54 protein-coding genes and 1 riboswitch (1 of these 55 running past the window's edge) are annotated in these 56,182 nt (G+C 71.7%); of the genes, 19 read left to right on the top strand and 35 right to left on the bottom strand.

Annotated features, from left to right (window positions below; translation table 11 throughout):
* Positions 1-81 precede the first annotated feature (81 nt).
* Entirely contained in the window at positions 82-1,806 is a 1,725-nt protein-coding gene (locus tag BM424_RS17920; protein ID WP_245775927.1) for a chloride channel protein, read from the top strand.
* Positions 1,807-1,948: 142 nt separating this feature from the next.
* Here the strand turns inward: BM424_RS17920 and BM424_RS17915 are convergent, their stop codons facing one another.
* The 6 genes from BM424_RS17915 to BM424_RS17890 all read right to left on the bottom strand — a co-directional run bounded on the left by BM424_RS17915 (position 1,949) and on the right by BM424_RS17890 (position 8,220).
* Complete coding sequence (locus tag BM424_RS17915) at positions 1,949-2,296, bottom strand: iron chaperone (protein ID WP_093419379.1); 348 nt, start codon at positions 2,294-2,296, stop codon at positions 1,949-1,951.
* A 223-nt stretch (positions 2,297-2,519) separates the two neighbouring features.
* On the bottom strand, positions 2,520-4,082 hold the full coding sequence (locus BM424_RS17910; protein ID WP_245775926.1) for a Vgb family protein: 1,563 nt from the start codon (positions 4,080-4,082) through the stop codon (positions 2,520-2,522).
* A 52-nt stretch (positions 4,083-4,134) separates the two neighbouring features.
* On the bottom strand, positions 4,135-5,142 hold the full coding sequence (locus BM424_RS17905) for a Gfo/Idh/MocA family protein (protein WP_093419211.1): 1,008 nt from the start codon (positions 5,140-5,142) through the stop codon (positions 4,135-4,137).
* A gap of 42 nt (positions 5,143-5,184) precedes the next feature.
* On the bottom strand, positions 5,185-6,207 hold the full coding sequence (locus BM424_RS17900; RefSeq protein ID WP_245775925.1) for a FecCD family ABC transporter permease: 1,023 nt from the start codon (positions 6,205-6,207) through the stop codon (positions 5,185-5,187).
* Positions 6,204-7,193, bottom strand: a complete 990-nt coding sequence (locus BM424_RS17895) for an ABC transporter substrate-binding protein (RefSeq protein ID WP_245775924.1) — start codon at positions 7,191-7,193, stop codon at positions 6,204-6,206. The genes BM424_RS17900 and BM424_RS17895 overlap by 4 nt, the downstream gene beginning before the upstream one ends.
* 65 nt (positions 7,194-7,258) lie before the next feature.
* A riboswitch (cobalamin riboswitch) is annotated at positions 7,259-7,436 on the bottom strand.
* 13 nt (positions 7,437-7,449) lie between these two features.
* Entirely contained in the window at positions 7,450-8,220 is a 771-nt protein-coding gene (locus BM424_RS17890) for an SDR family NAD(P)-dependent oxidoreductase (protein WP_093419210.1), read from the bottom strand.
* A gap of 190 nt (positions 8,221-8,410) precedes the next feature.
* Here BM424_RS17890 and BM424_RS17885 point away from each other — a divergent pair, with 190 nt between their 5' ends.
* Complete coding sequence (locus BM424_RS17885) at positions 8,411-9,406, top strand: iron-siderophore ABC transporter substrate-binding protein (protein ID WP_093419208.1); 996 nt, start codon at positions 8,411-8,413, stop codon at positions 9,404-9,406.
* Positions 9,407-9,432: 26 nt separating this feature from the next.
* Complete coding sequence (locus BM424_RS17880; RefSeq protein ID WP_093419207.1) at positions 9,433-10,038, top strand: MSMEG_1061 family FMN-dependent PPOX-type flavoprotein; 606 nt, start codon at positions 9,433-9,435, stop codon at positions 10,036-10,038.
* A 269-nt stretch (positions 10,039-10,307) separates the two neighbouring features.
* Here the strand turns inward: BM424_RS17880 and BM424_RS17875 are convergent, their stop codons facing one another.
* From BM424_RS17875 to BM424_RS17860, 4 genes are all read right to left on the bottom strand, one after another.
* Positions 10,308-11,510: an MFS transporter gene (locus tag BM424_RS17875; protein WP_093419205.1), complete on the bottom strand. Its 1,203-nt coding sequence runs from the start codon at positions 11,508-11,510 to the stop codon at positions 10,308-10,310.
* A gap of 83 nt (positions 11,511-11,593) precedes the next feature.
* Positions 11,594-12,619, bottom strand: a complete 1,026-nt coding sequence (locus BM424_RS17870; RefSeq protein WP_093419203.1) for an NAD(P)-dependent alcohol dehydrogenase — start codon at positions 12,617-12,619, stop codon at positions 11,594-11,596.
* A complete protein-coding gene (locus BM424_RS17865; protein WP_093419201.1) occupies positions 12,616-13,347 on the bottom strand; it encodes a metal-sulfur cluster assembly factor in 732 nt (243 codons plus the stop codon). The genes BM424_RS17870 and BM424_RS17865 overlap by 4 nt, the downstream gene beginning before the upstream one ends.
* A gap of 1 nt (position 13,348) precedes the next feature.
* A complete protein-coding gene (locus BM424_RS17860) occupies positions 13,349-14,347 on the bottom strand; it encodes an amidohydrolase family protein (RefSeq protein ID WP_093419200.1) in 999 nt (332 codons plus the stop codon).
* Between the two features lie 177 nt (positions 14,348-14,524).
* Between BM424_RS17860 and BM424_RS17855 the strand changes: the two genes are divergently transcribed.
* From BM424_RS17855 to BM424_RS17845, 3 genes are all read left to right on the top strand, one after another.
* Positions 14,525-15,988, top strand: a complete 1,464-nt coding sequence (locus BM424_RS17855) for an AAA-type ATPase lid domain-containing protein (protein ID WP_093419199.1) — start codon at positions 14,525-14,527, stop codon at positions 15,986-15,988.
* An 84-nt stretch (positions 15,989-16,072) separates the two neighbouring features.
* Positions 16,073-17,074: a zinc-dependent alcohol dehydrogenase gene (locus tag BM424_RS17850; RefSeq protein ID WP_093419198.1), complete on the top strand. Its 1,002-nt coding sequence runs from the start codon at positions 16,073-16,075 to the stop codon at positions 17,072-17,074.
* Positions 17,075-17,091: 17 nt separating this feature from the next.
* A complete protein-coding gene (locus tag BM424_RS17845; RefSeq protein ID WP_342742627.1) occupies positions 17,092-17,937 on the top strand; it encodes an SMP-30/gluconolactonase/LRE family protein in 846 nt (281 codons plus the stop codon).
* 361 nt (positions 17,938-18,298) lie between these two features.
* Here BM424_RS17845 and BM424_RS17840 read toward each other — a convergent pair whose 3' ends face one another.
* The 5 genes from BM424_RS17840 to BM424_RS17820 all read right to left on the bottom strand — a co-directional run bounded on the left by BM424_RS17840 (position 18,299) and on the right by BM424_RS17820 (position 22,616).
* Positions 18,299-19,075 carry an NPP1 family protein gene (locus BM424_RS17840; RefSeq protein ID WP_093419197.1) on the bottom strand — a complete coding sequence of 259 codons (777 nt, stop codon included), beginning with the start codon at positions 19,073-19,075 and terminating at the stop codon, positions 18,299-18,301.
* A 181-nt stretch (positions 19,076-19,256) separates the two neighbouring features.
* Positions 19,257-20,459 carry a cytochrome P450 family protein gene (locus BM424_RS17835; protein ID WP_093419196.1) on the bottom strand — a complete coding sequence of 401 codons (1,203 nt, stop codon included), beginning with the start codon at positions 20,457-20,459 and terminating at the stop codon, positions 19,257-19,259.
* 82 nt (positions 20,460-20,541) lie between these two features.
* Positions 20,542-20,994 (bottom strand): NUDIX domain-containing protein, encoded by a 453-nt coding sequence (locus BM424_RS17830; RefSeq protein ID WP_093419194.1) that lies wholly within the window; start codon positions 20,992-20,994, stop codon positions 20,542-20,544.
* A 110-nt stretch (positions 20,995-21,104) separates the two neighbouring features.
* Positions 21,105-21,983: a PDR/VanB family oxidoreductase gene (locus tag BM424_RS17825; protein ID WP_093419188.1), complete on the bottom strand. Its 879-nt coding sequence runs from the start codon at positions 21,981-21,983 to the stop codon at positions 21,105-21,107.
* Positions 21,984-21,992: 9 nt separating this feature from the next.
* On the bottom strand, positions 21,993-22,616 hold the full coding sequence (locus BM424_RS17820) for an MSMEG_1061 family FMN-dependent PPOX-type flavoprotein (RefSeq protein ID WP_093419187.1): 624 nt from the start codon (positions 22,614-22,616) through the stop codon (positions 21,993-21,995).
* Between the two features lie 48 nt (positions 22,617-22,664).
* Here BM424_RS17820 and BM424_RS17815 point away from each other — a divergent pair, with 48 nt between their 5' ends.
* The 4 genes from BM424_RS17815 (at position 22,665) to BM424_RS17800 (ending at position 26,213) form a co-directional block, all read left to right on the top strand.
* Positions 22,665-23,432: a helix-turn-helix domain-containing protein gene (locus BM424_RS17815; protein ID WP_139274093.1), complete on the top strand. Its 768-nt coding sequence runs from the start codon at positions 22,665-22,667 to the stop codon at positions 23,430-23,432.
* 54 nt (positions 23,433-23,486) lie between these two features.
* Complete coding sequence (locus BM424_RS17810; protein ID WP_093419185.1) at positions 23,487-24,272, top strand: alpha/beta fold hydrolase; 786 nt, start codon at positions 23,487-23,489, stop codon at positions 24,270-24,272.
* A 75-nt stretch (positions 24,273-24,347) separates the two neighbouring features.
* A complete protein-coding gene (locus BM424_RS17805; RefSeq protein WP_245775923.1) occupies positions 24,348-25,025 on the top strand; it encodes a GntR family transcriptional regulator in 678 nt (225 codons plus the stop codon).
* A gap of 789 nt (positions 25,026-25,814) precedes the next feature.
* Positions 25,815-26,213: a VOC family protein gene (locus BM424_RS17800; RefSeq protein ID WP_093419184.1), complete on the top strand. Its 399-nt coding sequence runs from the start codon at positions 25,815-25,817 to the stop codon at positions 26,211-26,213.
* A 42-nt stretch (positions 26,214-26,255) separates the two neighbouring features.
* On the opposite strand, the gene BM424_RS17795 is transcribed toward BM424_RS17800, so the two are convergent.
* Genes BM424_RS17795 through BM424_RS17780 form a run of 4 tightly spaced genes read right to left on the bottom strand, consistent with a single transcriptional unit; the run spans position 26,256 to position 29,846 of the window.
* Positions 26,256-27,185 carry a TauD/TfdA dioxygenase family protein gene (locus BM424_RS17795; protein WP_093419179.1) on the bottom strand — a complete coding sequence of 310 codons (930 nt, stop codon included), beginning with the start codon at positions 27,183-27,185 and terminating at the stop codon, positions 26,256-26,258.
* 49 nt (positions 27,186-27,234) lie between these two features.
* The gene (locus tag BM424_RS17790) at positions 27,235-28,032 is read right to left on the bottom strand and encodes an ABC transporter permease (protein ID WP_093419178.1); all 798 of its coding nucleotides are present in this window, start codon (positions 28,030-28,032) and stop codon (positions 27,235-27,237) included.
* Positions 28,025-28,804: an ABC transporter ATP-binding protein gene (locus BM424_RS17785; RefSeq protein ID WP_093419177.1), complete on the bottom strand. Its 780-nt coding sequence runs from the start codon at positions 28,802-28,804 to the stop codon at positions 28,025-28,027. Before BM424_RS17785 ends, BM424_RS17790 begins: the two co-directional genes overlap by 8 nt.
* Positions 28,805-28,814: 10 nt before the next feature.
* A complete protein-coding gene (locus BM424_RS17780) occupies positions 28,815-29,846 on the bottom strand; it encodes an ABC transporter substrate-binding protein (RefSeq protein ID WP_175548143.1) in 1,032 nt (343 codons plus the stop codon).
* Positions 29,847-30,186: 340 nt separating this feature from the next.
* Here BM424_RS17780 and BM424_RS29820 point away from each other — a divergent pair, with 340 nt between their 5' ends.
* Positions 30,187-31,818 carry a bifunctional NAD(P)/FAD-dependent oxidoreductase/class I SAM-dependent methyltransferase gene (locus BM424_RS29820; protein ID WP_093419176.1) on the top strand — a complete coding sequence of 544 codons (1,632 nt, stop codon included), beginning with the start codon at positions 30,187-30,189 and terminating at the stop codon, positions 31,816-31,818.
* A gap of 14 nt (positions 31,819-31,832) precedes the next feature.
* Here the strand turns inward: BM424_RS29820 and BM424_RS17770 are convergent, their stop codons facing one another.
* Positions 31,833-32,099, bottom strand: coding sequence for a helix-turn-helix domain-containing protein (locus BM424_RS17770; RefSeq protein ID WP_093419174.1), 267 nt, complete (start codon positions 32,097-32,099; stop codon positions 31,833-31,835).
* Between the two features lie 85 nt (positions 32,100-32,184).
* Between BM424_RS17770 and map the strand changes: the two genes are divergently transcribed.
* Both map and BM424_RS17760 read left to right on the top strand, forming a co-directional pair.
* A complete protein-coding gene (gene map, locus BM424_RS17765) occupies positions 32,185-32,949 on the top strand; it encodes a type I methionyl aminopeptidase (protein WP_093419360.1) in 765 nt (254 codons plus the stop codon).
* A 343-nt stretch (positions 32,950-33,292) separates the two neighbouring features.
* Positions 33,293-33,523, top strand: coding sequence for an HC3 family zinc finger protein (locus BM424_RS17760; RefSeq protein WP_093419173.1), 231 nt, complete (start codon positions 33,293-33,295; stop codon positions 33,521-33,523).
* 58 nt (positions 33,524-33,581) lie between these two features.
* Here the strand turns inward: BM424_RS17760 and BM424_RS17755 are convergent, their stop codons facing one another.
* A complete protein-coding gene (locus BM424_RS17755) occupies positions 33,582-34,340 on the bottom strand; it encodes a dienelactone hydrolase family protein (RefSeq protein WP_093419171.1) in 759 nt (252 codons plus the stop codon).
* A 198-nt stretch (positions 34,341-34,538) separates the two neighbouring features.
* On the opposite strand from BM424_RS17755, the gene BM424_RS17750 reads away from it, so the two are divergent.
* A complete protein-coding gene (locus BM424_RS17750) occupies positions 34,539-35,021 on the top strand; it encodes an SRPBCC family protein (protein ID WP_093419169.1) in 483 nt (160 codons plus the stop codon).
* Between the two features lie 20 nt (positions 35,022-35,041).
* Here the strand turns inward: BM424_RS17750 and BM424_RS17745 are convergent, their stop codons facing one another.
* The 4 genes from BM424_RS17745 to BM424_RS17730 all read right to left on the bottom strand — a co-directional run bounded on the left by BM424_RS17745 (position 35,042) and on the right by BM424_RS17730 (position 40,064).
* Entirely contained in the window at positions 35,042-35,518 is a 477-nt protein-coding gene (locus BM424_RS17745; protein WP_093419161.1) for a (2Fe-2S)-binding protein, read from the bottom strand.
* On the bottom strand, positions 35,511-36,362 hold the full coding sequence (locus tag BM424_RS17740; RefSeq protein ID WP_093419160.1) for an FAD binding domain-containing protein: 852 nt from the start codon (positions 36,360-36,362) through the stop codon (positions 35,511-35,513). The genes BM424_RS17745 and BM424_RS17740 overlap by 8 nt, the downstream gene beginning before the upstream one ends.
* Positions 36,359-38,716, bottom strand: a complete 2,358-nt coding sequence (locus BM424_RS17735; protein ID WP_093419159.1) for a xanthine dehydrogenase family protein molybdopterin-binding subunit — start codon at positions 38,714-38,716, stop codon at positions 36,359-36,361. Before BM424_RS17735 ends, BM424_RS17740 begins: the two co-directional genes overlap by 4 nt.
* A 175-nt stretch (positions 38,717-38,891) precedes the next feature.
* A complete protein-coding gene (locus BM424_RS17730; RefSeq protein ID WP_093419158.1) occupies positions 38,892-40,064 on the bottom strand; it encodes an aminotransferase-like domain-containing protein in 1,173 nt (390 codons plus the stop codon).
* A gap of 235 nt (positions 40,065-40,299) precedes the next feature.
* Between BM424_RS17730 and BM424_RS17725 the strand changes: the two genes are divergently transcribed.
* Positions 40,300-41,649, top strand: coding sequence for an MFS transporter (locus BM424_RS17725; RefSeq protein ID WP_093419157.1), 1,350 nt, complete (start codon positions 40,300-40,302; stop codon positions 41,647-41,649).
* On the opposite strand, the gene BM424_RS17720 is transcribed toward BM424_RS17725, so the two are convergent.
* Positions 41,646-42,557 (bottom strand): alpha/beta hydrolase, encoded by a 912-nt coding sequence (locus BM424_RS17720; protein WP_093419156.1) that lies wholly within the window; start codon positions 42,555-42,557, stop codon positions 41,646-41,648. The two genes, BM424_RS17725 and BM424_RS17720, sit on opposite strands and share 4 nt — an antisense overlap.
* Before the next feature lie 155 nt (positions 42,558-42,712).
* On the opposite strand from BM424_RS17720, the gene BM424_RS17715 reads away from it, so the two are divergent.
* Positions 42,713-43,177 carry a CAP domain-containing protein gene (locus BM424_RS17715; protein WP_093419155.1) on the top strand — a complete coding sequence of 155 codons (465 nt, stop codon included), beginning with the start codon at positions 42,713-42,715 and terminating at the stop codon, positions 43,175-43,177.
* Here BM424_RS17715 and BM424_RS17710 read toward each other — a convergent pair.
* The 8 genes from BM424_RS17710 to BM424_RS17680 form a co-directional block, all read right to left on the bottom strand.
* Positions 43,174-44,070 (bottom strand): dioxygenase family protein, encoded by an 897-nt coding sequence (locus BM424_RS17710; RefSeq protein WP_093419152.1) that lies wholly within the window; start codon positions 44,068-44,070, stop codon positions 43,174-43,176. The genes BM424_RS17715 and BM424_RS17710 overlap by 4 nt on opposite strands.
* Positions 44,067-45,134, bottom strand: a complete 1,068-nt coding sequence (locus BM424_RS17705; RefSeq protein ID WP_093419150.1) for a maleylacetate reductase — start codon at positions 45,132-45,134, stop codon at positions 44,067-44,069. The genes BM424_RS17710 and BM424_RS17705 overlap by 4 nt, the downstream gene beginning before the upstream one ends.
* Positions 45,131-45,520: an aromatic-ring hydroxylase C-terminal domain-containing protein gene (locus tag BM424_RS29510; protein WP_342742628.1), complete on the bottom strand. Its 390-nt coding sequence runs from the start codon at positions 45,518-45,520 to the stop codon at positions 45,131-45,133. The genes BM424_RS17705 and BM424_RS29510 overlap by 4 nt, the downstream gene beginning before the upstream one ends.
* 12 nt (positions 45,521-45,532) lie before the next feature.
* Positions 45,533-46,930: an FAD-dependent oxidoreductase gene (locus tag BM424_RS17700; RefSeq protein WP_245775920.1), complete on the bottom strand. Its 1,398-nt coding sequence runs from the start codon at positions 46,928-46,930 to the stop codon at positions 45,533-45,535.
* Positions 46,931-47,113: 183 nt separating this feature from the next.
* Positions 47,114-49,384: a molybdopterin-dependent oxidoreductase gene (locus BM424_RS17695; protein WP_093419147.1), complete on the bottom strand. Its 2,271-nt coding sequence runs from the start codon at positions 49,382-49,384 to the stop codon at positions 47,114-47,116.
* A 61-nt stretch (positions 49,385-49,445) separates the two neighbouring features.
* Complete coding sequence (locus tag BM424_RS17690) at positions 49,446-50,285, bottom strand: HTD2 family dehydratase (protein WP_245775919.1); 840 nt, start codon at positions 50,283-50,285, stop codon at positions 49,446-49,448.
* A 65-nt stretch (positions 50,286-50,350) separates the two neighbouring features.
* The gene (locus BM424_RS17685) at positions 50,351-51,109 is read right to left on the bottom strand and encodes a CoA-transferase subunit beta (RefSeq protein ID WP_093419143.1); all 759 of its coding nucleotides are present in this window, start codon (positions 51,107-51,109) and stop codon (positions 50,351-50,353) included.
* A 10-nt stretch (positions 51,110-51,119) separates the two neighbouring features.
* Positions 51,120-52,049, bottom strand: a complete 930-nt coding sequence (locus BM424_RS17680; RefSeq protein WP_093419141.1) for a CoA transferase subunit A — start codon at positions 52,047-52,049, stop codon at positions 51,120-51,122.
* 117 nt (positions 52,050-52,166) lie between these two features.
* Here BM424_RS17680 and BM424_RS17675 point away from each other — a divergent pair, with 117 nt between their 5' ends.
* The 3 genes from BM424_RS17675 (at position 52,167) to BM424_RS17665 (ending at position 55,510) form a co-directional block, all read left to right on the top strand.
* On the top strand, positions 52,167-53,060 hold the full coding sequence (locus BM424_RS17675; RefSeq protein ID WP_093419358.1) for a LysR family transcriptional regulator: 894 nt from the start codon (positions 52,167-52,169) through the stop codon (positions 53,058-53,060).
* Positions 53,061-53,160: 100 nt separating this feature from the next.
* Positions 53,161-54,510 carry an MFS transporter gene (locus BM424_RS17670; protein ID WP_093419139.1) on the top strand — a complete coding sequence of 450 codons (1,350 nt, stop codon included), beginning with the start codon at positions 53,161-53,163 and terminating at the stop codon, positions 54,508-54,510.
* Positions 54,461-55,510, top strand: a complete 1,050-nt coding sequence (locus BM424_RS17665) for a cyclase family protein (protein WP_093419137.1) — start codon at positions 54,461-54,463, stop codon at positions 55,508-55,510. Before BM424_RS17670 ends, BM424_RS17665 begins: the two co-directional genes overlap by 50 nt.
* A gap of 104 nt (positions 55,511-55,614) precedes the next feature.
* Here the strand turns inward: BM424_RS17665 and BM424_RS17660 are convergent, their stop codons facing one another.
* On the bottom strand, positions 55,615-56,182 hold the 3' portion of the coding sequence (locus BM424_RS17660) for a pseudouridine synthase (RefSeq protein ID WP_093419355.1). The gene runs 338 nt beyond the window's last position; the window shows 568 of its 906 coding nt (coding positions 339-906); its start codon lies off the right edge, out of view — the gene reads right to left on this strand; the stop codon is at positions 55,615-55,617.

The raw sequence follows: 56,182 nt of genomic DNA, 5'->3' as shown, positions 1-56,182 counted from the left end.
GCACATTTGCGTGCCGCAAACGAGGTGACTCCCAGCACTCGCCCCTTCCGCCTCAACTGTCCCCGAAACTACTGTTGCGTCATGCAAATGAAGGCGTCACACCTGGGAGATTTCACGCTGAGACCGCGAGCCCTGCTGATCGCCGCGCTCGCGATACCCGTCGGAATCGCGTCCTCGCTGACCGCCTACCTGCTGCTCAAGCTGATCGGGCTGATCACCAACCTGGTCTTCTACCAACGCCTGGACACCGAGCTCGTCGCTCCGGGCGCCCAGCACCATCCGTGGTGGCTGATCCTCTCCGCGCCGATCGTCGGCGGGCTGATCATCGGTCTGATGGCCCGCTACGGCTCGGAGAAGATCCGCGGTCACGGCATGCCCGAGGCGCTCGAAGCGATCGTGGCCAAGCAGAGCCGGGTGCAGCCGCGGGTCGCGGTCCTCAAGCCGGTCTCCTCAGCGGTCGCGCTGGGCACGGGCGGACCGTTCGGCGCCGAGGGGCCGATCATCATGACCGGCGGGGCGGTCGGCTCGGTCATCGCCCAGCTGCTCAAGCTCAGCTCCAACGAGCGCAAGGCGCTGCTGGTCGCCGGCGCCGCCGGTGGGATGGCCGCGGTGTTCAACGCCCCGCTGGCCTCGATCCTGCTGGCCGTGGAGCTGCTGCTGTTCGAGTGGAAGCCGCGCAGCTTCATCCCTGTGACGCTGTCGGTCGTGGTGAGCACGAGCATCCGCGGGTTCCTGCTCGGGACCGCGCCGCTGTTCCCGGTCGACGTCGCGGTCGCGCCCAGCACGAGCGCGACCGCCCTGGCGGCGATCACCGGCGTCACCGGCGGGCTGTTCGCGGTGGTGGTGACCTGGCTGGTCTACCGCTCGGAGGACGCCTTCGCCAAGCTGCCGTTCCACTGGATGTGGTGGCCGGCGCTCGGCGGTGTGATCATCGGGATCGGCGGGCTCATCGAGCCGCGCGCGCTCGGCGTCGGCTACGAGGTCATCGAGGCGATGCTCACCGGGCACGCCACCGTCGCCCTGATCTTCGGGATCCTCACCGTCAAGACCCTCATCTGGGGCCTGTCGATCGGCTCGGGAACCTCAGCGGGCGTGCTGGCCCCGGTGTTCCTGCTCGGCTCCGCGCTGGGCGCCGCCGAAGGGCTCGTGCTGCCGGAGGTGTTCCCGGGGTTCTGGGCGATGTGCGGGCTGGCCGCGGTGGTCGGCGGGGTGATGCGCTGCCCGCTGACCGGCATCGTGTTCACCATGGAGCTCACCCAGGCCTGGGACTGCCTGGTGCCGCTCACGGTCGCCTCGGTGGTCGCCTACGGCGTGTCGGCGCTGATTCTCAAGCGCTCGATCCTCACCGAGAAGCTGGCCCGCCGGAAGCTGCACCTGACCCGCGAGTACAGCACCGACCCGCTGGAAGCCCTCTTCGTGCACGAGGTCATGTCGCCGGAACCGGCGGTGCTCGCCGCGGACGCGGTGCTGGCCGACGTGCGCGGCACGACCCGGCACGGCGAGCTCTACCCGGTGGTCGACGGCACGCGGCTGATCGGCACGACCACGCACGAGGCGCTGACCGCCTGCCCCGGAGAGGTCGTGGCCGAGGCGGCGACGGCGGTCTCGGCGGTGATCCACCCGGACGACACGCTCAGGACGGTCGCCGAACTCCTCGCGGTCCTCGACACCACGCACCTGCCGGTCGTCGACCGCGACGACCCGACGCGGGTGCGCGGCGTGGTCGGTCTGACCCAGCTGCTGCGCGCCCGCAAGCGCGGCCACCACGAGGAGCACCACCGCCAGCGCTACCTCGCCACCACCTGAGTTCCCACTTGCTGTCGAAAACCCCGGTTTTCACGCCGCGAAAACCGGGGTTTTCGACACTAGGTGTCAGTGCGGGGTTTCTGCGGAAGTTGGCGGTGCCGCCAGGTGGGACGTTTCGGCAAGTAGTTCGTCCCCGGGACGTTCAGAGTCCGAGGTCGTTGCGAGACGCCTGGGCGAGGATTCGGACGAGCGCGTTCGGGATGGGCTTGCGCGGGGAGAAGGTGACCCCGGTCTTGCTGGCCTTGAGGCCGGCGGCGGCGATGTCATCGGCCAGCGCCGTGATGGCGCCGGGCGAGAGGTAGAGCCCGCACTGGCGACTGAACGCGGCGTAACCGGCAACGATCGAACCGCTCACCTCGAACCCGGGCATGTTGTACTTCACGACCTCCTCAGCCTCCGGAAGCGCACCCGCGAGCTGAGTCCGCACCTGCTCCAGAAGCGGCCTGAGCTCCTCCGAAGCCCCGGCGATGTAAACGTCGTGCTCAGACATCACGTCGATTCCCCTCGATAACGAGCCCGCGCCCTCCGCTCAAGCCTCCCGGACGAGCGGATGCCCACCCTCTCCACTGTGACCCTCCCGAAGGGTGCGTTGCTCACCAGGGGACAGTTTTTGCCCTAATTACCCATGATCGATGTCCGTTTTGTCTGGACAGTTCTGGCAAAAACTGTCCCCTGGTGACGTTGCAGCCTTTCCGGAGCCCAGTGCGGGTGGATCAGCGCGGGGTGAGGAGTTGGACCGTGCCTTCTCCGTTGGCGGCGAGGAGGAGGTTGCCGTCCGGGGTGGTGGCCAGGCCTGCGAAGGGGCGGGGGCGGGCCGGCGGGAACAGGGTGGGAGCCGGGTCTTCGCGGTGCAGGCCCGGTGGGAGGCCGACGGGTAGAGACGTGGCTTCGGTGCGGGTGTCGCCGGTGGTGAGGGTGATGGCCAGCAGGCTCCGGGTGCCGACCTCGACGACGTAGAGGGTGTCGCCGTGGACGGCGATGCCCTGGGGTTGGTCGAGTCCGTCCACGATGGACTCCCCGTCGTCCAGGCGGACGACGGCGCCCAGGTCCTCGTCGGTGGCGTAGCGGTGGCCGTCGGTGTCGACCGCGACGTCCACCGGGCGCGGGAGTTCGGCGACGGTCGTGAGCGCGTCGTCGGCGTCGAGGTGGATCACGCGGCCCGCGCCGGTCTCGGCCACCAGCAGCCCGTCGTCGACGACGGCGATGCCGGTCGGCTCGGACAGGCCCTTCGCGCGCAGCCGGACCTCGCGGGTCGCGGGGTCGAAGGTCCGGACGTCGCCGTGCATCGAGGTGATGTGCACGAGCCCGCCCGCGGCCGCGACGCCGTGGTGCGCGCCGCCGGTGACCGGCTGGATCAGGTCCCCGGTCAGCAGGTCCCCGTCGGCCAGGCGGAAGTGGTCGCCCGCGTAGACCCGGCCCGCCTCGTCGGCGGTCACGCCGAACGGGCCGTGCAGGCCGCGGCCGACGACGGTCCGGGTGCCCAGCGCGTCGACCCGGGTGACCCCGCCGCTGCCGAAGCTGGAGACCAGCATCCGGTTCTCCCGGTCGAACGCCGCGTTGTCCATCCCGGCCACCCCGGTCTCGAAGACGCTGCGCCGCCCGGTGTCCGGGTCGATGCGGGTCACGATGCCCGCGACACCGCGGGAGAGCACGATCAGCGCGCCGTCGTGGTCGAAGCGCACCGCCACCGGCTCGTGCACGTCGGCGGCGACCTCCTGCGGCGCACCGCCTTCGGGCGAGACGCGCCAGACCTGGCCGGTCATCATGTGCGGGTAGTACAGCGAGCCGTCCGGGCCCTGCTGCATCGCGTTGCCCATCGCCAGGTCCTCGGCCAGCACGATCACCTCGCCGGTCTCCGGCAGCAGCTCCACCACCCGGCCGCCGGGCCGCATCTCGTTGACGAACAACCGGTCGCCGACGCAGGTGATGCCGTTGGGCACCCGAACGTCCTCGGTCAGCAGCGTGAACTCGCCGTCGGGGGAGCGGCGCCACACCCGCTGCGGGGTGATGTCGGCGATGTACATCGAGCCGTCGGCGCCGAAGGCCAGGTCGTCGGGCGCCTGCACCGGCCCGTCGGCCGGGACCACGACCTCCACCGACCCGGTGGCGACGTCGACGGCGCTGATCTGCCCGGCCAGGAACTGCGCCACGTACAGCCGCCCGTCCGGGCCGAAGGTGAGGCCGTTGGAACCCCACAGCGGGCTCGGCTCGGAGAGCCGGCGCATCCGCCACCGGTCGCTGGCCGGGGTGCCGAAACCGGTGAAACGCGTGGGCACGATGCAGCTCCTCGGGTTAAGTCGACTGACTTAACCACGGTACCCGAGCTGATCAGGACGGAACGGCGCCCCGCTGCCGGACCCGCACCGCGACGCCCTGGATCGCCTCGACCAGCCGGGCCGTCTCCCGCGCGGCCCGCAGCCACGGCCGCTCGACCTCCGCCGACGGGCCCTCGCGCACGGCGGTGGCGAACGAGGCGAACGACTCCCGGAACTGGTGCGCGGCGTCGAGGACGAACTCCTCGGCGTGGTCCTGCTCCTCCACCCGCAGCAGCGGCCGGTGCTCGGCGGGCGGGGTGAACGCGCGCTCCAGGCTCAGCTGCGCCGCGTCGCCCCACAGTGCGTAGCGCGAGCGGTAGCTGTGCTGGAAGCCGAACTCCAGATCGGCGAACACGCCGTTCTCCGACACCAGCAGCGCGTGCCCGGCCATGTCCACACCGGTGTCCGCGTCGACCCGCAGCGTCGCGCCCGCGACGGTGAGCCCGTCGCCGAGCATCAGCTGCGCGGCCCGGATCGGGTACACCCCGACGTCGAGCAGACTCCCGGCGCCCAGCTCGGGGTCGTAGCGGATGTCGCCGGGCTTCGGCGACGGGATGCCGAACGCCGAGCTGAAGGTGCGCAGCCGGCCCAGCCGTCCGCGAGTGACGAGCTCGCGCACCACGTGGTGCTGCGGATGGTGCAGGAACGCGAAGTTCTCCCGCAGCACCAGCCCGCGCTCGTCGGCCAACGCCACCAGCGCGTCGGTGCGCTCGGCCGAGACCGTCATCGGCTTCTCGCACAGCACGTGCTTTCCCGCCCGCAGCGCGCGTTCCGCCCACTCGAAGTGCAGCGAGTTCGGCAGCGACAGGTAGATCGCGTCCACCTCGGGCGAGTCGATCAGCTGCTGGTAGGTCATCGCGGTGCCGCCGTGCTCGGCGGCGAAGCGCTCGGCCCGCTCCGGCGTGCGGCTGGCCACGCCGGTGATCTCGGACCCGTGGATCTCGTGCAGCGCGGGCAGGGCCCGCCGCTCAGCGATCGCGGAGCAGCCGAGCACGCCCCATCGCACTCTGTTCGCCTCCATCGTCCGCAGCCTAGGGGACGACGGTGAGGACGCGCGGGACGCTCACGAGGTTCGGCCGCGCCGGGCGAGCAGGATCGCGAAGGCCGGGACGCCCACCAGCGCGGTCATCACCCCGACCGGCACCTCCTGCGGTGCGGCGACGGTCGTGGCGAGCACGTCCACCCACACCAGCAGGATCGCGCCCAGCACGGCGGTGACCGGCAGCAGCGCGCGGTGACGCGGTCCCACGACGAGCTTGGCGGCCTGCGGCAGGACCAGGCCGACGAACCCGATCGCCCCGGCCGCGGCCACCAGGGTGGCGGCCAGCAGCGCGGTGACCACCAGCAGCACGATCCGCAACCGGGCGACGTTGACGCCCAGCGCCGCCGCCGTGTCGCGGCCCAGCGCGAAGGCGTCCAGCGAGCCCGCCCGGGCCAGGCACACCAGCAGGCACACCGCGCACACGACGCCCGACACGGCCACGTCGTTCCAGCGCGCGCCCGACAACGACCCCAGCAGCCAGAACAGCACGCCCCGGGTCTGCTCGGCGTCGGCGGAGGTGATCACCACGAACGAGGTCAGCGCCGAGAACAGCTGCGTCCCGGCCACTCCCGCCAGCACCAGGTGCGTGGTGGTCCCGCCCGCCAGCGAACCCAGCGTCATCACCAGCGCGAACGCCACCAGCGCCCCGGCGAAGGCGCCCGCGGTGAGCCCGATCGCGCCCGCGCCGAGCCCGAGGATCACCACCAGCACCGCACCGGTCGAGGCCCCGGCCGACACGCCCAGCAGGAACGGGTCGGCCAGCGGGTTGCGCAGCAACGACTGCAGCACCGCCCCGCACGTCCCGAGACCGGCGCCGCAGATCGCGGCCAGCACCGCGCGCGGCAACCGCAGCTGCCACACGATGCCCTGCCCGATCCGCGACACGTCGGTCTCGCCGAGCCCCAACCGCGCGCCCACGACCCCGGCCACGTCGCCGACCGACAGGGGAGCGGGACCGAGCGTGACCGCCACCGCGATCGACAGCAGCAGCGCCGGAATCCCGGCCAGCACGAGCAGCGGAGCGCGCAGCCGACCGGTCCTCACCGGCGCTCCAGCTCGGCGAGCCGGTCGGCCAGCCGCTCGATGCCGGTGATGGTGCGCAGGCTGATGTTCATCTCGGTGCCGGTCATCGGCATCCACGCGCCCTCGGCCACCGCGGGCAGCCGCGACATCGCCGGATCGGTGCGCAGGAACTCCTGCTTGGCGGCCAGCGAATCGCCCTCGCCGTCGCGGGTGAGGTCGCCCAGCACCAGCAGGTCCGGCTCGCGGGCCAGCACGTCCTCCCACGACACCTGCGGCCACATCGAGGTCACGTCGTCGTAGGCGTTGCGCACCCCGAGGGCGCGGGTCATGATCGCCGGGGATCCCGTGGAGCCCGCCACGTAAGGGGATTCGGTGCGGGCGAACCAGAACAGCACCGACGTGTCGGGCGCGGCAACGGCTTTGGCGCGGGCGGCGGCGACGCGCTGCTGCAGCTGCGCCACCAGCGCCTCACCGCGATCGGCGACGTCGAAGATCGCCGCGATCTCGCGGACCTCGCGGTAGATGTCGTCGAGCTCGACCGGCTCGCTCAGCGGCGCCTCTTCCGGCTGGCAGTTGGAGGGCGAGAGGTAGGTCGGCACGCCGAGCTCGGCGAAGCGCTCGCGGGAGGCCACGCCCTCGTCGGTGAACACCGCCCGGTAGGCGCCCAGCACCGCGTCGGGCTCGGTGGCCAGCACCGACTCGAACGACGGGTTGTTGTCGGACAACCGGGGAACCCGGGCGTTGTCGGCGGCCAGCGCCGGATCGACCGGGTCGGTCCAGGTCGCGGTGCCCACCATCCGGTCGGCCAGGCCGAGCGAGAGCATGATCTCGGTGGTCGACTGGTTCAGGCTCACCGCCCGCTTCGGCGGCTCGGACACCGCCACCTCGGTGTCGCAGTTGGGGATCCGCACCCGAGGCGGAGCGGATTCGGTGGCGGGTGCGGAGCAGGCGGCGAGAGCGGCGGCGCAGAGCAGCATCGAGCTCGCGCGCGTCCAGAGTCGGAACACGTCGTGCGGAAATCCTCACCCCGGGCCCATGCGCGAGACCCGGTCGGCCGATTCCCGGAACCGGGTGCGGCTCCGGGGAGCCGGCAGGTCTTCGGGCTCGGGCTCCACCGGGCGAACCGCCTTCCCGGATCCGTGATCCAGTGGCTCGGGTTCGCCCGTCACCCCTACCGCTGCGCGTCAGCTCCGGCTTCCGACCGGATTCCCTCACGGCCACACGTGGCGACCGGCTCGTGATCGAGTCTAACGGGTTGGCCCGCTACTGGTGCGTGCCGCCGTCGACGCGGATCTCGGTGCCGGTGATGAACGCGCCGTCGTCGGAGGCGAGCATCGCCACCACGCCCGCGACGTGCTCCGGCGGGGCGAAGCCGCTGCCCAGGGCGGGGGAGAGCTTGGTGAACAGGTCCCAGTCGGTGTCGGCGGGCAGCTTGTCGGCGGTGGTTTCGGTGATGCCGCTGCGGATGCCGCCCGGCACCAGCGACACCGCGCGCAAGCCCTGCTTGGCGTACTCGAGGGCGATGGCGTGGGTGAACGACTGGATGCCGCCCTTGCTGGCCGCGTAGGCCGCCATGTACGGGTGGGCGAAGTTCGCCGAGGTCGAGCTGAAGTTGATCACCACGCCGCCGCCGGTGGCCAGCAGCGCCGGTAAGGCGGCGCGGGTGACCAGGAAGGTGCCGGTGAGGTTGACCGCCAGGATCCGGTTCCACAGCTCCAGCGAGCACTCGTGGGTGTGCGCGGCCTGCAGCGTTCCGGCCGCGTTGACCAGCACGTCCAGTCCGCCGAGCTGCTCGGCGCAGGCCGGGACGGTGAAGTCGACGTCGTCCTCGGAGGCGATGTCCAGCGGCAGCGTGCCCAGCCGGTCGCAGGTGCCGGCCTCGGCCGCGAGCCGGGTCGTCTCCTTCAGGCCCGTCTCGTCGATGTCGGTGGTGAGCACCCGGGCGCCCTCGTCGAGCATCCGCAGCACGCTCGCCCGCCCGATCCCCGACGCTCCACCCGTGACGAGCACGCGCTTGCCGTTGAGCCTGTCCATCTCGCGTCCTTCCGCAGCCCCCGACCGTCGTCAGGGTCAACGCGCGAGCGGCCGGGAAGTTGCTCATGGCTCGGGCCGTCCGGATCGGACGAATGTGACCAACGTCGGTGACGCTGGGTAGGGGGTGGCCTGGACGTCCCACTGAGGCTTGGTTAAGTTAGGCGCACCTAAGTACGAATGAGGTGTGGACATGCGCTGGATGCGAACCCTGGGACTGATCATGGTGGTCCTGCTGGGAATCGCCCTGACCGGTTGCGGCGCAGCCGGTCCCGAGGAGGAGCAGCCCTCGGCGGGATCGGCGGGCGGTCAGTTCCCGGTCACCATCAAGACCGCGTTCGGTGACGTCACCGTTCCCGAGCGCCCCCAGCGCGTCGTCGCGCTCGGGTGGGGCGACGCCGAAACGGCGCTGAGCCTGGGCGTGCAACCGGTCGGCGCCGCCGACTGGCTGCCCGTCGGCGGCGACGGCGTCCCGCCGTGGATCCCCGCCGACAAGCGCTACACCACGCCGCCGAAGATGCTCGGCACCATGGAGGTCGACATGGAGAGCGTCGCCGCTCTGCAGCCCGACCTCATCCTCGACACCCGCGCCAGCGGCGACAAGGAGCGCTACAACCTGCTCAACCGGCTCGGCGTGCCGGTCGTGAGCATCCCCGAGGGCGGCGAGTCCTACCTGACCACCTGGGACCAGCAGCTCGACATGGTCGGCAAGGCGCTCGGCAAGCAGGCCGAGGCCGCCCAGCAGAAGGCCGACCTGGAGGCCAAGTTCCAGCAGGCCGCCGCGGCGCACCCGCAGTGGGCGGGCAAGACCGTCGCGGTCGGCGCGAAGATGGTCGGTTCCTACGGCGCCTACGTCAACGGCGGTTCCCGCCTGGAGTTCCTGCAGCGCTTGGGCTTCCGCCAGTCGCCCGCCGTGCAGCAGGTGGCCGGGAAGGACTTCTTCGTCAACGTCTCCCCGGAGCGGATGGACCTGTTCAACGCCGATCTGACGATGATGTTCCCGATCGGGCTCGCGGCCTCCGAGATCGACCGCGACCAGCACTTCCAGTCGGTGCCCTCGGTCCGCGACGGCCGCGCGGTGGTGCTGCACGACGAGCAGGCCACCCAGGCGTTCTCGGCGGGCACCGCGGCCGGCATGTCCTACGCGGTGGACAAGGTCGTCCCGCTCATCGAGCAGGCCCAGCGCTGATCCCGACCGGTTGAGGAGAACGACGCGTGCCCTCGTGGAACCCGGCTGAGGCCGAGCACGTCACCTCGGCAGCGCAGCTCCGCGAGATCGTCGAACCGCCGTTCCCGGAGATCGCCGAGAAGGTGATCTCCGGGATCGACGGCGTCAGCCGCCGCTTCATCGAGGAGTCGCGGCTGTTCCTCGTGGCCACCACCGGCGCCGACGGCAGGATGGACGTCTCGCCGCGCGGCGACACCGCCCGCAGCGTCGTCGTCTTCGACGACGGCAAGACGCTGGCCTACGCCGAACGCCCCGGCAACCGGCGGATGGACGGCCTGCACAACCTGCTGGAGAACCCGCAGGTGGGGATGCTGTTCATGATCCCCGGCGTCACCCACGTCCTGCGCGTCAAAGGCACGGCCGCGATCGTCCGCTCGGCCCCGTTCATGGCCGACCTCGCCCTCAAGGGCACACCCCCGGAGCTGGCGGTCGTGGTCACCGTCGAGGAGCTGTTCGTCCACTGCGGCCGAGCCCTCCTCAAGTCCGGCCTCTGGCGCCCCCACACCTGGCCCGAAGGCGACCACCCCGGAGTCATGGCCTTGTACGAATCCCAGCAGGCCTTCAAAACCGACCCGCCCCAGCCCACGCCCTGACCTCGCCGGTCCCGCGTGGGCGTGGCGGCGCATTGGGCAGTTTTAGCCATAATCGCGCTTGATCAATGTCCGTTATGTCCGGACAGTTATGGCTAAAACTGCCCCACTGCCCACCGCCTCGGCGACCGCCGGCCGACCGCGGAGACCTGCTGATCACCCCGCTGAAAATTCCGTTCCCGTGAACGACCCCATCGCGCAAAAACCCCGGTTTTCGCGCGATGAAAACCGGGGTTTTCGACACCGGGCCGGGAAAGTCGCAGGTGGGGTGGTTATGCGGGGGCTCGTTCGGGTGAGCGGGGTGGTGCGGTGGGCACCAGCGGGACCGCTAGGAGGGCGCAGCAGCCCGCGACCGCGAAGGCGATCGGGTAGCCGGCGGCGGCGATGACCGCGCCCATGATCGGCGGGACCGCGGTGGCCGTGAGGGACTGGCCGGTGTTCTGGGCGCCCATGGCGCGGCCGCTCCAGTGCGGACCGGCGATCTCGGCGACCGCGGTGAAGGCCAGGCCGTTGTGGGCGACCGCGATGATCGAGGCCACGACCATGAACGTCAGGGCCAGCGGGGTGCCCGACAGGGCCGCCAGCCCGCCCATCGCGATCGCCGAACCGAAGGCGAAGTAGCGGATCGGCCGCACCCGGCTGCCGATCCGGTCCGACCAGATCCCGGCGCCGACCCGGCTCAGCGCGCTGCACAGCTGCGAGACGCCGACCAGCGCGCTGGCCGCCGCGGTGGTCCAGTGCTGCGTGGCGATCAACCACACCAGCATGTAGGTCCAGGCGGTCTGCTGCGGCACGGTCAGCGCGATCGACACGGCGTGGATCCGCAGCAGCCGCCGGTCGCCGCGGTAGGGGTTGTCGCTGTGGCCGTCGCGCCGGGCCTCGGCCACCGACGGCCTCGGCGGGTCCGCGATCACCACCGCCACCAGCACCGCGGCCAGCGCGCACACCCCGGCGACGGTGAACATCGTGACCGTCAGCCCCCGGGCCTCGACGAGGTTGGGCACCAGCACGGCCGTTAGGCCCACGCCCAGCGGTTGCGCGGTCTGCCGGATGCCCATCGCCATGCCGCGCCGGTGCGGCGGGAACCAGCCCGAGACCACCCGGCCGCTGGCCGAATTCGAGCTCGCCCCGGCCGCGCCGCCGGCGAACAGCAGCACCGCCAGCCACACCAGCGACCCGGCCAGCGCGGCCGCCGCGGCGCTGACCGCAAGCATGCTCAGCCCGATCAGCAGCGAGATCCGCTCGCCGATGCGGTCGACGATCGCGCCCCAGATGATCAGCGTGCACATCGTCCCGGCCAGCGGGGCCGCGGCGATCAGGCCCGCCTGCGACAGCGACAGGCCGCGCTCGAAGTGCAGGTTCGGGATCAGCGCCGGGGCGGCGTTGGTGAACACCGTCGCCGCGAGCTGCGCGAACATCGAGATCGCCAGCATCAGCCAGCGGTTCGGGGTGCGCGTGAGCGTCGAACCGAGCATGGTCCAGACCGTAGACCATTAGCGAGGGAAACGATCTGGTTCCGGGGAGGTGTGCTCGGGCACACCTCCCCGGAAACCCCGGCTCAGGGGGTGAGGATCGCCCGGCCCCGGATGAGGCCGGCGTCGAGGTCGTCCAGGGCGTCCTGGAACCGCTCCAGCGGGTACTTGGCGGTGTGCAACCGGACCTTGTCCTGAGCGGCCAGCACCATCAGCTCGCACAGGTCGTTGTAGGAACCGACCAGGTTGCCGATGAAGTTGATCTCGGCCGAGATGATGTCGATCGTCGGCACGTCGATGTTCTCGCCGTAGCCGACCACGTGGTAATCCCCGGCGCGGCGCAGCATCCGCACGCCCTCGGAGGTCGCGCCGCCCTCACCGACGAAGTCGATGACGGTCTCCGCGCCGTGGCCGCCGGTGAGCTCCAGCACCTGCTCCACGTGCGTGCCGTCGGCGACCACGCCGTGATCGGCCCCGATGTCGGCCGCCAGCTTCACCGCCTCCGGGTTGCGGTCCAGCACCACCAGCTCCGCCGGCGAGATCGCCTTGAGCACCTGGATGCCGATGTGGCCGAGCCCGCCCGCGCCGATCACCACGCACCGGTCGCCCGGACGCAGCGCGCGGGCCGCCTTGGCCGCCGCGTGGTAAGCGGTCAGACCCGCGTCGGCCAGCGCCGCGACGTCGGCCGGCTCCAGCGAGTCGTCGATGCGCACCACGCTGCGCGCCGAGGTCTTGAGGTAGTCGGCGTAGCCGCCCGCGGTGTCGATACCGGGGAACAGCGACCGCTCGCAGTGCACGTCGTCGCCGAACCGGCACGCCCGGCACAGCCCGCAGGTCACCAGCGGGTGCACGATCACCTTGTCGCCCTCGGCGACGTTGCTGACCGCGCTGCCCACCGCGTGCACCCAGCCCGCGTTCTCGTGGCCGATCGTGTAAGGCAGCTCCACGCCGGACTTCTCGGCCCACTGCCCCTCGAGGATGTGGATGTCGGTGCGGCACACCCCGGCGCCGCCGATCTTGACCACCACGTCGTAGGGCCCGGTCGGCTCCGGGACCGGAACCTCGGTCAACCGCATCGGTTCGTGGTAGCCGACGACCTGCACTGCTCTCATGACGCTCGTCCTTCCGACGACATCGCTCGCGGCGTCTGGTCCGCCGCGGAATCGGGGTAGCGGGTGCGCAGCAACCCGCGGCAGAAGTGGGAGTTGCCCTCCACCGAGATGCGCGTCGCGCGGGCGAAGCGCAGCCGGAACGGCACCTGCTCCGGAGAGCACGGCCGTCCCTCGTCGTCCACCAGCACCAGCTCATCGGGCCCGGTGCCGAACCCGACCGCCGCGCGGCGGTTCAGCAGCGACCGGGTGGCCGCCTCGTCGGGCAGATCGGCGACGGTGATCGCGTGCAGATCGGCCTCGGCCAGCTCCGGCCGGTCCTTGAGCAGCCTGGTCAGGACCCGCTCCATCGCCGCCGCGTGGGCCTTGCGGCGGAACGTCGCCCGCAGCTGCTCCAGGTCCTCGTCGGCCTCGCCCGGGAACGTGTCGCGGTACCCGGCGTCGGTGGCCAGACCGGTGTTGATCAGCGCCGAGTCGTGGTGGTCGTCGAGCTCGACGACCACGCCCGTCACACCCGGCAGCGCGCGGAGCACGTCCTTGGCGTCCGAGGCCATCAGGTAGGCGAAGTTCGGTGCGCAGAACGAGGTCGGCAGCCGCAGGTGCAGCTCGACCGCGCCGTCCTCGCTCACCTCCAGCGAGCGCACGAAGCCCAGATCCGTCACCGGCTCGTCCAGCTCCGGATCGATGACCTGGTGCAGCGCCTCCCACGCGGCGGTGCGCAGCTCGGCCATCTCAGACACCCGCCTTCTCGGCCACGTCCAGCTCCGCCGGAACCTCGATGCCGTACATGCGGGCGGCGTTGAGACCGAGGATCTTGCGCTTCTGATCGGTGGTCAGCGGCGCGTACTCGGTCATGTCCTCCGGGATCTGGAAGTCCACGAACCGCTCGATCAGCCACTTCGGCGTCCAGATCGCGTAGTCGCTGGAGAACTGGATGCGGTCCTCGTCCAGCCAGTACAGCAGCTCGCCGATGATCTGGGCGAAGTAGCGCGGCCGGGAGTGGATGAACGGCATCGCCACCGCCAGCCCCGCGTGCACGTTGGGCTCCTGCACGGCGATCCAGCAGAAGTCCTCCAGCCGCGGCAGACCGCAGTGCTCCACCACGAAGTTCAGGTCGGTGAACTCGGTGGCGACCTTGTCCACGTCGGCCACGTCGAAGGCGTCGCGGTCCAGCGGCCGGATCGTCGGGCCCTTGTGGATGTGGATGTTGCGCACGCCCAGCTCCTGGCAGGCCTCCAGGTACTTGTAGCACCACGGGTCGTCGAGCTTGTAGCCGCGCGAATCACCCTGCCACTCGGCGGTGTAGAGCTTCACGCCCTTCAGCCCGAAGCGCTCGGCGTCGCGCTTGAGCTGGTCCAGACCGGCCTGCTCGAAACGCGGGTCGAAGCAGTGGTTGTAGGTCAGCTTGTCCGGATACCGCTGGGCCAGCGCGAAAGCCTCCTCGGTCTGGCCGAAACCGTTGCCGTAGAAGGCGCTCAGCAGCGCGGGCTGGAAGATCGCGTGGTCGACGTAGCCGTCGGTGAACAGGTCCTTCATCAGCCGCTCGCCGCCCTGGTACAGGAAGTCCTCGTACGGCCAGACCTCGGACTCCGGGCTGAGGTTGCGGTGGTAGTCGTAGAAGCAGTCGATGAACTGCTTGCCGTGGATGTTGCGCTGGTTGGCGGCACGGGCGTCCCAGAGCGCGACGTGCGCGTCCACGATGAAGTAGTCCTCGCCGTCCTTGCTGTACATGTGCGTCCTCCGCTACGTGGCAGCTGTGGCACGTTCGGGAGGGAACGGTAGGAGCGATCGGGCCCGCCGACGGCGCCGTCGTGTCTCACTTTGAGACAGCGTGACCGGCCTGGACGCTTGCTCCCGGTGCTTACCCTGGGTCCACCGGCGCAACGACGCGTCACCTGGAGGTTTGAGATGCACCTGCACCTGAGTGCGCCCGACTCCGCCTGCCCCACCTCGGTCACGCCCCGGCTGCGCGCCTCCTGGCGGCGCAGCGCCCGCTACGGGCTCAGCGCGGACGAGATGCGTCCGGTCTTCACCGGATCGGTGGACACCGGATCGCTGCTCTACGAGTGCGGCACCGCCGTGCTGCGCGGGTTGCAGGCCACGCTGGCCAACGAGCCGGTCAGCATGATGATCACCGACCCGGACGGGCTGGTGCTCAGCCGGATCTGCGAGGACGGCACGATCAACCGCTCGCTGGACCGGGTGCACCTCGCGCCCGGCTTCTACTTCGCCGAGCAGAACGCCGGCACCAACGGGCTCGGCCTGGCCCTGGCCGACCGGGCGCCCTCGCTGGTGCGCGCCGAGGAGCACTACTGCGCCGGACTGCGCGGCTACACCTGCGCCGCCGCTCCGGTGCTGGACCCGGTCAGCGGCGCGGTCGCGGGCAGCGTCAACCTCACCACCTGGTCGGATTCGGCCTCCGAGCTGCTGCTGGCGCTGGCCCAGTCGGCGGCGGGCAACACGACCGCGCTGATGCTGGCCCGCGGTGCCGGGCGCAGTGCGCACCCGATGCCGCGCGGCGAGGTCTTCCGCGTCTACGCCGACCGGATGAGCGCTCCCGAGGCCTCGGTGCTCACGCCCGGCTGGCGCAACGGCTTCGCCGAGGCGCGCTCGGCGTTCCGCAGCGGCCGGGCCGTCGCCGTCGTCGGTGAGGCCGGGACCGGCAAGACGGCGCTGGCCTCGCTGGCGCGTCGGGAACTGCGGCGCGAGCGGGTGCTCAGCGTCCGGCCGCCCGCGCCCGACGACGCCGAGGCGTGGCTGGAGCTGTGGGCGCCGGAACTCGGCAAGGACAGCACCTGCGTGATCATCTCCGGGGTGGACCGGCTGCCCGCGTGGGTCACCGGCGAGCTCGCCGGGCTGCTGGAGCAGGTCCGCGCGGACGAGGGGATGGCGCCCTACGTGCTCACCGCCTCCTCGGCCGACGAGGTGCCCGAGGAGCTGCGGCGGCTCGTCGACACCGTCGTGGAGGTGCCCGCGCTGCGGTTCCGGCCCGACGACATCCAGCCCCTCGCACGGCACTTCGCCCGGCAGCGGCGGCGTCGCGACGTGGAGTTCACCCCGGTGGCGATGCGCACGCTCACCGCCTACGACTGGCCGGAGAACGTCCGGCAGCTGCGCCAGGTCGTCCGCGAGGCGGCGGGGCGCACCGACCTGATCGACCTCAACCACCTGCCGCCGGAGGTGTTCACCGGGCCGGGGCGGCCGCTGACCCGGCTGGAGTCGGTGGAGCGCGACGAGATCATCCGCTGCCTCACCGAACCCGGCACCACCGTCGGTGAGGCCGCCCGGGAGCTCGGCGTCAGCAGAGCCACGATCTACCGGAAGATGGCGCAGTACCGCATCACGATCCCCGACCGAGCGGCCCGCGCCTGAGGCAGGAGAGGTACTGGACAGCGGGGGTTCGGTTGGGGAGGCTTCTCGCCGGAAACCATGATCGACGAAGGGGCCGGGGCGAGGATGGGTCGCGCAGTCCAGATCGAGGAACCCGGGGCGCTGCACGTCCTCGGGGCCGAGGCGACGCCTCCCGGGCGCGGTGAGGCGCTGGTGGAGGTGGCCTGGTCCGGGATCTGCGGGTCCGACCTGGAGGTCTTCCACGGGACCCGGCCCGCCGAGTTCGTGCGGTACCCCGTCGTCCCCGGGCACGAGTGGTCCGGGACCGTGGTGCGGGTCGGACCCGACGTGGACCCCGGCCTGGTCGGGCGCAAGGTCGTCGGCGAGGGCTTCCGGAACTGCGGCCGGTGCACCGCCTGCCGCGAAGGCGACACCAGCCTGTGCTCGGCGGGCTATGACGAAACCGGGTTCACCCAGCCCGGGGCGTGGGCCGACCACCTGCGGCTGCCCGCCCGGCTGCTGCACCCGCTGCCCGACGAGTCCGACCTGCGCGCCGCCGCGTTGCTGGAACCCGCCGCCTGCATGGCCTCGGCCGTGCTCAAGGCCGACCTGCAGGTGGGGGAGAGCGCCGCGGTCATCGGCGGCGGCACCCTCGGCCTGCTCGCCACCCAGCTGCTCGCCGCCGCCGGAGCCGGGCACCTCGTGGTCGTCGACCCCCGCGCCGACCGGGCCGAACCGGCGAAAGCCTGCGGCGCCACCGACTTCCGCGCACCGGACGAGATCGACGGCGGCTTCGACGTCGTCCTGGAGGCCGCCGGAGCCTCCGGGACCGGTCGGCTCGCGGTGCGCTCCACCCGGCGCGGCGGCCGCACCGTGCTCACCGGCATCGCCCCCGAGGAGCACGAGCCGCTCGCCCCGGCTGACCTCGTCGGCGCCGCGGTCACCGTGCACACCGTGTTCGGCGCGTCCTCGCGCGCCTGGGCGCACGCGGTCCGCGCGTTCGCGACCGGGCATCTCGACCCGGCGCCGCTGATCACCCACGAGTTCGTCCTGGAGGACGCCGAACAGGCGCTGCGCACCCTGGCCGACCGGTCGGTGCCCACCGGCAAGGTGCTGCTGCACCCGTGAGACAGGGAGGTTCACCCGTGCTGGACCAGGTCACCGGCCCGCTGGCCGCCCACGGAGAAGGACCGGTGTGGTACCCGCGCTGGCCCGGGCTGCGCTGGGTGGACATGCTCGTCGGCGACGTGCTCACCCTCGACGGGACCGGCGAGGTGCGCCGCGACCACGTCGGTTCGGTCGCCGCCGCGCTGCGCCCGCGCGAATCCGGCGGCGCGGTGCTGGCGCTGGAACGCGGGTTCGCGCTGGCCGACGACGCGCTGCAGGACGTCCGGCCGATGCCGGAGCTGTGGAGCGGCGACGAGGTCCGGATGAACGAGGGCGGCTGCGGCCCGGACGGTGCCTTCTACTGCGGATCGATGGCCTACGCCGAAACACCGGGCGCCGGAACGCTCTACCGCCTCGACCCGCAGGGCCGCGTCGAACCCGTGGTGCGCGAGGTCAGCATCTCCAACGGTCTCATGTGGACCGAGGACGGCACCCGCGCCTACTACGCCGACACGCCCACTCAGCGGGTCGACGTCTTCGACTTCGAAGGCGGAGAGCTCGTCGGCCGCAGGCCCTTCGCCCGCATCGACCCGGCCGACGGTTCCCCGGACGGGCTCACCGTCGACGCCGAAGGCGGGGTGTGGGTCGCCCTCTGGGGCGGCGGCGCCGTCCGCCACTACACCCCCGACGGGGCGCTGGCCGAGATCATCGAGGTCCCGGCCCCGAAGGTCACCGCGTGCACCTTCGGCGGCGAGAACCTCGACCACCTCTACATCACCACGTCCCAGGTCGACACCGACCTGGATACCCACCCCGGCGCCGGTGCCCTCTACGTCACCACCCCCGGGGTCCAAGGCCTCCCCGTCCGCACCTACCAGGGGTGACGCAGTTTTCATGAAAACTGTCCCCCACCCCAAACCCCACCACACCGGGGGATTGGTGGTGGGGACGCACAGTTTTCATGAAAACTTCCCACCCCCACCAAACCCGAGACGGCCTCGGAAACGTGGGATCTCCCGTGGTGAGAGAGTTTTTCGTGACATCCTCACGTTCACATCGGTGACAGTTTTCATGAAAACTGTGCGTCCCCCGAAACCCAAGGTCGACCTGGGGTTTGGGGTGGGGGTGGTGACAGTTTTCATGAAAACTGTCACCCGTCCACCAACGGGGGACCCACATCCGATGGGACCCACGTCTTCGACGTGGGGGGAAGTTTTCATGAAAACTTCCCCACCCACCACGGGATCAGGCGTTGGGGTCGAAGGGGATTCCCTCGGGTTTGGCCTTCTCGAGGTTGCCGGCGAAGGCGTCGTCCTTGATGGCGAGGCTGGCGCTGCCGTAGTCGGCCGAGGTGAGCGCGTCGCGCAGTCCGGTGTCGGGCCAGTTGTCCCAGCTCACCAGAGCCGGGTACTGCCAGGTTCCGTAGTGGTTCTCCGGGGCCTCGTCGGCACCGGCGAGGCGGAAGCAGTGGGTGCCGATGCCGTCCTTGTGGTAGACGACCTTGGCGTGCGTGCCCTCCCACTGGACCTGGTCGGCCGGGTAGGTCGAGTAGTCGCCGTGCGCGGAGGTCGAGACGTACTTGGCCTCGTCGTTCTCCACCCACACCACGACGTGCTCCAGGTCGTGGCGGTGCCCGCCGAGCCCGCTGCCGTCGACGGCCTGGTCCTTCTCGAAGTACAGGTCGTAGACGTAGGCGCACCACCCGTTGTTGCACTTCTCGCGCGAGTACGAGTTGGTGTTGTCCAGGTCCGACTGGTCGTGGCAGCTGCCGTTGACCGCGCCGGTGGTGTCCAGGCCGGGCGCGATCGTGCCGTCGGAACCGATGGCCGGGGTCGGGTAGCAGCCGTCGCCGTCGTAGTCGAACGCGGGCTGGAACTTCGCGTCGGCCTCGGCGGCGCTGACCGGCAGCGCGGCGGGCGGATCGGCGGCCGCGATCCCCGGCGGTAACATCAGCAGCAGGGCTCCCGCTCCGGCGACGCCGGTCGCGAGCCTCCCGGCCCGCTTTCGGTCCACTGTGGTCATGAGGCGACCGCTCCTCTCGATGTCCGCGAAACTGAATCGATCATAGGTCCAGCGCGGTTCCCGACAGGAGAACCCGAATTGAACAGAATTGGACCAGACGGCACCTGACCTGCGATGTTCCCAGTTTCACCAGGAAGTCCGGCGCCGCTGGCGAATTCACGCCGCAGCTGTGGGAACAGCGCTACAACCGAACCGGGAGCCGTTGCGCGGAGTTGCTGAACAACGACGGCACCGGCAGCAGCTCATCGGAGGCCAGGGCCAGCTCCGGGTACCGAGCGAACAACGCCGACACCGCCTCCACGGCCTCCAACCGCGCCAGGTGCGCACCGAGGCAGAAGTGCGGTCCACCGCCGAAGGCCAGGTGCCGCTGGGGGTTTCGGGTGAGGTCGAAGCGCTCGGCGCCGGGACCGTGCTGCGCCGGGTCGCGGCCGACACCGCTGTAGGGCGCGATGATGGCCTCACCGCGCGGGATCGTCACCCCGGCGAGGGTGATGTCCTCCAGCGGGTAGCGCGCGAGGAAATTCCCGATCGGCGCGTCCCACCGCAGCGTCTCCTCCACGGCCTCCGCCCACGCCCCGGCGCGGGCGAGCTCCAGCTGGTCGGGGTGGGTGAGCAGCGCGCGGGTGGTGTTGAGGATCAGCGACAGCGTCGTCTCGTGCCCGGCGGTGAGCAGCAGCCACAGCGTGTCGACGAGCTCCTCGGCGGTCAACGCCTCCGCGTCCGCCTCGCCGGCGGCCAGCAGCGCGCTGGTCAGGTCGTCGCCGGGGGAGCTGCGGCGCAGGTCGACGAGCCGGTTGAGCAGCCGGAGCCGGTCGCGCTGCGTCGAGAGCACCTCCTCCGGCGTGGTGTTGGTGCGGAAGATGCTGTCGACGAGCGTCCGCAGCTCGGCCCGCCACGGCACCGGCACGCCGACGAGCTCGCAGATGACGTTCATCGGCACCGGGTAGGCGAAGTGCGGACGCAGGTCCACCACGCCCGCGGTGGCCTGCCGGGGCAGGTCGTCGAGCAGGTCGGCGACGATGCGCTGCACCCGCGGCCGCAGGTCCTCGACCCGGCCCCGGGTGAACGCCCGCGTCACCAGGCGACGCAGACGCTGGTGCTCGGTGCCGTCGGCGGTGACCATGTTCGTCACCTTCACCATGCCGATCAGCGGCCAGTCGTCGCTGATCTCGCCCTGGCGCACCGCGGTCCAGTTCCGCCAGTCCTTGCTCACCCGCGGATCGGCGACGAGCTCGGCCAGCGCGGCGTGCTCGGTGACCGCCCACGCGCGCACCCCACCCGGCAGCAGCACCCGGATCACCGTGCCGGCCGCGCGCATCCGCGCGGCCTCGCCGTGGTGATCGGCGGCCAACGGGTCGAGCTCGATCAGCGGAACCTCGGACATCGTCGTCCTCCAGGCGGTCGCGACGGGTCCGACTCATCCTCGGGCGGCGGGACCCCGCTGTCGAGCACTGTTCGGGTGACCCCTACAGGTGTCCGGGGCCTCGCAGCGCGTGGCGGTGGATGAGGTCGCGGTCCTCCGGGCTGATCGGGTGGGTGTCGCGGGCGTTCGTCCAGGTGTAGGCGTCGTGCTCGGACAGTCGCACCCGCTCGCCGGTGACGGTCACCGACCAGGTGTGCTGCCGGACGTAGCGGCCCTTGCGGTTGACGTAGTCGAAAGCGGCCAGGTAGCGGGTGAATCCGGTGACGGCCAGCCCGGTCTCCTCGTGGACCTCGCGGCGCAGCGCGGCCAGCAGGTCGCGGTCGTGCGGCTCGACCTTTCCGCCGGGCATCTCCCACACGCCGCCCCGGTGCTCGTGCTCCGGGCGGCGCAGCATCAACGCCCGGTCCGCGCGCACGATGAGCGCGCGGACCACCTGCTGGCCGACGCCGTCGGCGGTGTCCCGGGCGACGAGTTCGGCGAGTTGTGCACTGTTCATCGAGACGCGGCCCCCTCAGTCCGTGCGGCTCAGCCCTCAGTTTGGCGGCACGACGCCGAAAACGCCCCCCGATGCCGGAAACCCGTCACGACCGGGTTATCCCCACCCGATCACAGGTCCAGCACCAGGCGGTCGGTCACCGATCGGGACACGCAGGGGTAGAGGCGGCCGTCGGCGGGGCCGATGTCGTCGCGGTGCTCCGGTTCGCCGTCGAGGTAGCGGAGCTCGCAGCTGCCGCACACGCCCTCGCGGCAGCCGGAGGGCACCGGCAGGCCGGCGATGCGCAGCGCCTCCAACAGCGTGTCGCCGGGTTCGACCGGGACGGTCCTGCCCGAGCGCGCGCAGACCGCCTCGAACGCGGTGTTCGGCGGGAAGGTCCTGGTGCGCGGCCGGAAGCGCTCCACGTGCAGCCGCTCGGCCGGGAACACCTCCTCGGCCTCGGCCAGCATCGACTCCGGCCCGCAGCAGTACACCACCGCCTCCGGTGCGAGCTCGGCCGCGAGAGCGGGCAGGTCCGGGCGCTCGAACCGGACCCGGTCGCCGTGCTCGCGGCGCAGCTCCTCGGCGAAGGGCAGCGACCGTCCCGAGTGGACCAGCCGCACCTCGGATCCCGATGCCGCGGCGGCGTGGAGCATCGGCAGGATCGGGGTGATGCCGATACCACCCGCCACGAACAGGTGCGCGGGCGCCGGTACCAGCGGGAAGGTGTTGCGCGGCAAGGAGATGCTCACGGTCCGGCCGGGCCGCAGGTGGTCGTGGACGTACTCCGAGCCGCCCCGGCTGAGCCGCTCGCGGCGCACCGCGATCCGGTAGTCCGGGCTGCCCGGGTCGCCGCACAGCGAGAACTGCCGGGTCAGCCAGTTCGGCAGCGTCAGGTCGATGTGCGCGCCCGGCTCCCACCCGGCCAGCGGCCCGTCGGCGCCGCGCAGGGTCAGCGCCAGGACGCCGTCGGCGATGGGGGAGATGTCGTCGATGAGTGCCTTCTGCACTGGTGCCTCTCAGTAGAGACGCTGGTAGCCGTGCTCCAGCATCGAGTTGAGGGTGTCGGGGTCGATGTCGAGGCCGAACTGGTCGGCGGCGATCTCGCCGGGCGACGGGATCTCCTCGGCCAGCGCCTGGCTGTCCGCTTCCCACAGCCGCGACCGCAGCAGGGCGCGCCCGCAGTGCAGGAACGCCTCCTCGACCCGCACCACGATCGCCAGCTGCGGCGTGCGCCCCTCGACCTGCATCCGGGCCAGGACCTCGGGGTCGTCGGTGGCGTAGGCGGAGCCGTTGACCCGCGCGGTCTCCGACAGCCCCGGGATGAAGAACAGCAGGCCGACACCGGGGTTGGCGGCGAGGTTCTGGAAGGAGTCGGCGATCTGGTTGCCCGGGCGGTCCGGGATGGCCAGCGTCTGCTCGTCGAGGACCTTGACGAAGCCGGGGTAGTCGCCGCGCGGCGAGCAGTCGGCGTTGCCCTCGGCGTCGGCGGTGGCCATCGACAGGAACGGCGAGTGCGCGATGAATCGCCGCAGGTGCTCATCGAGCGTGGGCTGCTTCTTGACCCGCATCATCGCGTCCGGTTCGCCGATGCGGGCCCGGACCTCCTCGAACGGGACCTTCCTGGGTGGTGCCGATGTCATGCGCTCCTCCTGTCTCGGACCGGTGGAGCCGACAGTAGGGTGGCCGGTGTGCGGCAGGTGGCCATCCATGACCGCGAAGCGGCCAACCCGATGCTGGTGGTCGTCGGCCAGCCCGAGCTCGACCCGGGCATGGCGGGCGAGCACCGGCACCAGCGGAACATGCTGAGCTGGGCCGAATCGGGGACCTTCGCCGTGCGCACCGGCGGTCGCGAGTGGCTCGTCCCGCCCTCGCACGGCATGTGGATGCCCGCCGGCGTGCTGCACTCGGTGGAGATCCGCCGTCCCGGCCGGGGTCGCGTGGTGATCTTCGTCGACGACCACGGCCCCACCGACTGGATCGAGCCCACCGGGGTGGCGATCACGCCGCTCATCGCCGAGCTCATCGTGCACCTCGACGAGAACCGGCGGCGCGGTCCGCTGCGCGGTCACGCCGAATCCCTGCTGCTGGGGCTGCTCGAACCCGTGCCCAACACGGTCTTCGACGTCCCGATCCCCGGCGACGACCGCATCCGGCGCATCGCCGACGCCCTGATCGCCGACCCCGCCGACCCGCGCGACCTCGACGAGTGGGCGTTCGCGGTGAACGCGGGCGTGCGCACCATCAGCCGCCTGTTCACCGCCGAGACGGGGCTGACGTTCAACCAGTGGCGCACCCGCGTGCGCGTGCGAGCCGCCATCGGGCACCTGACCGCCGGAGCGCCGGTGGGCGTCGCGGCCCGGGCCGTCGGGTACCGCAAGCCCGCCGCCTTCGCCGAGACCTTCCGGCGTCTCACCGGCCAGCACCCGAGCATCTACCAGGGCGGATCCGGCCGGTGAGGTGATCGTGCGTAAGGTTTCCCGCCGGATCGATCACCACCGGGAGGGAATCGGATGCGGGAGGGCTTCGCGCGGGCCGCGGACGGAACGCGGCTGGCCTACCAGGTCAACGGCGACGGCCCGCCGCTGGTGCTGCTGGCCGGGCAGGCCAACAACCACCGCTGGTGGGACGGCGTCCGCGAGGACTTCGAGGGAACCCACCGCACGATCACCCTCGACCACCGGGGCACCGGTGCCAGCGACAAACCCGACATCGCCTGCACGACACGGGATTTCGCCTCCGACGTGATCGCGGTCCTGGACGAGCTCGGCATCGCCTCGGCCGACGTCTACGGCACCTCGATGGGCGGGCGCATCGCGCAGTGGCTCGCCGTCGACCACCCCGGCCGGCTCCGGCGGCTGGTGCTCGGCTGCACCTCGCCCGGCGGTCCGCACGCCGCCGAGCGCGACGCCGACGTCCGGCGTGCCCTGGCCCAGCCCGACCCCGTCGCGGCGCAGCGGGCCCTGCTGGAGCTGATGTACAGCCCCGAGTGGCTGGCCGAGCACGACGGGCCGCGCTGCGTGCTCGGTGATCCGGACATGCCGCCGCACGCCCGACGCCACCACCTCGCCGCCAGCAACCGGCACGACGCCTGGGAACAGCTGCCCCGCATCAGCGCCCGCACGCTCGTGCTGCACGGCGCCGACGACCGGATGACCCCGGCGAGCAACGCCGAGCTGATCGCCGAGCGCATCCCCGGCGCCGAGGCGCGGGTGCTGCCGGGCCTCCGCCACGCCTACTTCCACGAGGGGCGTCCCCAGACCTCGGATCTCGTCGCGGACTTCCTGCGCGCCCGGTGAGGCGGGTGCCGATCGAGGTCACCGGCACCCGCTAAACTTGGTGGACAAAATTGTCACCAATCTGGGGCAGGGGTAGTGACGACAGCGAAGCCGGACGACATCGGCCAGGAGACTCCGGTCGTGGACGCCATCCGCGAGGCCATCACCAGCGGGGACTTCGCGCCGAACCAGCGGCTGGTGGAGGCCGAGCTCTCCGAGCAGTTCGGCGCCAGCCGCGCCGCCGTGCGCAACGCGCTGGTGCAGCTGACCACCGAGGGCCTGGTGGAGCGCATCCAGAACAGGGGTGCGCGGGTGCGTGCGGTCTCGCTGCAGGAGGCCATCGAGATCACCGAGGTCCGGATGGTCGTCGAAGGCCTGTGCGCCGCGCGCGCGGCCCAGCGCGCCACCGCCGACGAGCACGCCGAGCTGCACGAGATCGGCGAGCGGATGCGCGAGGCCGTCTCCTCCGGCGACGTGCTCGGCTACTCCGAGCTCAACAAGCGGCTGCACGCCCTGATCCTGCGGATCAGCGGCCAGGAGATCGCCGCCGACGTCCTCGGCAGGCTGCGCGGCCAGAACGTCCGCCACCAGTTCCGCCTGGCCATGCACCCCGGTCGCCCCTCGGTATCGCTGCCGCAGCACCTGGCCATCATCGAGGCCATCCGCGCCGGTGACGCCAACGCCGCCGAGGCGGCGATGCGCACCCACCTTGGCAGCGTCATCGACGCCCTCCCCGAGGTCGACAAAACCCAATCCCGCTTCAACGCACTCTGAGATTCGGTGGTGGTGCGCTCGACGCACCAAGGCGACCCAAGCTTCAGTAAACGCGACCCACTACGGGTACGTTTCGCAAGGCAGTGGCAATTTCTTCTGAAATTGGCGGACCGCACAACGCGAGGAGAACCACGAAACGAAGCCAATTTCTGGAGAAACTGCCACTCCGCACGCAAGCAGCTCGACCCCGCGAAGCGATCCTGAAGAACCCCGTGGGGGGGTGGTGGCAGTTTTCATGAAAACTGTCAGACCCCTCGGGGTCTGTCTGTGGGGTGTACTCCCAACCCTCGACGTGGTTGAGCTGGGGTTTTGGGGTCCCGCCGTGTGGGTGGAGTGACAGTTTTCATGAAAACTGTCCCGACCCCTCGGGGGTCGTCTTGGGAGCGCTTCGCGGGGTGCTTCGGGTAGGTGCGGAGGGGCAATTTCGTCCGAAATTGGCTTCGTTTCTTACTTCTCCTCGCGTTGTGCGGCCCGCCAATTTCAAACGAAATTTCCCCTGCCTTGCGAAACGTATCCGTAGTGGGTCGCCTCTACCAAAGCTTGGGTCGTCTTGGCCGCGTTCCTTGCGAAACGTATCCGTAGTGGGTCGCGTTTACCAAAGCTTGGGTCGTCTTGGTCGCGTTCCTTTTGAAACGTATCCGTGGTGGGTTGCGTTTACTGAAGCTTGGGTCGTCTTGGTTGCGTTCCACGCTCGGGAGGTTCCGCGTGCCGCTGCGGGACGGCACCATGGGTGCACCACCGCGCCGGGGCGGTTCGGTCGCCTCCGGCGCAGTTCCCGAGGAGGCTGGCATGGCCGAGTTCCCACCCATGACGCACGTCGCCGTCACCGTCTCCGATCTGGAGCGCAGCACCCGCTGGTACCGGGCGCTGTTCGGGTCCGAACCGGTGCTCGACGAGGACGAGACCACCGGCGGCTTCCACCACACCGTGTTCGCGCTGGCCAACGGGCAGCTGTTCGGCCTGCACGCCCACCCCGGCGGCAGCGACTGCGCGTTCGACGAGCGCCGCCCGGGCCTGGACCACGTCGCCTTCGCCTGCCGCGACCGGACCGAGCTGGAGAGCTGGTGCCACCGGCTCGACGACCTCGACATCCAGCACGGCGGCATCGTCGACGCCCACTACGGCTCCGGGGTCCAGTTCCGCGACCCCGACCACATCGCCCTCGAGTTCTTCGCCCCACCCGCGTGACCGGTGCCGGGGCGCTCGGCGGAGAGCGCCCCGGCGGTGCGGTCAGGCCGGCAGCGCCGAGTAGCCGGAGGCGTCGCCGACCCGGATCTCGCTGCGGCGGCCGTCCGGGGACACCGGCACGTCGCCGGCGACGGTGACCCGGTGCATCTTGCGCGGCTGGTCGTCGTAGTCGGCGACCGCGTAGTGCTGGGTGGCGCGGTTGTCCCAGATCGCCACGTCGCCCGGCTGCCACTGCCAGCGGGTGGTGTTCTCCAGGCTCGTGACCCGGTCCTGCAGCAGCCGGAACAGCGCCTGCGACTCCGGGCTGTGCAGGCCCACGAACCGCTTCACGAAGTGCCCGAGCAGCAGGGCCCGCTCGCCGGTCTCCGGGTGCACCCGCACCACCGGGTGCTCGGTCTCGTAGAGGTCCGAGACGAACTCCTTGCGGTGGGTCTGCTGCTTGACGTCGACCCCGCCGGTCCGAGTCTCGTCGACCCGGGCGGCGTAGTCGTAGTCGTTGGTGTGCACCGCCCACAGCTCGTCGACCAGGGCCTTGAGCGGCGCGGGCAGGCTCTCGTAGGCGGTGACCGTGTTGGCCCACGTGGTGCTGCCGCCGTAGGAGGGCAGCTGCACCGCGCGCAGCACGCTGATCGCCGGCACCCGGTCGACGAAGGTGACGTCGGTGTGCCAGCTGTTGGCCTTCCCGTAGTCGGAGTCGATCGGCAGGATGTTGCCGATCGCGCGGCTGCGGGTGGTCGGGTGCGCCAGCGTCAGATCGCCCAGCAGCGCGGCGAATTCCTGCTGCGCGGTCTCGTCGAGGTGGTGCTGGTCGTGGAAGAACACGACCTTGTTGGCCAGCAGCGCGGAGCGGATCTCGGCGACGGTGGACTCGTCGAGATCACCGCCCAGGCGCACGCCGTCGATGCGGGCGCCGATGTTGGCGCCCAGCTTGACGACGTCCACGGCGGACTTCTGCTGCGGAATCGCGGTCATGGTGTCTCCTTCATCGGTGTGGGATCGACGCGCTCGTCGCGCCGACCGGTCAGCTGCGCCAGCGCGACAGGTGGCGCTCGACGGTGGTCAGGGCGTGGTTGAAGGCGATGCCCAGCAGCGAGATCGTGACGATCCCGGCGTACATCCGCGGGACCTCGAAGTTGTACTGGGCGGCGTTGATGAGGTAGCCGAGACCGGCCTTGGCGCCGACCATCTCGGCGGCCACCAGCACCAGGATCGACCCGGCCGCGGCCAGCCGGATCCCGGTGAACACCGCCGGGACCGAGGCGGGCAGCACGATCTTGCCGAACACCGCCGCCGAGCCGAACCCGAGGGAGCGCGCCGACTTGATCAGCAGCGGGTCGACGGTGCGCACCGCGCTGATGGTGTTGAGCAGGATCGGCCACACGCAGGCGAACACGATCAGCGAGATCTTCGAGGTCTCGCCCAGGCCGAGCAGCAGCACGAACACCGGCAGCAGCGCGAGCGCGGCGGTGTTGCGGAAGACCTCCAGCAGCGGCGTGAGCAGCTCGTCGGCCGTGCGGTACCAGCCGATGACCAGTCCCAGCGGGACCGCGACCAGCACCGCGATGGCGAACCCGCTCAGCGCGCGGGCGAGGCTCGCACCCAGGTTCTCCCACAGCTGACCGTCGAGGGCGAGCTCCACCCAGGTGGCCGCCACGCGGCTCACCGGAGGCAGGAAGATGCTGTCCACCAGACCGAGGCGCGGCACCAGCTCCCACACGACGAGGAACGCGAGGATCGCGGCGGAGGAGCGGGCGGCACGGCCCAGCCGAGCGCTCGACGTGCGGGTGGCGGGTCGGGACGGGGTGAGCACGTCAGCCAACGCCGATCACCTCCGGCGCGGCGTGCAGCAGCGACCAGATCCGGTGCCGATGCTCGGCGAACTCCGGCCGCCGCAGGGTGTCCTCGCGGCTGGTGTGCTCGGCGATGTCGATGTCGACGGTGTCCTGCACCTGCCCGGGGCGGGAGGTCAGGACCGTGACCTTGCGCCCCAGGTAGACGGCCTCGTCGATGTCGTGGGTGATGAACACGATCGTCTTGCCGGTGCGCTGCCAGATGCCCAGCAGCTCCTCCTGCAGGCGTTCGCGGGTCTGGGCGTCCAGGGCCCCGAACGGCTCGTCCATCAGCAGCACGTCGGGGTCGAACGCCAGGCTCCGCGCGATGGCCACGCGCTGCCGCATCCCGCCCGAGAGCTGGTGCGGGTAGTGGCCCGCGAACTCGGAAAGGCCCACCAGGTCGAGGTATTCGCGAGCCCGCTCGCGCCGCCGCGCCTTGGGCACCGAGTTCGCCTCGAGGCCGAGTTCGACGTTGGCCTGCGCGGTGCGCCAGGGCAGCAGCGCGTACTGCTGGAACACCACGCCCCGGTTCAGCCCGGGACCGGTGACGGGCTGCCCGCCGATGCGGATCTGGCCGCGAGTGGGGGAGTCGAGGCCGGCGAGCAGGTCCAGGAGCGTGGACTTGCCCGATCCGCTGGGGCCGACGATGACCGCGAGCTCGCCGGAGGCGATGTGCAGGTCGATGCCGTCGAGGGCGGTGACCTCGGGGTCGCGTCCCCGGAAGGACCGGGTGACGCCGTCGAGAACGATGTCCGTCATGAAAACCTCGTCACGGTCGGGCGAACGGGTTGAACGCGTTGGTGTAGGTGCGGGAGACGTCGACGGCGCCGGGTTCGATGACGCCGGTCTCGACGAGCCGTTGCAGCCAGATCGAGAACTCCCGCTCGGCGATCACGCCACCGGGTCCGGCGATGCCGCTGGAACGCCAGTAGCCGGCGGTCGTGGTGTCCTCGTTGCGGCCGCGCCGCCGGATGATGTCGCTGAACCGCGCGACGACCTCCGGGTACGGGCGGGTCTGCGTCCAGCGCACCGCCTGCGCGATGCCGCCGACCAGCGCGCGGGTGGTGGTCGGGTTGGCGGCGATGAAGTCCTCGCGCAGCACGTAGCAGCCCGCGCTGAACGCCCCCAGCAGCTGGAAGTCGGTGAACAGCGGGCGGATCCCGCCGTGGTCCTGAGCCTTCTCCGCGATCGCCCCGGTCATCGTCGACACGTCGAGCTGACCGGAGCGCAGCGCCTGCTCCGAGCTCACCGGCGGCACCACCACCGGTTGCACGTCGCGGACCTCGGCATCGGTGAAACCGTTGCGGCGCAGGTAGATCCCCAGCACGTCCTGGTGGTGAACGCCCACCGTGTTCATCCCGACGGACGCGCCGCGCAGATCGGCCGGGCCGCGCACCGGGCTGTCGTCGAGCACGAAGTAACCGGCGTTGGTCAGCGCGTCCGAGCCGTAGTAGGAGACCACCGCCCGGATCGGCGCACCGGCCGCGACCAGCCGGAGGATGGAACCGTTGAACGCGCCGCCGATGTCGACGTCGCCGGTGACCGTCGCCTGGATGTCCTGGGGGCCGCTGGTGGTGTTGCCGATCCACTCCAGGCGGAGGTCGCCGAGCAACCCCAGGTCGGCGGCGAGCTCGGGGAAGGTGACCTGACCGGACGACCCTTGGTAGCGCACCACCGTCGTCTCGCGCGGGGCGGCGGAGGAGGTGGCGCAGCCGCTGAGGACCGTCGCGGCGGGCACCGCGGACAGGCCGAAGCGCAGGAAGTCGCGGCGTGCCAGGGCACGCCGTGTCGAGGAAGGCACAGCTGGAGAACCCGTCTTCTAGTGGGAGCGGGAGCGGGCGCGACGCATCGGCGTCGCGAAAAGCGGTGTGGTGAGGGGAAGAACGCCGCGGAGGGGAGTCGGCGGCGGTGAGGGGTCAGCGACAGCGGGCGCTGGCGACGCGGAGGCAGTCCACGTAGCGGCGCTGGACGAGCGCGAGGTTCGCTGGCATGCCTCGAGAAAACCAGCGGCCACGCGGGGTGTCAATCACGGGGGAGGGGTATCCCGCAAAGCGGGATGGTCTTCCATATTGCTGGTCCGGCAAAGAACTTTGCTGGGTCTTAGGCTGCTCGGGCAGTGTGGTGCCTGGAGGTGGTCGGTGATGGCAGAAGAAGGCCTGACCAGGTATGACGTGGTCGTCGTGGGTGGTGGTGCGGCGGGGTTGAACGCCGCGCTGATGCTGGGGCGCGCTCGGCGCAGCGTGCTCGTCGTCGACGGGGAGGAACCCCGCAACGCGCCCGCCGCGCACCTGCACGGGTTCCTGTCGCGGGACGGCGCCGCGCCCGCGGACGTGCTGGCGGCCGGACGGCGCGAGGTGACCGGGTACGGAGTGAGGATCGTTGCCGGGCAGGCGGTTTCGGCGCACCGCGAGGGATCGGGATTCGCGGTCGAGCTGGCGGACGGGACCCGGGTGAGCGCGCGGCGGCTGCTGCTGGCGACCGGCTTGCGCGACGAGCTGCCCGACGTGCCGGGCGTGGCCGAGCGGTGGGGGCGCGACGTGCTGCACTGCCCCTACTGCCACGGCTGGGAATTCCGCGACCAGCCGATCGGCGTGCTGGCGACCAGCCCGATGAGCGTGCACCAGGCGCTGCTGTTCCGGCAGTGGAGCGAGCGGATCACGTTGCTGCTCAACGGATCCGACGCTCCCGGCGAGGAGGACGCGGCCAAGCTCGCCGCGCGCGGCGTCGACGTCGTGCCCGATCGCGTCGACGGCCTGGAGGTCGTCGGGGATGAGCTGGGCGGGGTCCGGCTGGCCGGGGGACGCGTGGTGCCGCTGCGGGCCGTGGCGGTCGCGCCGCGCATGGTCGCGCGTTCCGAGCTCGCCGCCGGGCTCGGGCTGGAACCCGTGGCGCACCCCAGCGGAGGTGAGCTCCTGCCCGCCGACGCCGACGGGCGGACCGCGGTGCCGGGCGTGTGGGTCGCGGGCAACAACGCGGACCTGCGCGCCACCGTCGTGGTCGCGGCGGCCGCCGGGGCGCAGGCAGGCGGCATGATCAACGCCGAGCTCGTCGAGGAGGAGACCGCTCGTGCCGTCGCGGCGGCGGCGTTCTCCCCGGAAGTCGAGAATCGAACCTGCGAGGTCGCCATGGGGGAGCGGCGCCACGGACTGCCGAACGAGGAGGAATCGCGCATGAGCGCGCAGGAGTGGGACGAGCGGTACGGGAGCCAGGAGCGCCTGTTCGGCGACAACCCCAACGACGCCCTCGTCGCCGAGGTCGCCGGGACGCCGCCCGGCCAGGCCCTCGACGTCGGCTGCGGGGAGGGCGGCGACGCGATCTGGCTGGCCCGCCAGGGCTGGAAGGTCACCGCCACCGACATCTCCCGCGTCGCCGTCGAACGCGGCGCGAAGATCGCCGCCGACAGCGCGCCGGAGGTCGCCGCCGACATCGCCTGGGTGCGGGCCGACCTGGCCGTCGAACACCCGCCCGCGCGCTCGTTCGACCTCGTCTCGGCCCAGTACTTCGCGCTGAAGAAGGATCGCGGGGAGGAGCCGGTGCGGGCGCTGCTGGCCGCGGTCGCCCCGGGAGGGGTGCTGCTCTACGTCGGGCACGACCCGGCCGGGCTCCCGTCCGACTCCGAGTTCGACCCCGCCGAGTACGTGCTGCCCGGCGACGTCGCGAAGTTCCTCGACGAGGACTGGGAGATCGAGGTCGACGAGATCCGCCCGCGCACCGGGGAGGGGAAGCAGGACCACCCCCACGACGTGGTCCTCAAGGCCCGCCGGGTGAAGTGAGCCTCCTACGTCTCCTAGGACGCGCTGCGCAGGCTCGTGTGGGAGCGCCAGATCTCGGCTACCTCGTGGATCGGGAGGTCGAGGGCGTCGCAGAGGCCCACGACGGTGCCGAACGCCGGGGTCGGCAGCCTGCCGGACTCGATCTTGCGCAGCGTCTCCGGGGAGATCCCGGCCGCGCCGGCGATCTCGACGAGGTCGCGGCCGGCTCGCGCGTCCCGCAGCACCTTGCCGACGCGCGCGCCGGCCTCGACCTGATCGGGGGTGAGGGGAAGGCGTACCACGACGGGAAGGCTACGGTGGTATTTAAATACCCGCAAGTGCTAGCCTGGTATTAAAATACCCGAAGACGAAGTCGTGGGAGTGCACGTGATCGAGCTCAAGACGCCGGCCGAGATCGACAAGATGGCCGTCACCGGCGCGTTCGTCGCCGAGACCCTGGCCGCGGTCGGTGAGCGGGCGCAGGTCGGCGTCAACCTGATGGACCTCGAGCACCACGTGCGCGAGCGGATCCGGGACCGGGGTGCGGAGTCCTGCTACTGGGACTACGCGCCCTCCTTCGGCGAGGGCCCGTTCCGCAACGTCATCTGCCTGTCGGTCAACGACGCGGTGCTGCACGGCAAGCCGCACGACTACGTGCTGCGCGACGGCGACGTGCTCACCGCCGACTTCGCCGTCGGCATCGATGGCTGGGTCGCCGACGCCGCCCGCACCTTCATCGTCGGCACCGAGAAGGCTGAGGACCGCAGGCTCGTGCGCTCCACCGAGGAGGCGCTGGAGGCTGCGGTCGCGGTCGCCAAGCCCGGCAACCGCATCGGCGACATCTCCGCGGCGATCGAGGCGGTCGCCTCCGATTACGGCTACCCGGTCAACACCGAGTTCGGCGGGCACGGCCTCGGGCGCACGATGCACGAGGCGCCGCACATCTCCAACAAGGGCAAGCCGGGCCGGGGTCTCAAGCTCCAGCCGGGCCTGACGATCGCCATCGAGCCGTGGTTCGCGCGCACCACCGCACGCATCATCACCGACCCGGACGGCTGGACGCTGCGCTCGGCGGACGGCTCCAACACCGCGCACTCGGAGCACACCGTGGCGATCACCCCCGACGGCCCCCGGATCCTGACTCTGCCCTGACCCGGCCCGCCCTCCTGTCGAAGCACTGGTGCGCCACACATGGTCAATAGCCGCAATTGGTTCAGTGCAAACTGAAATCAATCCGCTGAAGCGGACACACGCCGTGATCGACTCGATGGGCGAAATGGGTAAAACGCGAGGAGTGCGGTCCGGGAAATCACGGAACGATCACTGCCCGTGGTGGTCTCGGCTGGTCTCTCGTGCTAGCGGAGAGGTCGGATACTCCGAACGGGTTGCCCGTGATCGGTTGATGTTCGGGTACGTTCAAGATCGTGGCGGTCGTGATCATGTCGACCGGGGGCGGAGCCCCGCACCACGAGCGCGTGCGCGGAGCGGCGGCCTGATGTACCGCCCGCACCCGTTCAGCTGGGTCCCCGCCGAAGGCCAGCGCCACGCCACCACCGACCCCAAGCCGCGGCAGGGCTACGACGGCGTCGAGGTCCGCACCCTGTGCCTGAAGCGGGTCACCGTCGACAACTCCGACATCGGCTGGCTGTGGCCCACCTGCTCGTCCTGCAACACCGGGGCCCACGAGCTCGCCGGTGTTCCCGCAGGCGGCGAGACCGAGGAATGACGACGCCGGCCCCGCTGGGTGCAGCGGGGCCGACGTCGGTTCTCGAAGCCAGGCGCGGTCAGCGCAGGGTGCGGTGGAACAGCTCCAGCAGCGCCGCCCAGTGGCGCTCGGCTCCCGCCTCGTTGTAGGAGGCGGTGTCGGCCTGGGTGTAGCCGTGCATCGCGCCCTCGTAGACCTCGGTGCGGAAGCGCACGCCCGCGTCGGTCAGCGCCTTGTCGAGGCGCTCGATCTGCTCCGGCGGCAGCGCGTGGTCCTGGTCGGCGTGGCCGAAGTACACCTCGGCGGTGACCCGGTCGGCGAGCAGGTGCGGGCTGTCGGGCTCCTCGGTGGCCAGGTTTCCGCCGTGGAAACCGCCCATCGCCGCCACCCGCTCCGGGTAGGTCCCGGCGGTGCGCAGCGCCATCACCGCGCCCATGCAGTAGCCGGTGACACCGACCGGCTCACCGGTGGTCAGCGGGCTGTCGGCGAGCCACTGCAGGTAGGCGCCCGCGTCGCGCATCGCCAGCTCCGGGGTGAGCTGCTGCATGATCGGGCCGATGGTCTGGAAGATCTCCGGGCGCGCACCCGGGTCGATGAACTCCGGCAGCTCGAACACCGGCGTCCGGCCCGCCCGGTAGAACAGGTTGGGCACCAGCACGGTGAAGCCCTCGGCGGCCAGCCGGTCGGCCATCCCGGTGAGGTGCGGGCGCAGACCGAAGGCGTCCATGTAGAACAGCACGGCGGGGTGCTTCCCGTCGCCTTCCGGGTGCGTCAGGTACGCATCGGCCACACCGTCGGGCGTGGTGATGTCCACCGTGGTCCCGCGTACGGCAGTCATGGGCGCTGTTCCCTCCTCTGTGATTGCGGCTGGTTCGATCTAAACACCCGCTGACCCGCGCCGAGGAACGGGGACCGGCGCGCGTGCGGTATGCCGGATCTGCCGCTTGTGCAGGTCAACCACCCGTTCGCGGGTTGCGCGGCCGTGCCGATCGGCGATAGCCAGGTGGAAAGCCCCTCACCGCCCGGGAGTGCCCGCATGGCCGTGCTCGCAGTCGCCACCGATGCCGAAGAGCTCACCCTGACCGTCACCGCGCAGTTCGACGCGCCGGTGCCGCGGGTGTGGCAGGTGTGGGCCGATCCGCGCAGGCTGGAGCGGTGGTGGGGGCCGCCGTCGCGGCCGGCGACCTTCGACCGCTACGACTTCCGGCCCGGCGGCGAGGCCCGCTACCGCGTGACCGCGCCCGACGGGTCGTGCGCGCGCGGCTGGTGGCAGATCTGCGCGATCGACGAGCCGCACCGGCTGGAGTTCGAGGACGGCGTGGCCGACGAGAACGGCGTCCGCGCCACGGGATTCGGCGTCACCCACGCCAAGATGACGCTGGAGGAGCGCGGCGGTGGCGTCCGCATGGTGCTGCTGCGCACCTTCGCCTCGGTCGACCAGCTCGACCAGCAGGTGTCGATGGGCGTCGCCGAGGCGGCCCGCCGCGCCGTGAGCCGGATCGACGCGCTGCTGGCCTGATCACCGTCCACACCGGACGGTCAGCGGTCCCAGGCCTGGTTGACGGCGTCGATGATGTGCTGGTAGCCGGTGCAGCGGCAGAGGTTCCCGCTGAGCAGGGTGCGGACGTCGGCGTCGGTGGGGTGGTCCTCGGGATCGGCCGCGGCGAGGGTGAGCAGGATGCCCGGGGTGCAGAAACCGCACTGCAGGGCGTGGTGGTCGGTGAAGGCCTGCTGCATCGGGGTGAGCCCGTCGTCGGGGGTGAGGCCTTCGACGGTGGTGATCTCGCAGCCGTCGGCTTGCACGGCCAGGGTGATGCAGGAGCGGGCGGGTTCGCCGTCGACGAGGATCGTGCACGCGCCGCAGACGCCGTGCTCGCAGCCGATGTGGGTGCCGGTCAACGCCAGGTCCTCGCGCAGGAAGTCGACCAGCAGACGTCGTACCGGGACCGTCCGGTGGTGGGTGCGGCCGTTGACGGTGACGGTGATGTCCCTGGTGGGGGAGGGGACGTCAGGCATGGGTGATCTGCTCCAGGGCTCTGCGGGTGGCCGCGCGCAGGGCGGCGCGCCGGGTGTCCGCGTCGGCGTGGACGTCCTCGGGCGGTTGGACCGACTCGGCGGCGGTGAGCGCGGCGGCGTCGATCGACTCGGGCGTGAGCGGCCGGTCCAGCAGGACCCGCTCGGCTTCGGGGAGTCGGCGCACCGCGCCGCCGATGCCGAGCCCGGCCAGGCGGGCGCGGGTGACGCGACCGGCGTCGAGCGCGACGACGGCGGCGACCCCGGCGAGCGCGAAATCACCGGCGCGCCGGGAGATCTCGGCGAAACCGCAGCGGGACCCGGGCGCGAGCGGCCAGCGGGTCTCGGTGATGAGCTCGCCCCGCTCCAGCGTCGTCCGGTACGGGCCCGCGGCGAGCTCCGCGGCGGGGATCCGGCGTTGCCCGGACGGTCCGGTGACGAGCACCTCGGCGTCGAGAACCGTTGCGGCGGCCGCGAGTTCGGCCGCCGGGTCGGCGTGCGCCAGTGAGCCGCCGATCGTGCCCCGGGTGCGGATCTGGTGGTGGCCGACGTGGCGCAGGGCCGCGACCAGCAGCGGAGCGCACTCGGCGACCAGCGGGGAGCGCTCGACCGCGCGCTGCCGGGTGGCCGCGCCGATCACCAGCACCCCGTCCTCGCGGGTCAGCCCGCTCAGCTCCGGCAGCCGGGCGATGTCGACCAGCGCGCTCGGGCGGGCCAGCCGGAAGTTCATCATCGGCAGCAGGCTCTGCCCGCCGGCGAGCGGGCAGGCGTCCTCGTCGTCGGCCAGCAGCCCCACCGCCTCGGCGAGGGTGCCGGGCCGGACGTAGTCGAACGGCGGCGGTTTCACGACCGGGCCTCCTCGACGAGCCCGCGCACCACCGACGGCGTCAGCGGCGTGACGTCGACGCCGGTGACGCCCAGCGCGTGCTCGACGGCCCCGGCGATCGCCGCCGGTGCGCCGATGATCCCGGCCTCCCCGGCGCCCTTGACGCCGAAGGGCATCTCCGGGGCGGGCTCGCCCAGCTCCTCCACCACCATCTCGGGGACCTCCCGGGGTCCGGGCAGCAGGTAGTCGGTGAAGGTCGTGGCCAGCGGTTGCCCGTCCTCGTAGGGCAGGTGCTCGTGCAGGGCGCCGCCGATGCCCTGCGCGACACCGCCGTGGATCTGGCCCGCCAGCGTCAGCGGGTTGATCACCCGGCCGCAGTCGTGCACCACCGCGTAGCGCAGCACCTCCACCACGCCGGTCTCCGCATCGACCAGCACGACAGCGGCGTGGGTGGCGTTGGTGTAGCCGGCGGCGGCGTTCATCTTGCCGTCCGGGCGCGGCACGTGATCCAGACCCGGCGGCTCGTAGACCGCCCGCGCCTCCAGGCCCGGATCGACGCCCGGTGGCAGCTCGAAGGTGCGGTTCAGCGCCGATTGCGCCACCCGCGACCACGACACCGCGCTGCCCGGACTGCCGCACACCCGGAACCGGCCACCGGTGAGCTCCAGGTCCTCCGGCGCGGCTTCGAGCAGGTGCGCGGCGATGGCGGTTCCCTTGCGCCGCAACACCTCCGCCGCGCGCTCGATGGCGCCGCCGGCGACCAGCGCGCCGCGGCTGGCCCAGCTGCCCAGCCCGAACGCGGCGGTGTCGGTGTCGCCCATGACGACCCGCACCCGCTCGACCGGGATCGTCAGCGCCTCGGCGACCAGGGTGGCGACCGTGGTGTGCGCGCCCTGACCCATCGCCGAGACCCCGACCGCGACGGTCACGCCGCCGTCGGCGTCGAAGCGGACGTCGGCGGAGTCCTGGCTGCTCCAGGTGCCGGTGATGGAGAACGTCGTCGAGGCCACGCCTTCCACGTAAGTCGCGTAGCCGACGCCGAGAAGCGCTGCGGGACCGACCTTCTCGCGCTCCTCGGTCAGCATCCGCTCGCCCAGGTCCACGGCTCGTTCGAAGGCGTCGCGGTGCGTGCCGGACACCAGCCGGGCACCCGCGGCGGTCTCGTAGGGCAGGTCCTGCGGGTCGAGGATCATCCGGCGGCGCAGCTCCAGCCGGTCCACGCCCACCTCGCAGGCGATCCGGTCGACCAGCCGCTCGATCGCGAAGGTGCCCTCCGGCCCGCCGAAACCCCGGTAGCCGCCGGTCGGAGTCTTGTTGGTGACCACGCCCTGCACGGCGATCGCCTGCTGCGGGATCCGGTACGGCCCGCACAGCGACCCCACCGACACCAGGCTCGGGCCGTAGCCGGCGGGGAAGATCTCACCGGAACCGAGGTCGGTGCGCACCCGCCCGCGCAGCGCGGCGATCGTGCCGTCCTCGCGCACCGCGGCCGACAGGTCGATGGTCGTGTCGCGCGCGTGGGTGGCGGCGATGAGATGCTCGTGCCGGTCCTCGATCCAGCGCACCGGGCGTCGCAACCGCATCGCCAGCCACGGGATCAGGTACTCCTCGGGGTAGATCTCGTTCTTCTGCCCGAACCCGCCGCCGACGTCGGGGGTGATGACGCGGATGTCGCGTTCGGGCAGGCCGAGCACCGCCGAGAGCATCCCGCGCACCACGAACGCCGCCTGCGTGGAGGTCCACACCGTGAGCCGGTCGTCGCGGTACTCGGCGACCACGCCGCGTCCTTCGAGGGGTGCCGCCGACTGGCGGCGGATCTCGTAGCGCCCGCTGACGGTGCGCAGCTCGGCGAACGCGGCGTCGACCTCGGCGGTGTCCGGTTCGACCGACAGCAGCAGGTTGTCGCCCCACTCCGGGTGCAGCAGCGGCGCGTCGTCGGCGAGCGCCTGCTCGACGGTGCCGACCACCGGCAGCGGTTCGAGGTCGGGGTCGACGAGTTCGGCGGCGTCCTCGGCCAGGTAGCGGTCGTCGGCGACGACGACCGCCAGCGGGCAGCCGACGTGGCGGACCCGGTCGCGCGCGAGCGGTACGTGCCCGACCGGGCGCACCCACGGCATCCGGTCCGGCACGGCGGCCAGATCCACCTCGGCACCGCCGAACACCGCGTGCACACCGGGACATTCGGCCGCCGTGCCCGTGTCGATCCCGCGCACGCGCGCGTGCGGGACGTCGCTGCGCACGAACGCGGCCTCGACCATGCCCGGCAGCACGACGTCGGCGATGAACCGGGCGCGGCCTGTCAGCAGGCGGTCGTCCTCGATCCGGCGTGTCGACGCGCCCAGCAGCGTCGGACTCCCGTGTTCGCTCGTCTGCATCGCCCAGCCTCCCCAGCGCGCCGTGACGCCTTTCACGGCTCCCGGGTAGCCTCCTGCGGTTCTTCGGGGGTGCGCAATCCGCCGTGTGGTGAGCCCGGGGACAGTTTTAGCCAGAATCACCCATGATCAATATCCGTTTTGCCCGGACAGTTGTGGCTAAAACTGCCCCAACGCCTCAGCCGAGGGCCTTGGCGAGCCTCCGCAGGCCTTCGGCGATGGTGTCGGGGGAGAAGGTCGTGAACGACAGTCGCATCGTGGCGCGGTCCGGGTCGCCGACCTGGAAGGCCGCGCCGGGGACGAAAGCGACGTCGTGGCGCAGCGCCTCCTCCAGCAGCTCGGCGGTGTCGACCTCACCGGGCAGCCGGACCCAGACGAACATGCCGCCCTCGGGTTCGGTCCACGTCGTGCCCGGCGGCGTGATCTCGGCGAGCCCGCGCAGCAGCGCGTCGCGACGCCCCCGGTAGGTCTCGCGCAGCACCCGCACCCGCGCGTCGAGATCGGTCGTGGCCAGGTACTCGGCCGCGGCGGCCTGGTCGATGGTGGAGGTGTGCAGGTCGGCGGCCTGCTTGAGGATCACCAGCTGCCGCATCAGGCTCTCCGGTGCTCGCAGCCAGCCCACGCGCATCCCCGGCGCGACGACCTTGGAGAAGCTGCCCAGGTACAGCGACCGCTCCGGGGCGCGCGCCGACAGCGGCGTCAGCGGCTGCCCGTCGTAGCGCAGCTCGTGGTACGGGTCGTCCTCGACGAGCCAGAAGTCGTGCCTCGCGGCGATCTCGGCGATCCGGTCGCGGCGCTCGGCACTGAGGGTGCGCCCGGTCGGGTTCGAGAACGTCGGCACCAGGTACAGCAGCGCCGGGTCCTCCCGGGCGGCGATCTCCTCCAGCGCCTCCGGGTCGATGCCGTGCTCGTCGCCGGGCACCGGCACAATCCGCGCCTGCGCCAGCTGGAAGCACTGCACCGCCGAGAGGTAGACCGGCTCCTCGACCAGCACCACCGCGCCCGGGTCCAGCAGCGCCGAGGCGATGAGGCTCAAGCCCTGCTGCGAACCGGTGGTGATGAGCAGGTCGTCGTCCACTGTGGGCAGACCCTGATCGGTGAGGCGCTGGGCGGCGATCTCCCGCAGCGCCGGGTCGCCCTCGGTCGGCGAGTACTGCAGGGTGCGCGCGGCGTCGGGCTCGGCCAGGGCGCGGGCGTAGGCGGCGCGCAGCCCGTCGGTGTCGAACAGCTCCGGCGCGGGCAATCCTCCGGCGAAGGAGATGACGCCGGGGCGGCGGGTCAGCGCGAGCAGGTCGCGCACCGGGGACCCGGTGAGCCCGTCCAACCGGCGAGCGCGGGCGAGTGAGGACATGGATGCTCCAGGAAAGCGAGGGAGGTGGTGCGGATGCGGGGCGTCGGCCGCAGTGGTGCCGCTGGCGCGCTCGCCGCAATGGCCTCGCTGTTCGAGGAACCTGCCGACACCCTAGAGCACCGAACCCGCGCGGTCACCTGAATTTGGCGCGGCTCACCGGCCGGGCGACCCGAACGGACGCGTTGCGTAACGAAAGGAGTGCTTCCGGTTCGGAATCCGCACCGGTGGTGCGACGATGCGATCAGGCGAGCGATCCCGGAGGAACGCAGTGGCACTTCCCGTCCAGACCCGGATCGGACATCGCGCCCGGATCGGGTATTCGCTCGGTTCGCTGGTCACCGGCTCGTTCACCACGGTTCCCGGGCTGCTCCTGCTGCCGTACCTGACCGACACCCTCGCGGTGCCGGGCGCGATCGCGGGCGTGCTCGTGCTGGTGCCCAAGGTGTGGGACGTGGTGTTCAACCCGATCGCGGGCAGGCTCTCCGACGCGAGCCTGGTGCGCCGCGGCAGCCGACGCCCGTTCCTGCTCGGCGGCGGCATCGGCGTGGCCGTCCTGTTCGCCGCGATCTTCGCCCACCCCGGGTTCGGCAGCACCCCGCTCGACGCCGGGTACGTGCTGGTGGCGTACCTGTTGTGCGCCACCGCGTTCGGGGTGTTCCAGGTGCCGTTCAACGCGCTGCCCGCCGAGCTCACCGACTCCTACGGCGAGCGCACCCGGATCACCAGCTGGCGCATGGGTTTCCTCTCGGTGGCCGTGCTGCTCTCCGGCGGCGGCGCGCCCGCGCTCGCCCACGGCGTCGGGGGAGTGGCCGGGTACCGGGTGATGGGCGTGGCCGTCGGGCTGGTGATCCTCGTCGGCGTGGTGCTCATGGTGCTGGGCCTGCGCGGCGCCCCGGTCGGGCGGCTGCGGCCGGGCGCGCAGACCTGGCGCGAGCTGCTGGTCACGATGCGCCGCTGGCGCTCGTTCCGGACCCTGGTGCTGGTCTACACGCTGCAGGCGCTCGGGCTGGCGACGCTGCTGGCCGGGGTCAACTACGCCTCCCGCTACGTCTTCGGCGACCCGGGAGTGCAGACGTGGCTGTTCGTCGGGTTCGTCCTGCCCGCGCTGGTGACGATGCCGCTGTGGCCGCGGCTGGGGCGGCGCTGGGGCAAGCTGTGGGGGTTCCGCGCCGCCTGCGTCGCCTTCGGCATCGCCAGTCTCGGCCTGTCCGCCGCGCTGGTGCTGCCGCTCGGGGTGTCGTTCGTGTTCGTCGCCCTGGCCGGTGTCGGCTACGCCGGGATCCAGGTGTTCCCGCTGGCGATCATGCCGGACCTGATCAGCGCCGAGGAGGAGCGCACCGGGGAGACCCGCGCCGGCATCGCCGCCGGGGTGTGGACCGGGTCGGAAACCCTCGGGATGGCCCTGGGACCGGGGCTGTTCGGGCTCGTGCTCGGCCTCGGCGGCTACGTGTCCGGGGTGGACGGCGGCGTCGTCGCGCAACCCGGCAGCGCGGTCATCGCGATCCTGCTGGGCTTCTCCCTGCTGCCCGGCGTGCTGGTGATGCTCGGCTTCCCGCTGCTGCGCCGCGAGGTCCTGGAACCCTAGGAGTGCGCTCGGCGCAGGTGCCCGGCGATGAGGTCGTAGGTCTCGCGTGCCGGGGTGTCGTCCCCGCCGAGCTGGTCGTAGCCGTGATCGAGGCCGGGCAGGTCGCGGTGCTCGCGCAGCGCCCCGGCCCGCTCCAGCGACCGCGCGTAGCGCACGCCCTCGGCGCGCAGCAGGTCGAGCTCGGCGGTGATGACCACCGCGGGCGCGATCCCGGCCAGGTCCCGGTCGTTGTCGCCGTGCGCGGGGGAGGCCAGCGGGTCGGCTCCGAGCGCGCGGTCGGGCAGGTAGGAGTCGTGGAAGACCGCGCCCATCCACGGTTTCAGGAACGTCGGCTCGCTGCGGTCGCGCTCGCGCAGCTTCTCCCGCACCGGCGTCATCAGGTCCAGCGACGGGTAGTGCAGCACCTGCAGCGCCAGGTGCGGACCGCCCGCGTCGCGGGCCTGCCGCGCCACCGCGGTGGCCAGCGAACCACCCGCGCTGGCACCGCCGACGCTGAGCCGATCGCCGTCCGCGCCGAGCTCGGCGGCGTGCTCGGCCGCCCAGCGCACCACCTCGAAGCACACCTTCGGCGGGATCGGGAACGGGTGGCGCGGCGCCACCGGGTAGTCCACGTTGAGCACCGCGACTCCGGCGTGCGCCGCCAGGTAGCGGCACAGCGCATCGTCCTGCTCCGGGTAGCGGATGATGAACCCGCCGCCGTGCAGGTTCACGTGCAGCGGCCGCGTGCCGCCCTCCGCGGGCAGGTACAGCGTCGCCGCCACCGGGCCGTGCGAGGTGGGCACCTCGACGCGGCGGGTCGTGCCCGGGATCTCCGGGAACCGGGGACGTCGACGGCTGCGCGAGGCCAGCGAGGTGACGCTCTGGATCATCCGGGCGGCCAGGCGCGAGGAGGTGGGGCGCAGCAGCATGCCGCCCAACCTAGTCAACGCGAACGCCTCTCGGGAAGGCTGTCCGCCCGGTGCGCAAGTCGATCGCCCGGCGGTAGCGAGATGGTGTGAAGTCCCCGCGCGGCAACGTTTTCGATCAGAGTGCGGTGTGCGAGAGTGCCGTAGTTTTGCGGTTCATGACACCGAAGACCGCACTGACCGTCGTTGCCGGCGCCCTGCTGATCGGAGGCGGGATGAGCTTCGCCGCGGTGTCCATGTCGGGCGAACCGGCACCTCCGGCGGAGGAGCAGGTGGTGGAGCTGGTCAACCAGGCGCGGACGAGCGCCGGGTGCGGCCCGCTCACCGTCGACGACCGGCTCACCCGCGCCGCCACCGAGCACAGCGCCGACATGGCCCGGCGCGGCTACTTCAGCCACACCACGCCCGAAGGCGTCACCTTCGGCCAGCGGCTGCGCGACGCGGGCTACCCCTCGCCGGGCGCGGAGAACATCGCCCGCGGCCACACCAGCGCCGAGCAGGTCGTCGGCGACTGGATGAAGTCCCGCGGCCACCGCAAGAACATCATGGACTGCTCGCTGCGCACCATCGGCGTGGGCATCGAAACCTCCAGCCACTACTGGACCCAGGACTTCGGACGCTAGTCCTCCGGGGGTAGGACGATGTCGAAGGTCGTCCTGCTCCAGGTCCGGCCGCCGAGGTCGCGGTTGCCGGGCACGGGTGCGGTGGCCGGTTGCCGCTCGAAGCGCTTGATCAGCGAGTCCTTGACGCCGAAGACCGCGTCGCGCTCCAGCAGCTCGTCGCCCTCCACGAAGATGTGCGTCACCAGCGTGCGCAGACCCGGTGAGCTGACCATGAAGTGCAGGTGCGAGGCGCGCATCGGCGAACGTCCGGTGGCCTCCAGCATCCTGCCCACCGGGCCGTCGTGCGGGATCGGGTACGGCGTCGGCGTCAGCGCCCAGAACCCGTACCAGCCGCGCTCGTCGGTGAACAGGTGCGCGCGGGCGGCCGTGCGGTCGTCGGAGTACTGCACGTCGTAGAAGCCGTCCTCGTCGGCCTCCCACACCTCGATCCGCGCGCCCGGCAGCGGCGCGCCCTCGGTGTCGGTGACGGTGCCCTCCACCCAGCACGGCTCCCCGGCGGCGCCGCCGGAGATGTCGTCGCCCAACTCGACCCGCGGCGAGCCCTCGACGAAGAACGGGCCGAAAACCGTTGCCTCGGTGGCGTTCCCGCGCGCCTCGTTGTTCACCGCGATGGTCTGCATCGAGGCGCCCAGCACGTCGGAGAGCAGGATGAACTCCTGCCGCTGCTCGTCGGTGATGTGCCCGGCGGCGGTGAGGAAGGCGATCCCGGCCTCCCACTCGCGCTGGGTCAGCCGCACGTCGCGGATGAAGGAGTGCAGGTGCTTCACCAGCGACCGCATCACCTGCCGCAGCCGCTCGTCCTCGGTGCCGTCGAAGCTGGCCAGCACGGTGGCGACCAGTTCCTCCTCGGCGCGGCGCTGCTTGTCGGCGTCGCTGATCTCCACGTCGGTCATGAGCCCTCCGGTGCGGTTCCGGCCCAGGCGGCGGCCAGCAGCGCGCGCACGCCCTCGGCGGTGGCGGGACGGGGGTTGGACTCCGGGATCGCCGCCACCGAAAGCTCGGCGGCCTCGTCCAGGTCCGATTCCTGCAAACCGATGTCGCGCAACGCCTTCGGCGCGCCCAGCCGGTCGCGCAGCGCCACCAGCGAGGACACCGCGCCGCTGCCGCCCAGCGCCCCGGCGATGCGGGCGGCGGCCTCCGGGGCGGCGGGGGCGTTGAACGCCAGCACGTGCGGCAGCACGATCGCGTGGGTCTGGGCGTGCGGCAGGTCGTAGGTGCCGCCGAGCACGTGGCAGATCTTGTGGTGCATCCCCGACCCGGCCGAGGCGAACGACACCGCCGACAGGTAGGCGCCGTGCAGCGCCAGGTCGCGGCCGTCGATGTCCTGCGGGTCGGCGAGGACCTTCGGCAGCCCGGCGGCCAGGGTGCGCATGCCCTCGGTGGCCAGCGCCGCGTTGATCGGGTCGGCACGCGGAGCCCAGAGCGAGTCCACGCAGTGCGCGAGCCCGTTGAGCCCCGAGGCCACCGACAGCTCCACCGGCAGCGTGCGGGTGAGCTCGGCGTCGTAGACGACGGTCTGCGGCAGCACCCGGTCGTCGACGCCGGTGGTCTTGCGGGCCGCCTCGGTCAGGCCCCACACGTTGGTGGCCTCGGACCCGGCGTAGGTGGTGGGCACGGCCACGATCGGCAGGCCGCTGGTCAGCGCGATCGCCTTGGCCAGGCCCGTGGTGGACCCGCCGCCGACCGACACCAGCAGGTCGACGCCGTGCCCGGCCGCGGCGGCCCGGGCCTTCTCGGCCTTCTCAACCGGCACGTGCATGGCCACGTCGTCGTAGTGCAGGGCCACGTCGATGCCGGTGGTGATGCGGCGGGCCAGCTCGGCCTCGCGGGTCTCGGCGATGACCATCACCGCCTTCGCCTCGCGCTGCCGCACCTCCTCAGCGACGTTGGCCGCGGCCTTGCCCGCGCCGAAGCGGACCCGCTGGCCCAGCGTCCTGTGGTCGAATTCCAGGCTCACGCCTCACCTCCGGACTTGAGGATGCCGGTGAGCACGTCGGTCAGCGCCGCCGCCGGATCGTCGGCCATCCGGTGGGAGCGCCAGCACACGTGCTTGTCGGGACGCACCAGCACCGCCCCATCCTCGTGGACCTCGCGGATCGCCGCCCAGTCGAAGTACAGGTCGGTCACCTCGCGGCCGGGGCCGATCACCACCGCCTCCAGCGGCACCCCGAGCTTCTCGGCGACCTGCTGGGCGGCCTTGGCCCACGCCTGCCCGGAGATGCCGGTGAACAGGGTGAAGCGGTCGTAGCCGGCGAGGTCGTGGGTGGACAGCGTCCGCGTCGCGTCGCCGACCCACACGTGCGGCAGCCGCGCGCCGGGAACGGTGCTGGGCCGGTAGTACAGCTCCGGGTCGCGCTAGGACTCCGGGCGCGGCGAGCCGTCGGAGGCGATGGCGGTGGAGGTGTAGAACTGGCCCATCTCGACGCCGTGGGCGTTGAACTCGTAGTTCTTCAGCTCCATCGCGTGCCGCAGCGCCTCGCGCCGCTGGGCGCCCTCGGGGGAGTCGGCGGCGCGCTCGGCGATCTTGGCGCGCATCTGCTCCTCGGTGTCGCCGTCCTCGATGCCCAGGGCGTCGAAGATCTGGCCGAACTCGCGGGCGCTCTGGTTGGCCCGCCGCACGATCTGCTCGGCCACCGGTGCCCGCTCGGCCGAGTAGGTCTCCAGCAGCTCGGGGGAGGCCCAGCCGCGCAGCACCGCCGCGATCTTCCAGGCCAGGTTGTAGGAGTCCTGCACGGAGGTGTTGGAGCCGAGGCCGTTCGACGGCGGGTGCTTGTGCACGGCGTCGCCGGCGCAGAACACCCGGCCGGACTGCAGGTGGGTGGCCCACTGCTCGTTGTTGCCCCACAGCGAGTACCCGGTGATCTCCACGTCCAGGTCGTCCACGCCGAGCAGGTTGCGCACGATCTGCCGCGCCGCGTCGTCGTCGAGCTCCGGCGGCGGCCGGGTGATGTCGTAGCCCCACACGATCAGCCACTCGTCCCACGGCCGGACCATCCGCACCAGGCCGGTGCCGATGCCGCCGATGTTGGAACCGGGCTGGATCACCCAGTACAGCACCGACGGCCGGTGCGCGACGAGCTCGCTGATGTCGGCCTTGAAGGTGATGTTCATCGACCCGGCGATGTCCATCTGCCCCTGGTAGGGCAGCCCGATGTCGGCGGCGACCTTCGAGCGGGCCCCGTCGGCGCCGATGAGGTACTTGGCGCGGATGTCGTACTCGTGGCCGGTGAGCCGGTCGCGGACCCGCGCGGTCACGCCGTCGGCGTCCTGGGTGTGCGAGAGGTACTCGGTGGAGAAGCTGGTGTGCGAGCCGCGCACGGTGGCGTTCTTGACCAGGATCGGTTCGAGGTAGGTCTGCGGGATGTCGCAGTTCAGCGACGGGGACGCCAGCTCGTAGTCGGCGTGCCGGGCCGGATGGGTGCCCCAGGTGCGGATGCGGCCGATCTCGTCACCGGCGATGGAGGTGCAGAACACCGTGTCGCCCATCTTCTCGTGCGGCGTGGCCTCGGCCAGCACCTGCTCCTCGATGCCGAGGTCGCGGAAGATCTCCATGGTGCGCTGGTTGGTGATGTGCGCTCGCGGGGTGTTGGCCGTCCAGCGGTACTTGGTGACCACGATGTTGGCCACCCCGAGGCTGGACAGGAACAGCGCCGCCGAGGCCCCGGCGGGCCCGGAGCCGATGATCAGCACCTCGGTGTCGACCACGCTGGTGGTGGGCACCTCGGTGTCGGCCAAGCCGTCGTTGAACTCCATCGCTTCGGTCCTCCCGCAACGCGCCGGTTGACCCGCACGATCGCACGCCCGCGCGACCCCGGAAGCCCCGCGGCGCAAATGGTCAACACCGCGTCGCGAATGGGCAACGCGGATCCCGTTCGCCTGGATTGTGCCCGCCCTCGCGGGCCGTTCCGGCGGAAGCGAGCCGCATTGTGATCAAGATCAGCGCAGCGGCGGCGGCTGGTGAGCGGTGACCTCGGGAAGGGGGCCGGTGAAGGGCTCGACGTCGACGTGGGTGCGCTGGCCCGCGCAGCCCTGCGAGAGCCGGGAGGCGCCGACGTCCTCGGTGAGGACGTTCGGGTTGCCGTGCGCGCAGAGCTCCCGGTCCGGGTGCTGCGGATCGGGCTGCGGGTCGAACCAGGCGCCGGTGGGCAGCACCGCCACACCGGGCCGGACCCGGTCGCTGAGCCGGGCTCCCGCCAGGCACGCGCCGCGGTCGTTGAACACCCGCACCACCGCGCCGTCGGTGATGCCGCGCGCGGCCGCGTCGTCGGGGTGCAGCGTGATCGGCTCCCGACCGGCCACTTTGGACTCCCGGCTGACCGCGCCCACGTCGCCCTGCCCGTGCAGCCGGGTCGGCGGCTGGTTGGCGATCAGGTGCAGCGGCGCGCTGCGCTCCTGCGGCAGCCACGCCGGGTGCCCCGGGCAGTCGTCGTAGCCGAACGAGTCCACCGTCTCCGAGAACAGCTCGATCCGGCCGCTGGGGGTGTGCAGCCGCTCCCGCTCCGGGTCCCGCCGGAACCGCACCAGCGGCGGGTCCTCCGGCATCGCGGGCAGCCGCACCTCGCCGAGCCGCCAGAAGATGTCGAAGTCCGGCAGGTCGTGGCCCTGCTGCAGCAGCGGCGCCCGCCACTTCTCGTAGAGGTGCTCCAGCCAGCCCCGCGCGCCACGGCCTTCGGTGAAGCGCTGCCGCACCCCGAGCCGCTCGGCGAGCCCGGCCAGGATCGCGTAGTCGTCGCGGGCCTCGCCGACCGGATCGAGCACCCGGTGCATCGCCGTGAGGTGCGTGTCCCGGCGTCCGGCGCCCAGGTCCTCGCGCTCCAGCGTCGTGGTCGCCGGCAGCACCACGTCGGCGTGCCGCGCGGTGGCCGTCCAGTGCGTCTCGTGCACCACCACCGTCTCCGGGCGCGCGAACGCCCGCCGCAGCCGGGTGAGGTCCTGGTGGTGGTGGAACGGGTTGCCGCCCGCCCAGTGCACCAGCCGGATGTCGGGGTAGGTCAGGCGCTTCCCGTTGTAGTCGAACTCCGCGCCCGGGTTGAGCAGCATGTCGGCGATGCGGGCGACCGGGATGAACGCGCCCACCGGGTTCGGGCCCTGCGGCAGCGTCGGCAGCTGCAGCACCGGGCCCTCGTCGCCGACGTCGGCCATCGACCCGTAGCCGTGCCCGAAACCGCCTCCGGGGAGCCCGATCTGGCCGAGCATCGCCGCCAGCGCGATGCCCGCCCACACCGGCTGCTCGCCGCCGCGGGTGCGCTGCAACGACCAGGTGACCGTCACCAGCGTCCGCCCGGCGGCCATCCGCCGCGCCAGCTCGCGGATGTCGGCGGCACCGATCCCGCAGATCCCGGCCGCCCACTCCGGGGTCTTCGGCACGCCGTCGGACTCGCCCAGCAGGTAGGCGGCGAAGACGTCGAAACCCGTGCAGCACCGGTCGAGGAACTCCGCGTCGTGCAGGTCCTCGGTCAGGAGCACGTGCGCCAGCGCCAGCTGCATCGCCACGTCGGTGCCCGGCTCGATGGAGTACCAGCGGCCCCCGGCGGGCACGTCGTCGGCCAGCGGGCTGATCGAGGCCACCGCCACCCCGGGATCGGCCGCGGCCGCCGCGCTGGTGTGCCGGGTGACCCCGCCCGGCGACACCGACAGGTTCTTGGTCGGCAGGCCGCCGAAGGCCACGATCAGATCAGCGTGCTCGCGCACCGTCGCCCAGCTGTCGGCGTAGCCCAGCACCGCCGCCGCGCTGCCCACCACGTGCGGCAGCAGCACCTGCGAGGTCCCGAAGCTGTAGTTGTTCCGGGAGGCCGTGTAGCCGCCGAGGGTGTTGAGGAACCGGTGCAGCTGGCTCTGCGCGTGGTGGAACCGGCCCGCGCTGCCCCAGCCGTAGGAACCGCCGTAGATCGCCTCGTTGCCCGACTCGGTGCGCACCCGGTCCAGCTGCGCGGCCACCAGGTCCAGCGCGGTGTCCCAGTCGACCTCGACGAACTCGTCCCGCCCGCGCCGCGCCGTCGGACCGGGCCCGCCGAGCAGCCAGCCGCGCCGGACCGCGGGCCGCAGCACGCGGGTGTCGTGCCGGGCGATGCCGGGCACGTTGCCCAGCAGGGGAGAGGGCGCCGGGTCGTCCGGGTGCGGGCGCACCCGCACACCGCCGGCACCGTCGGACGCCGCCTGGTAGGCGCCCCAGTGCGCGGTCGTGGGCACCCACTGCTCGGACGACATCGCCTCTCCTCCCCGGGGCCGGAGACAGCTCCGACCTGCGCGATCGCGGTCGCGCCCGATGCTACCGGGGCGCGTCGAAGGTCATCGACGCCTCGGCGTGCACCTGGTCCGAGCGCACCGAGAACGATCCGTCCTCGTCGCCGCAGACCAGCACCGGATCACCGGAGAACACCGGTCGCCGCAGCCGGAACGACACCCCGGTCACCGCCCGGTGCTCGCGGGCCAGCTCCGCCATCAGCAGCACCAGCAGCGGCCCGTGCACCACCAGCCCGGGGTAGGCCTCCACCTCGCGGCAGTAGGGCTCGTCGTAGTGGATGCGGTGGGTGTTGGCCGTCAGCGCGCTGAACCGGAACAGCCGGGTCGGCTCACCGGTGAAGCGCTGCTGCCAGGGCGCGGTGGAGTCCGGGAAGTCGGTGGGGCGCAACCGGTTCGGGTTCTTCGTCTCGCTCTCACCGCTGCGGTAGACGTAGTCGACCTCCTCGGTGAGGCGCAGTCGGCCGTCCTGGTGGAACTCGCGCCGCTCGGTCACGAACGCCATCTCGCCCGAACGGCCCCGCTTGACCTCGACGCCGCCGAGCTCGGTGGTGCGCTCGGCCGGGGTGCCCAGCCGCAGCGGCTCGGCGATCGAGACCCGGCCGCCCGCGAACATCCGGCGCCGGTCCGGAACCGGCGGCAGGAAGTCCCCGTCGAGGGGATGTCCGTCCGGGCCGAGGTCGGAGTGCGGCGGCCAGGTCAGGAAGTGCACCCAGTGCCACAGCGGCGGCAGCTCGTCGACCGGGGCCGGGACCTCCAGCACGTGGGCCAGCGCGCGGGTCTGCTCCGGCGCCATCGCGTCGTGCTCGACCACCGGCCGCGGGTTCCAGTCCCGCAGGAACTCCTCCAGCACCGCATCCTCCAGCACGGTTGACCACGGGGTGACCGGTCCATCCCATCACGCCGAACCGCGCCCGCCACGGCGGAACGCGCTCACCGCAGGTACACGCGCTCCGGGTCGACGTCCTCGCGCAGCATCCGCAGCTCGTCGGAGGTCGGCGGGGTGATCGTGGCCGGCTCGGGATCCACCCGCAGGTCCCAGCCGGTGGCCGCGCGCACCTCCTCGACGGTCACGCCCGGGTGGGTGGCCACCAGCCGCAGCTCCTCGCCGACGTCGTCGCGGGCGAGGATGCCCAGCTCGGTGATGACGCGGGTGACGCCCTTGCCGCGCGGCCGGATCCCGTCGGCCAGCGCCCGGTCCGGGCCCGGCGAGGTGCAGAAGTCCAGCTCGGCGGTGAACGAGCGCGGGTCGTGGCGGCGCATCACCACGAACACCTCACCCGAGTTGGCCATGACCTCCATCGCCCCGCCCGAGCCGGGCAGCCGCACCTTCGGCGCGTGCCAGTCGCCGATCACCGAGGAGTTGAGGTTGCCGAACCGGTCGATCTGCGCCGCCCCGAGGAACCCAACGTCGATGCGCCCGCCCTGCAGCACGTAGCCGAACAGCGCGGTCATCGGCAGCACCGCCTCCGAGTCGGTGATCAGCACCGCGTCGGCGATGGTCTCCGGCAGCTGAGCCGGGTGCGCCCCGCACACCCCGGACTCGTAGACGATCTCCACCTCCGGCGCCACGGTCAGCTGCGCCAGCGACACCGCCAGCGTCGGCAGCCCGATCCCGGCGAAAACCGTGTTCGCCCCGGCCAGTTCGCGCGAGGCGACCGCGGCCAGCAGTTCCGACGACGTGATGCTCATCTGCCCCTCCTCACAGCCTGCGGCCGTAGTTGACCGGCTCGCTCCACGCCTCGCCCACGGCCAGCTCCGCCCAGCGCTGCTCGCCGAGCTTGGCGACGTAGTCGGCGTGATCGGCCGTGCCGCGCACCCACTCGTCGAGCCAGTCCCGCAGCCGCTGCGGGTCGGCGCTGATCCGCGACCACTCCCGGTAGAACGCGCCGTCGCGGTCGTAGTAGCCCTGCACGAACGCCGGGTGCGCCCCGCGCGGGCACACCACCACCGCGTCCACCGCGTGGGCCGGCACGACCGTGCGGTTGGGGTCGGAGCGGATCACCTCGTCGGCCACCACCTCCTCGACCACCACGATCGCCTTGCGCGCGGCGTAGACCGCCTCCGCCTGGATGCCGGTCAGCCCCCAGATCTGGGTGTTGCCCGCCCGGTCGGCGCGCTGGGCCTGCACGATCGTCACGTCCGGGTTCAGCGGCGGCACCACGTAGATCTGCTCCTCACCGCCGTCCGGCGCCGGGTACGGCGAGGTCACCTTGCGGATGCTGGGGTTGACCGCCGGGACGTCGCTGCCGGCGTAGGAGCGCAGCGGGTAGAACGGCAGCCGCTGCGCCCCGGCGAGGTAGCGGCAGATCATCCCGTAGTGGCTGTACTCCTCGAACGCCAGCGTCCCGGCCTCGACCCGGCGGCGGAGCTCGCCGAGCGACCCGGCGGTGGAGTTGCCGACGAACGACGAGATCAGCCTGCTCACGCAGTCCCCGGCGATGAGCTGGTCGGTGACGATGTCGGCGGTCATCCGCGCGATCGTGAGGTCGCGGCGGCCCTGCCGGATGATCTCGTGCCCGGCCGCGGTCGGGATGAGGTGGGTGAAGCCCTCCAGCGCCACGGTGGCGCCGTCGGTGACGAACTCGGCGATGGCCTCGCGCATCGAGGCGGTCTTGTCGGCCTGCGGCATCAGCGCCCCCAGGGGTCTCGCGGTGTGCACCTGAGCCTGCCACCCCGGATTGAGACAGGTCCAATACCGAATTAGTGTCAGATCAAGAGCCCGCGCGGATGGATCGAGGGGATGGGCGTGGAACTGCGCCACCTGACCGCGTTCGTCGCGGTCGCCGAGGAACTGCACTTCGGGCGCGCCGCCCAGCGGCTGCGGATGGCCCAGCCGCCGCTGAGCCAGCAGATCAGGCAGCTGGAGAAGGAGCTGGGCGTGACGCTCTTCGAGCGCAACACCCGTTCGGTCCGGCTCACCAACGCCGGGGAGTCCTTCCTGGAACCGGCTCGCACGGTCCTCGACGACGTCGAGGACGCCGTCGGCGCGGCCAGGGCCGCCGGGCGCGGCGAGCGCGGCCGGGTCACCGTCGGCTTCGCCGGGGCCTCCAGCCACGAGACGCTGCCGCTGCTCACCCGGGCGGTGCGGGCCGCGCACCCGGGCCTGGAGCTGGTGATGCGCGGCCAGACCTACGCCGACGTCGCGCTGGCCCGCGTCGCCGACGGCACCCTGGATCTCGGATTCGTGCGGCTGCCGGTGAACCAACCCGGGGTCGCCACCCGTGTGATCGAGGTGGAGGAGCTGATCTGCGCGCTGCCCACCGACCACCGGCTGGCCGGGCTCGACCGCGTCCCGATCGCCGAACTCGCCGACGAACCGTTCGTCAGCTTCCCCTCCAACGCCGGGTCGACCCTGCGGGACGCGCTGGTGAAGGCCTGCGTCGCGGGTGGGTTCAGCCCGCGCGTGGTGCAGGAGGCGCCGGACTCCTACACCATCCTCGCGCTGGTCGCCGCCGGTGTCGGGGTGACGCTGACGCTGACGTCCTGCCAGCACATCCAGCAGACCGGACTGGTCTACCGCCGGCTCGCGGGCGAACCCACCCGGCTGCGGGCCGCGCTCGCCTGGCGCGAGGACAACATCAACGCCGCGCTGCACACCGTCCTCGGCATCGCCGAAACCGCCCTGCCCACCCCGGACTGATCCGGATCCGATCTCAATCGGCCCCCGATCTCGTATTGGACGGTCGCGCGTTCGGGCTGCCACCGTTGCCGCGATCGCACCGGATTCGAAGGGGAATTCATTGAGCAGCGCGCGCACGGCGAACCGTGCCGGGGTCGGGGCCTTCATCGGCTCGACCATCGAGTGGTTCGACTTCTACATCTACGGCACGGCCTCCGCGCTGGTCTTCGACGAGGTGTTCTTCCCGGAGCTCGACGGCGCGCTGGGCACGCTGGTGGCCTTCGCGACGTTCTGGGTCGGGTTCCTCGCCCGCCCGCTCGGCGGCGTCGTCTTCGGCCACATCGGAGACCGGTTGGGGCGCAAGAAGACCCTGGTCATCACGCTGCTGATGATGGGCACCGCGACCACCGCGATCGGCCTGCTGCCCGGCTACGCCCAGATCGGGGTGTGGGCGCCGATCCTGCTGGTGTGCATCCGGATGGTGCAGGGCATCGGGCTCGGCGGCGAGTGGGGCGGTTCGGTGCTCATCGCCTCCGAGCACGCCCCGAAGGGCAAGTCCATCCTCTACGGCGCCTTCGCCCAGCAGGGCTCGCCGGTCGGCAACACGCTGAGCACCGTCTGCTTCCTGCTCATCAGCGGGCTTCCCGAACCCGCGATGCTCAGCTGGGGCTGGCGCCTGCCGTTCCTGGCCTCGGCGGTGCTGGTCGTGGTGGGGTTGTTCATCCGGCTGCGGGTCACCGAATCCCCGGCGATGGCGCGGCTCATCGAGTCGAAGCGCACCGCGAAGCTGCCCGTGTGGGAGGTCGTGCGCTCGCACCCCGGCCTGCTGGCGCTGGGCATCGGGGCCTGCACGATCGGGCTGTCGGCGACCTACTTCAAGTCGACGTTCGCACTGGCCTGGGCCACCGGCGAACTGGGCTTCGCCAAGACCGACTTCCTGACGATCATCCTGGTCGCCAACATCGCCCAGATCGTCGTGCAGCCCTTCGGCGCGGTCATCGCCACCCGGATGCGCAGCCTGTCCCGCGCGGTGACGGTGATGCTGCTGCCCGAGGTCGTGCTGCTGCCGCTGATGTTCCTGCTCATCGCCACCGGCGACTACTGGCTGGCGATGGCCGGCGTCGCCGTGGCTACCGTGCCGCACTGCCTGTACTACGCGGCGATGGCCGGCATCCTCGCCGGGCGCTTCCCCGCCGAGGTCCGCTACACCGGACTCTCGCTGTGCTACCAGCTCTGCGGCACGCTGCTGGGCGGCACGACCCCGGTGGTGGGCCAGTTCCTGCTGAGCGCGTCCGGTTCGATCAACGTCGTCATCGGCTACGCGCTGTTCCAGGTGCTGCTCACGCTGGGCTGCATGCTGGTGCTGCTCCGCCTGCCCGACCACGACGAACGCAGTGACGAACGACGCGAGGGAGGCGACCATGACCGGAGCGCGCTGGACCCGGCGTCCGGAGGGGTCCAACTGGGGTGATTTCGGCCCCGACGACACCCGCGGCCGGATGAACCTGCTGACGCCTGAGCGGGTCCGCGCCGCGGCGGCCGAGGTGCGCGAAGGCATCACGCACTCGCTGAGCCTGCCGCTGACGCTGCCGGGCGGGAACGCGTTGAACCCCAACCGGTTCCCGCCCGTGCTGCGCCCCACCCGGCGCTTCGGAGGGATCAACTTCAACTACGAGCTGCGGCAGCGCGTCGACGGCGCCACCGACGTGCTCTGCGACGACCTCGTGGTGCTGCACCTGCAGTACTCGACGCAGTGGGACTCCTTCGCCCACGCCGGTGCCCTGTTCGACGCCGACGGCGACGGGGTTGCGGAACCGGTGTTCTACAACGGGTTCCGCGCGGGGGAGGACGTCGTCGGGCCGTCCGATCTGGCCGATTCCGGGACCGCGGAGCTGCACGAGCGGACCACCTCCAGCGGCGGGCCGCTGGGCGTGGACACCCTCGCCCGCGGCGGGGCGCAGGGCTGCGGGGTGCTCATCGACCTGCACCGGCACCTCGGCGACGAGCGCACCGTGGTCGGCTACGACACCCTCGCCGAGATCATGGCCGCCGACGGCGTCGAGGTCCACGAGGGCGACATGGTCTGCCTGCACACCGGATTCGCCCAGCGCCTCATCGACATGAACGGCGACCCCGACCCGGACGTCCTGCACGGGGCCTGCCCGGCCCTGGACGGCCGCGACGAACGCCTCCTCCGGTGGATCACCGACTCCGGCCTGTCCGCCCTGATCGCCGACAACTACGCCGTGGAGCAATACCCGGCCACCCCGGCACAACCCCCGGCCCCGGCGTTGCCGCTGCACCACCACTGCCTGTTCAAACTCGGCATCCACCTCGGCGAGCTCTGGCACCTGACACCCCTCGCCGCCGACCTCCACCGCCTGCACCGCTCCCGCTTCCTCCTCACCGCCCCACCCCTCAACCTCCCCGGCGCCGTCGGCTCACCCACCACCCCCGTAGCCACCCTCTGACCCGGCCGGGGGCGCGCATTGGGGCAGTTTTAGCCATAATCACCCATGATCAATGTCCGTTATGTCCGGACAGTTATGGCTAAAACTGCCCCAATGCCCAGCGGTCAGGGCCAGGGGAGGTGGCGGTGGGAGTGGAAGCGGCGCTGTTGCCCCGTCGTGGGGTCTGGGAAGGAGAGGGAGCTGGCCAGGAGTCTCAGCGGGCGGGTGTAGTCGTCGTCGGGGGTGGGGCGGACCTCGGGGTAGAGGTCGTCGCCGACGATGGGCAAGCCCAGGGAGTTGAGGTGGACCCGGAGCTGGTGGGTGCGGCCGGTGCGGGGGTGCAAGCGGTAGCGGGCCAGCCCGCCTCGGGTTTCGAGGAGTTCGACGCGGGTTTCGGCGTTGGGTTCGCCGGGTTCCTCGAACGCCGCCAGGACACCGCGGTGCTTGACGATGCGGCTGCGGATCGTGCGGGGGAACGTCAGGCCCGGGTCGTGGGGCGCGATGGCCTCGTAGGTCTTGTCGACCCGCCGGTCGTGGAACAGCGTCTGGTACGCCCCGCGCAGCGCGGGATCGACGACGAACAGCACCACGCCCGCCGTGGCGCGGTCCAGGCGGTGCGCGGGGGAGAGGTCCGGCAGGTCGAGCTGCCTGCGCAGCCGGATCAGGGCGGTCTCGGTGATGTGCCCGCCGCGC

This window comes from Saccharopolyspora flava, assembly GCF_900116135.1.
Lineage (GTDB): Bacteria > Actinomycetota > Actinomycetes > Mycobacteriales > Pseudonocardiaceae > Saccharopolyspora > Saccharopolyspora flava.
Note: the sequence above shows the minus strand (reverse complement) of the source record. Positions and strands in the feature narration are given on the sequence as shown.

Coding starts and splice junctions, on each gene's coding strand:
- BM424_RS17920 (WP_245775927.1), top strand. CDS start 82: ATGCAAATGAAGGCGTCACACCTGGGAGATTTCACGCTGAGACCGCGA.
- BM424_RS17915 (WP_093419379.1), bottom strand. CDS start 2,296: ATGTCTGAGCACGACGTTTACATCGCCGGGGCTTCGGAGGAGCTCAGG.
- BM424_RS17905 (WP_093419211.1), bottom strand. CDS start 5,142: ATGGAGGCGAACAGAGTGCGATGGGGCGTGCTCGGCTGCTCCGCGATC.
- BM424_RS17890 (WP_093419210.1), bottom strand. CDS start 8,220: ATGGACAGGCTCAACGGCAAGCGCGTGCTCGTCACGGGTGGAGCGTCG.
- BM424_RS17885 (WP_093419208.1), top strand. CDS start 8,411: ATGCGCTGGATGCGAACCCTGGGACTGATCATGGTGGTCCTGCTGGGA.
- BM424_RS17875 (WP_093419205.1), bottom strand. CDS start 11,510: ATGCTCGGTTCGACGCTCACGCGCACCCCGAACCGCTGGCTGATGCTG.
- BM424_RS17870 (WP_093419203.1), bottom strand. CDS start 12,619: ATGAGAGCAGTGCAGGTCGTCGGCTACCACGAACCGATGCGGTTGACC.
- BM424_RS17865 (WP_093419201.1), bottom strand. CDS start 13,347: ATGGCCGAGCTGCGCACCGCCGCGTGGGAGGCGCTGCACCAGGTCATC.
- BM424_RS17860 (WP_093419200.1), bottom strand. CDS start 14,347: ATGTACAGCAAGGACGGCGAGGACTACTTCATCGTGGACGCGCACGTC.
- BM424_RS17855 (WP_093419199.1), top strand. CDS start 14,525: ATGCACCTGCACCTGAGTGCGCCCGACTCCGCCTGCCCCACCTCGGTC.
- BM424_RS17850 (WP_093419198.1), top strand. CDS start 16,073: ATGGGTCGCGCAGTCCAGATCGAGGAACCCGGGGCGCTGCACGTCCTC.
- BM424_RS17840 (WP_093419197.1), bottom strand. CDS start 19,075: ATGACCACAGTGGACCGAAAGCGGGCCGGGAGGCTCGCGACCGGCGTC.
- BM424_RS17835 (WP_093419196.1), bottom strand. CDS start 20,459: ATGTCCGAGGTTCCGCTGATCGAGCTCGACCCGTTGGCCGCCGATCAC.
- BM424_RS17830 (WP_093419194.1), bottom strand. CDS start 20,994: ATGAACAGTGCACAACTCGCCGAACTCGTCGCCCGGGACACCGCCGAC.
- BM424_RS17820 (WP_093419187.1), bottom strand. CDS start 22,616: ATGACATCGGCACCACCCAGGAAGGTCCCGTTCGAGGAGGTCCGGGCC.
- BM424_RS17810 (WP_093419185.1), top strand. CDS start 23,487: ATGCGGGAGGGCTTCGCGCGGGCCGCGGACGGAACGCGGCTGGCCTAC.
- BM424_RS17800 (WP_093419184.1), top strand. CDS start 25,815: ATGGCCGAGTTCCCACCCATGACGCACGTCGCCGTCACCGTCTCCGAT.
- BM424_RS17795 (WP_093419179.1), bottom strand. CDS start 27,185: ATGACCGCGATTCCGCAGCAGAAGTCCGCCGTGGACGTCGTCAAGCTG.
- BM424_RS17785 (WP_093419177.1), bottom strand. CDS start 28,804: ATGACGGACATCGTTCTCGACGGCGTCACCCGGTCCTTCCGGGGACGC.
- BM424_RS29820 (WP_093419176.1), top strand. CDS start 30,187: ATGGCAGAAGAAGGCCTGACCAGGTATGACGTGGTCGTCGTGGGTGGT.
- BM424_RS17760 (WP_093419173.1), top strand. CDS start 33,293: ATGTACCGCCCGCACCCGTTCAGCTGGGTCCCCGCCGAAGGCCAGCGC.
- BM424_RS17755 (WP_093419171.1), bottom strand. CDS start 34,340: ATGACTGCCGTACGCGGGACCACGGTGGACATCACCACGCCCGACGGT.
- BM424_RS17750 (WP_093419169.1), top strand. CDS start 34,539: ATGGCCGTGCTCGCAGTCGCCACCGATGCCGAAGAGCTCACCCTGACC.
- BM424_RS17745 (WP_093419161.1), bottom strand. CDS start 35,518: ATGCCTGACGTCCCCTCCCCCACCAGGGACATCACCGTCACCGTCAAC.
- BM424_RS17735 (WP_093419159.1), bottom strand. CDS start 38,716: ATGCAGACGAGCGAACACGGGAGTCCGACGCTGCTGGGCGCGTCGACA.
- BM424_RS17730 (WP_093419158.1), bottom strand. CDS start 40,064: ATGTCCTCACTCGCCCGCGCTCGCCGGTTGGACGGGCTCACCGGGTCC.
- BM424_RS17725 (WP_093419157.1), top strand. CDS start 40,300: ATGCGATCAGGCGAGCGATCCCGGAGGAACGCAGTGGCACTTCCCGTC.
- BM424_RS17720 (WP_093419156.1), bottom strand. CDS start 42,557: ATGCTGCTGCGCCCCACCTCCTCGCGCCTGGCCGCCCGGATGATCCAG.
- BM424_RS17715 (WP_093419155.1), top strand. CDS start 42,713: ATGACACCGAAGACCGCACTGACCGTCGTTGCCGGCGCCCTGCTGATC.
- BM424_RS17710 (WP_093419152.1), bottom strand. CDS start 44,070: ATGACCGACGTGGAGATCAGCGACGCCGACAAGCAGCGCCGCGCCGAG.
- BM424_RS17700 (WP_245775920.1), bottom strand. CDS start 46,930: ATGGAGTTCAACGACGGCTTGGCCGACACCGAGGTGCCCACCACCAGC.
- BM424_RS17695 (WP_093419147.1), bottom strand. CDS start 49,384: ATGTCGTCCGAGCAGTGGGTGCCCACGACCGCGCACTGGGGCGCCTAC.
- BM424_RS17685 (WP_093419143.1), bottom strand. CDS start 51,109: ATGAGCATCACGTCGTCGGAACTGCTGGCCGCGGTCGCCTCGCGCGAA.
- BM424_RS17680 (WP_093419141.1), bottom strand. CDS start 52,049: ATGCCGCAGGCCGACAAGACCGCCTCGATGCGCGAGGCCATCGCCGAG.
- BM424_RS17665 (WP_093419137.1), top strand. CDS start 54,461: ATGACCGGAGCGCGCTGGACCCGGCGTCCGGAGGGGTCCAACTGGGGT.